Origin of the sequence: Mycobacterium sp. 1274761.0 (assembly GCF_001668615.1) — a bacterium.
In the GTDB taxonomy this organism is placed as follows: Bacteria; Actinomycetota; Actinomycetes; order Mycobacteriales; family Mycobacteriaceae; genus Mycobacterium.
This window is the reverse complement of the sequence record NZ_LZMC01000113.1, coordinates 57672-115342: the sequence shown is the minus strand read 5'-3', so window position 1 is coordinate 115342 and position 57671 is coordinate 57672. Positions and strand designations below refer to the sequence as shown.

The following is a 57671-nucleotide window of genomic DNA, read 5'->3' as shown; positions in this document are numbered from 1 at the left end:
TCGTTTGAGGCGATGCCTCAGTTGCGGGCGAATCTGAATCCTGCGTTGGAGCGGGCGAAGGCGGAGATTCTTCGATTGCGGGGACGCGGGTTGGGGTCACTGCCCCTGGGGTGCGCGGTGGCGGTGGCGCAGGTACCTCTGGGCGCTGCAGCAGTGCCGTCATGGAAGTCCTTGCCCTTGAAGGAAAAGCGAGAAAGGCGGGTTTGACGCCTGCCGCCGACGATGGTGTTTGGTCTCATGCCCGGAAGAATCCCGCTACGCGCTGTTCCATCTCATCCTTGAGTGATGGGACGCCGCGCGGTGTGGCCGCGGTGGTCTGACCGCCCAGTCGTGGGAAGCCCGCGGAGTGCGGCAGGTCAAGAGACGGCGGCATGTAGTGCGCGACGTTGGCGAGGCCGTTGCCCTGATACTTGGCGAGTGCGGACAAGTCATCGAGATCGCTTTCGGTTGTGGGGTTGCGCTCGAGGAAGTCTCGCTTGATTGAGTGCCAGCCGCGAACCAGCGCCTTTTCCAATATTGCTGTCGCCAGGATGGTGTCGCCCGATCGCAGCGCGGACTGGTAGATCTCCTGGGCGTCGTCGCTGTCTTCGAGTTCGCGGGCGCGGGCTTGGGCGTCGCGGAACGACACGATCCGCGCGGGGTCGCTGCTGGCGGAGGGGGCGAGGCCGAAGACCCGGCGTTCCAACCTCTCTTTCGCGGTTTTCACTGCGGCTTTCTCGCGGGCGTGCAGGGCGCTGATCTGTTCGGTGACTTCGCGGTGGAGGGGCTCGAGGTGCTCTCGCTTGCCCGCGGGTGTGAGGTTGGGGTCGTCAGCGACTTCGGCGTGGACGCGGGTGAACTCTTCGGCGAGCTGGCCGGCTTCGGCTCGATAGCCTTCAACTTCGGTCTGCAGGTCGGTGAGGCTCATGTGTGGTTCTCCTTCATGCAACGTCGTGCAGGGCAAGGGCAACGGTGGTGCGGTCGACCATCCAGCGGCTGCCCGCCAGGACTGCGCGGAGACGTCCGGTTCTGCACCATTTGCGAATGCAACGGTCGGTCACGCCGAGGGCCTTGGCTGCCTCGCTGGTGCTCATCCACATATTCAAGTCTGCGTGAACACGCTGCGGCGCAGCATCATTCGTTCCGGTATCGGAACGGAGTGCGGCGACGTGCAAGGCGGTAAGCGCGATGTAGGCTTCGGGATCGCTGTCACGCAGTCTAATTCGCCGGTCTGCGGTCATGCCTGTCTGCTTTTCGAGCCAACGGGCTATGCGCGGAGGCACGATGGCGGAGCCGTCCCCGGTGATGCGCTGGGCGATACGCACCTCCAGCGACGGAAAGTCGGTCATGAACGTCTTCTTTCGTGGTGTGACCATCAGCCGAATTTCGTGCTGGTGGTGGCGGTGCAGTCGTTGCGGTGTTTCTCGTGAAGCGGGTAGTCGGCGCTCATGAGTCCATCTTCGCGAGGCGTTCAGCGATGACCGCGTGTCGCGTGGGTGGCATAGCGTCCGTTTCATGGCATATTTGCTGGTCATTGCCCTGTGCCACGTTGTGCCCGTTGGCAGACCGTGGCATGACGCTCTCATCAGTAGTTATGCCGGGTTCTGCCGTTGTGCCACCTGAGGATTCACGGGGCAGCGTCCACGTCGACACGGGCGGATTACCGATATAGCCGATGACAACTCCGAGTTGCTTGCGTGCCCGCTGCAGGGTCCTCTCCGCAATACCGGCCGCCTTGGCGGCCTTCTTCGCTTCGCTCGATCGAGCGGACGGCCCCTCCATCGACAGGTATTCCTCGAGCCACCTCACTGCTTCAGTGCGGTCTTGCGTGTCCTCACCGTGCTCAGCGTCGTAACTATCAGCGATGTGTTCCCGCGCCGTAAGACTCGAGTCGCCGAGGTACTGCAGCAGTGGCACAGTCCCGTCATGTTCGTCAGTGCGCTCAAAGTACTGGATCGGTGCCACCGAGAACTTCGATGCAGCGACAGGCGCTGTCCCGTTCGCCTTCTCTGGGCCGACGACAAGGTTGCCGTCTTCGTCGTGCTGAGCGAACAGCGTCATACGCGCCTTCTGACGCAATGCCGCTGTCGCCCCGTACTTGTCGCGGGCGTTACCGGAGCTGATTCGGTTGGTATGCCCGAGCAGCAGGACAGAGGCATCCGTCGCGTTGGCGACCTCGCGCCATGGGTGCAGTGCTTGTCGTGCCTGCTGAGGGTCACGCACCGAAAGTGCCGCGGTGACCGTGTCCAGCCAGCAGTCAACAACCACCAGCACTGGCGCCGGATCCGCTTCGCGAATCAGGTAGATGTCGCGAGGGAATACCGGTGCGCCTGATCCGTCCTCTTCGGTACAGATGACGCGGATGTTGTCGATGTTCGCATCCGCAACGAGCAGCCGAGGCAGAACGTCTTCAGACCACGTGTCCTCGGTCAGCACCAGAATCACAGTCGCGGGTTCCCTCGCGGGAATACCCAACTCCGAAACCGGCTTTCCGGTGGTAACGGCGGCGACGATGAGAACCCACCACAGGGACTTCCCGATTCCCTCATCACCGATGAGGAGGCTGACGGACTTGCGCGGTATCCGGTTACGCGCCAGCCAACGCGGCTGTGCTGCCGGCTTCAATTCACTAGCGGACCACAGCCGCGGCAGCTCAATATCGACGGGTTGACTCATGCCACCAACCCCTGCGTGCGGGCGTCGACCTCAACAGCGAGATCCCGAAATCCAGCCCGCCACAGCGCTTGACAGGTGGTGCGGTCGAGCAAGCCGGGGATACCTAGTTCGTTAAGGTGACGAATTGCAGCAGCGGCGGCTTCAGCTTGTTTGTCACTTATCGGGCTGTCGTAGCAGTGGCACGTCCATGGGTCACGGCAGCCGCAGTCGAGCGGGACACAGCGGACCTTCGCAGCGGCGCGGAGACCGGGTTGACGCGATATACGACTAGACTGGCTGTTACTCGCTGAGTTGGAAGGCGCCTCGTTCCCACCGGGGCGCTTTCTTCGTATCTGAGCCATTTACACACCCGCCTCGCTGCGACGGCGACGGGCCTGAGCTGAACGTAGAGCGAGCCGCTTGAAATACGCTTTACGGGCGTGTTGGGCCCGTAGGGCCCGCTCAGCAGGTGTCAGTTCGTTGTTGGGATCGACTTCCCGCTCGAATTTGTCGAGCAGGGCCTTTCGCGCTGGCGCGGTGCGGGCGGCTCGATCGGTTGTGCGAGACCAAGACTCATGAACAGCGATTTGACTGCGTAGCGAACGCTCTTTTGGAGTGAGCGACGGCATCTGTTCTCCCATGCGGAGATTGGCAAGTGCTCCAGAAGGAGGACCGCCGCGGATGCCGACACCCGAGTAGATGTCGGGCCGGGTCTCAATCGTTTCTCGCCCGGCTCCAAGTCAGCCGACGTAGGACTGACGCATCAGATTCTAGTACAGCGCGTAAGGATTTCTCTGTACAACGCTTGTTCGGCGTGTCCGCGCTGGTCTGCGGGGAGGGACTTCAACTGAACTATGCGTCGCCCCAATTGCGATCGAATCCGCTTTACGTCTGAGAGGTCGATCTGGTGGTGGGAATCGCTTACGAGCGCGTCGAGGATTACCGCCAGAATTGTTGCGGGTAAGTCGAAGCCCCGTGCCAGCTGGACGGTAGGGGGCAATGGCTCTGAGTGGCTCATCAGCAACGAGCTGTGGCCATCGTGGTACTTGAATGTTTTGGTCACACGTTCCCAGTGGGGGCCGCCTGGTTCATCCCAGGTGTCCTCAGCGAGGACGAAGGTGCCGCGTTTAATGCGGCCACGGTGAGTTGTTTCTGTTACGGCGATGCGATAGCCGGGGAGGCGTTGGCCGTCAAGTCCTTCACCCCAGCGATTCTTAAACTTGGCGGCAGTCCGTCGACGCCGCTCATTTAGGTAGTCGCTCACAGATCCCCCAGGTTGAGCGAGAGGGCCTCCGCCGCAGCGCGTTCAGCTGCTGTTGCTTTCGTGTAGCGGTCGAGCATGTCGCGGGTTGACCAACCAGCCACGGTCATCAAGCCACCCTCGGAGCCGCCTGCGGCGAGCCAGCGTGAAGCGGCGGTGTGGCGCAGTAAATGCGGATGAAAATCCCTGATGCCGGCCAAATTCGCCCGATGTTGCAACGTCTTGTACAGGCCGCCATAGCTGAAGCTTTTGCCCCGGTCGCCCAGCCACAGCGCGGTTGTGTCGGCGAGTAGGTGGGTGCGGCGTATGCGGATGTAGCGGTCGATGGCGCGGCCGGTCTGCGGTCCGAAGGGAGCGATACGGCCCTTGCCGCCCTTCCCACGGCGCACCGTAGCGAGGCCGCGAGCCAAATCAACTGAATCGACTGTCATCGCGGTCACTTCGCCGGCGCGCATACCAGTTTCGGCCATGAGACGCACAATTGCTTCGTCGCGGCGGTCGCGCATATCCGGCCCGGTGCAGGATTTGATGAGGCGGCGCAACTCTTCGTCGGTCAGTGACTGCGTGACCTTGGTGTCAAGCTTCGGCGCCTTCAACCCCACGAGGGGGTCGGTCTCCAGCTCGCCTTCCTCCGTGAGCCAGGCACTGAAGCGTCGGACTGCGAGTTGGCGGGCGACGGCCGTTGCGGGTTCGGCGCCTTTGTCGAGGAGGTCGGCGACGAATCGCTTGACGAGGTCGCGGTCGAGTGCGGGGGAGTGGCCGTTCCGCTCGCACCACGCGAAAAAGGCGCGGATGCCGTCGCGGTAGTTCTTCAGCGTCGCTGGCGACTTGCGTTCGGCGCGCATCGCCAGCTCCCACGATGGAAGTAGCGCCGCGAGGTCGAGGGGTGGTGGTTTGCGACGCGCCATGATCAATATCTTGACTGTATGCGCTGTACTTGTCTACTATTTCTTCACTGATCAACAATTCTGCTGGTCAGACGCAAATTACGGAGTGTCGTTCAGTACAGATAGATGGCCAGGATCGTCGCCCACAGTACGATCAGCCACGCATCGGTAGCGATCTTCAACCAGCGCGGCGCGGTGCGCACCTCCATGAAGTACCGGACGATCATCCGCCCCTTGATGAACCCGAGCAGCACCACCGCGACGGTGATGGGCACGCTGGCCACCGCGTGCCCGCCGGGATGACCCGGCGCCAGCCACCAGGAGATGACCGTGATCGCCGACAGGATGAGCCACACGTAGGTGGTGGTTCGGGCGGGCCGGCTTACGGCAGTAGTGGTCACTCGTTCACCTCATCACGTAAAGCAGGCCGAAAATCACGATCCAAAGCAGGTCGACCATGTGCCAGTAGGTAGCGCCGGATTCGACCATCGAGGCGCGCCGCTTGCGCGGGTTGCGCAGTTCGCGCACCACGATGCCGAGGATCAGCAGGCCGAGGCCGACGTGGAACAGATGCACCCCGGTGAGCATGTAGTAGAACAGGAAGAACTCGTTGCTCGGCATCGTGTGGCCCTGGGCGATCTTGGACGACCATTCAAAGGCCTTGATGACGATGAACGCCACGCCGCACGCCCCGCCCAGATAGGTGAGCCGCAGCGCGCCCTGTTGATCGCCCGACCGCGCCGTCTGCACGCTGCGCGCGATAAACCACGAACTAGTTAGCAGCACAAGGGTGTTCACCATGCCGATGGTGAGGTTGAGATGCTGCTGCGACTGCAGGTACAGCTCCGGCGCCATCGAGCGATGGACCATGAAGATGACGAAGTAGGCGCCGAAGAACACGAAGTCGCCGAGCACCATCACCCACATCGCGATGTCACCAGGCAGGTGGGCCGCGCGGATCGACGACGGCACCGCGATGTCTGGAGCGCTCTGTTCGGTATTCGTCATGGCAGCGGCGCCTCGTCGGCGGGTTGCAGTTCGTTGGCCTTCTTCAGCACGACGATCAACGCCGAAATCCAGATACCGAAGATGACCGTGCCTTCCCAGAACGCGATCGAACCGTTCCACGCGAACGGGCCCGCCTTGGAGATGAACACCGGTACGGCCATCACCTCCGTGACGATCTGCCAAACCGTTACGTAGGCGAACCATTTCGGGAATATCTGGTTCTTGTCGTAGAGAATCGCTATCGCGAACGCGATCCATGCAGTGGTGAAGCAGCCCAGCGATCCGACATAGGACAACAGCCCCAGGTCGTAGAGCAACGCCATCTGTTGCGGGTCGCGATCGGGGCGATACACCGCGACCAGGAAGCAGAACGCCACCAGCAGGCAACCCGGAAGTGCGCCGATGGCAAGGGAACCGATGTATGCGTAGCCCAGCACCGAGCCCACCGTCATGCGCTTGATGTGGTACAGCACGATGCCGTTGGCCACCCCTGCGCCGCCGACAATGAGGACGAGTAGCCCGAACCCGATTTTGATTGTCGTCGAGTGCTGGTGAAAAAAATTCACCATTTGGTCGGTGGTGACGTCGGGGCGCGGCGGCGGCATCACACGCGCCAAGGCGAAGAAGATGACTCCGAACGCTGTGTAGAACGCCGGCACGATCCAGAACATCAGCCAGACGTCGCGTTTTCCCGCCCGCTGCGAGGGTGCATCGACTGCAGCGTCGGCCGAAATCGTGCTGCTCACTGCGTGATGCCTTCCGCAACCGCCTGACGGTGCAGCACATTTCGCAGCACGAAGAACATCACCAGCACATAGAGGGCGAACGAGCCGTTACGAAGCCAGAACGACACCGCGCCGTTCCAGGCCAGCGGCCCCGAGGTGACGACCGCGGCGCACACGGCCGGCGCCATCGCCAGCGCAGTCGCGGCCGCGTAATAGCCGACCCATCGCGGAAAGACCGGGCTGGGGCCGTTGTCGAAGTGAATTGCCGCCGCCAGCAACAGGTTCATCGCGACCAGCGCGCCGACCGGTGCGATGAAGATGATCCATGCCATGTCGTTGAGCAGCATCACGAGTTCGGGATTGCGGTCGGGCCGGAACGCGGCGACGAGGAAGAAGATGTCGGCGAGCGCGAACAACGTGGCGCCGCTGACGGCGGCGGTCAGATAGCAGTAGGCGAAGACATGGCTTTGAGTCGCCATGCGCTTCATCTGCACGACGATCACCATGAATAGCGGCAGCAGCATGATGCCGCAGATGTTGAACGTGATCATCGAAAACCAGATCATGCCCCTGTTGTTCGCGTAGAACGACGCGACCTGATCGGCGGTCATGTCAGGCGACATCGGGGGTAAGAACCCGGGGAAGGCCAGAAATGCGATCAGGAGAACGAGACCGAAGGTCGGGACGGTCCACAGGCTGATCAGCTGAGTCTTGATGTCGGCCGTCTTCGGCAGGTCTTCGGCTTCGGCAAGAATCTGCATCGACTCTCCTTTTCGGACAAACTAGCCGATCGGCTATGGGCGAGACTAGCCGATCGGCAATCGCCGATCAACGATCAGCCGGGAGGCGACCAGAACGCGCGCATGGACGTGATCCGGGCGTGCTCGTCGAACGCCATCACGTCGATTCCGTCGATCGAGATGCGGGCGCCGTCGGTGATGACGGTCAGCCGCGCCAAGAACGCCGCCTCGGCGCCGTTGACATGCAGAGAGAGCAGTTCGACTGCGCGGTCCTGCTTTTCGATCCGGCGGTACAGCTCGCGTATTGCGTCATGCCCGCGCCGCACCCCGCTGCCCACAGGATCCTCGACGGTGGCGTCATGTGTGAAGAGCGCGGTCAGTTCATCGGCGCTGCCCGAACCGAGCAGCTGCACATAGCGGCGGACGGTGTCGGCGACGCTGGACATGGCGTACGCGAGAAAAGGGCTGGCTGTTAAACCGACAGGATCGTCGCCGACGCGGTGCCCGGTGCGCCATAGACCTGCGCGAGGCCCACCTTCGGTTCGCCGGGTATCTGGCGCTCACCGGCCTCGCCGCGCAGTTGCCGCACCAGTTCGTGCACCTGCCGCAGCCCGGAGGCGCCGATGGGCTCGCCGTTGGCGATCAGGCCGCCGTCGGTGTTGATCGGCAACGTCCCGTGGATCTCAGTGGCGCCGTCGGCCAGCAGCTTCTCCTGCTCCCCGTCGGCGCACAGACCCGTCTCGGCCATGTGGATGACCTCGGCGCCCGCGTCGGTGTCCTGCAGTTGGGCGACGTCGACATCTTCGGGCCCGATGCCTGCCGCCTCGTATGCGGCTCTGGCGGCATACACCGTCGGCGACGGGTCCTCGTCGAGCGGCGCGCACGTCGCGTGCACCTCGTAGGCGCCGAAGGTGCGCGTCCGGATCTCGGTGGCCTTCACGTACACCGGCTTGTCGGTGAAGCGGTGGGCGATGTCGCCGCGACACATGATGACCGCCGCCGCGCCTTCGTCGGGAGCACAGAACATGTACTGCGTCAGCGGGTAGTTCAGCACGGTCGAGTTGAGGATCTCCGCGACGGGAATCTCCTTGCGCCGAAACGCATTCGGGTTCTTGGCGCCGTTACGGAAGTTCTTGTTGGCGACACGCGCCAGCGTCTCCTGCGAGATGCCGTGCTTGTGGAGGTAGTGATTGGCCTTCATCCCGAAGAACTTGGTGGTGACGAACTGGCCGTTCTCGGCGTACCACTGCGGCAACGCCAACTTAGCCGGATCGTCGGTAAACGCTCCACGCGGATGCTTGTCCAGGCCGATCGCGATCCCGATGTCGTACTTGCCGAGCCGGATCGTGTCGGCGGTCTGCTGGATGGCCGACGCCGCGGTCGCGCAGGCGTTGAAGACGTTCGTGAACGTGATGCCGGTGAGCCCGACCAGCCTGGTGACGGCGTCAGGGTTGGACACCTCGTAGCTGCCGCCGAAGCCGAACTGGATGTCGCGCCAGTCGACGCCCGCGTCGGTGAGCGCGGCCTGGATCGCTTCGGCACCCATCTCCATCGCGGTCTTATCGAACCGGCCAAACGGGTGAAGGCCTACGCCGATGATCGCCACGTCGTTCGTCATTGCTGTGCTCCTGGCTCTAGACCGGCTGGAAGGCGAACGTGACTAGTTCGTTGCCCTCGTCGTCGGTGGTGAACGGGACCATGGTGAGCTCGACGTCCATGCCGAACTGAAGCTTCTCGGGGTCGTTCTCGGTGAGCCGACCCTCGACCCGGATCACATCATCGAGCTGCACGAGCCCGACACCGAACGGGACGAAATCCTTGCCGGCCGGACCCTTGTACGGTGCACCCGGCGGAAAGCCCTGCGTCGTCCACGCGATCAGGGTCCCGCGACGCGGCAGCTTGACCTCGGTCATGTCGCCGGAGCTGCATCTCGGGCAGCGCTGCTGGATGGGGAACGTGGTGGCCCCGCATGCAGCGCAGCGGCTACCGATCAGCTGCGGGTTCTCGTCGGGCCAGGTAGAGATCTCGGGCGCCAGCGCCTTCTGCTGTGTCGACACCCGATTGACATTAATCGGAAATGACATTCTCGTCTAGAGAGAACAGCCCGTCCAGGGCGCGCTCATCGGCTAGCCTTCCCTGCGTGGACGCCGATAAGGCACAGATCATCGAGGTGTTGATCCGCTACGCCACCGGAATCGACTCCAAGGACTGGAGTTTGTTCCGCAGTTGCTGGACCAACGAGGTCGACCTGGATTACGGCGAGGTCGGTAGCTTCACCGACCCCGACGCGTTCACAGACCTGTTCGCCCAAATGCACAACCCGATGGGCAACACCTACCACCGGCTGTCGAACTTCGACCTCGACATCACCGGTGACACCGCGACCGCGCGGACCTACGTCCACGCCGTGCTGATGGTGACCGCCGGCGACAACCCACCGTGGGTGGACGTCGTCGGCCATTACGACGACGAGCTTGCCCGCACCGCCGACGGCTGGCGCATCCGCCGCAGGGTCACCCACACACCGCGGATGCTGACCGGCGGCGGAGCGTCGGCATGACTCGCGATTTCGCGCAACGCTACGGGCAATGGGCCGTCATCGCCGGAGCGTCCGAGGGCGTCGGCGCCAGCCTGGCCGATCAATTGGGCGCGCGCGGACTGGATCTCGTGCTGATCGCCCGCAACGGTGCACTGCTCGACGCCGTCGCAGGGGGCATCCGCGAACGCCACGGTGTTGACGTCCGGCCCGTCGTCCTGGATCTGACCGTTCCGGATGTCTCCAACCGGGTGGCGGCTGCGACCGACGGCCTCGAGGTCGGGTTGCTCATCTATAACGCGGGTGCGGCGAACCGGACGGTCGAGTTTCTCGACGACTCGTTGAACGATTCGTTGCGCCAGATACAGCTCGCATGCATCGGGCCCGTCGCCCTGGCCCGGCATTTCGCGCCCGCCATGCGCGAGCGCGGGCGCGGCGGCATCGTGCTCGTGGGCTCACTGGCCTGTCTTTCCGGAGCGTCGCTGCTCGCGGTGTACTCCGCGGTGAAGGCGTTCAACGTCAACTTCGCCGAGGGGCTGTGGGCCGAACTGCGGCCGCACGGCGTCGACGTCTGCTGCACGCCCCTTGGCCAGACCTACACCGAGGCGTTTCAGCGGCTGGGCGTGCCCTACGACCCGGACACCATGATGCTTTCCGACGACGTGGCGCGCGAGATCATTGCCAATATCGGTAACGGCCCGACTTATCCTGTGGGAGAGAGCAATCGGGCGATGGCGTCAATGGTGTGGACGGTTGATCGGCGCGCGCTGGTGGAGATGACGAGCGCGGCATCGGTCGACTTCGCCGCCAAGCAAGGGGCCGCGGGCTGATGCGGGCGGTGGTGCTCCGCGGCGGCACGCTCGTTGTGCGGGAGACGGCCGATCCTGTGCCGGGCACCGGTGAACTGCTGATCAAACCGCTCAGCGCCGCGATCTGCGCCTCGGATGTGCACTACATGGACCATCCGAACTCCGCCGACCGGTTTGTGTGGGATTCCGACCGCGACACGATCATGGGACACGAGTTCATCGGCGAGGTCGTGGGCCACGGACCGAATTGCTCGGGTGACTTCCCGCTCGGCAGCCGTGTCACCAGCCTGCCGATCATGATCCGTCACGGCCAGGAGCCGCTGGTGATCGGGCACAATCCTGATGCGCCAGGGGCGTTCGGCGAGCTGATGCTGGTCTCGGAGGTGATGGCGCGCAGGGTGCCCGACGGCGTGCCGAACGACTCGGTGGCGCTGGTGGATGCGTTCGCCGTCGGCGAATTTTATGTTCGATGCTCCGGCATCAAGCCGGGCGAGCTGCCGCTGGTGATCGGTGCAGGGGCCATCGGACTGTCGACGGTGGCGGCGCTCGCCGCGCGTGGCGTCAGCCCCATCGTGGTGTCGGACTACAGCGACGAACGGCTGGCCTACGCTAAGACCTTCGGCGCCGATGTCGTGGTCAACCCGTCCGCCCGCGACCCGTACGAGGTATGGCGAGAAACATTTCGGGCCAACAACTTCCAGACCACGCAGGTCATCTTCGAATGTGTCGGTCGCAGCGGCCTGCTGCAGAGTATCGTCGACGCGTGCGAGTTCATGGCGCGCGTGTATGTCGCCGGGGGGTGGTACGACGCCGGCACGATCGACTGCACCGCCGCCACACACAAGGGCATGACGATTCAGTTCGGTGGGGGACCGCTGCCTGCGGACTGGTACGGCACGCTGGACGCGGTCGTCGACGGGCGGCTGGATCCGTCGCCGAGTATCGGCAAGATCATCGGGCTCGACGACGTGCCCGATGCCATCGATCAAGTGCGCACGGGGCAGGGCCCGCCCCGCATCGTCGTCCATCCCACCGCGTCATGACGGTGCTGCCTGGGCCGGTGCGCCAGATCGGTTATGTGGTCACCGATCTCGATCAGGCGATGGCGGGGTGGATAGAGCTCGGCGTCGGACCGTGGTTCGTGCTGCGCAGCCTGCCGATGGAGGCCCGCTACCGCGGTGAACCGTGTCAAACGACATTGTCGCTGGCGTATTCCAACTCCGGTGAGCTGCAGATCGAGTTGATCCAGCAGGAGGACACGACGCCGTCGATCTTCACCGAGTTCCTCGACGCCCGGGGCCCTGGGCTGCACCAGTTGGCTTACTGGACAAGCGATTTCGAGGACACCATGCGGGCGGTCGAGAACGCGGGCTGGCCGGTCGTGTGGTCGGGCGGCGAGGGGTTCGGTGTGCGGTTCGCCTACCTCGAGCCACCGAATGCGCCCGCTTACATATCTCAAGTCATCGAGGTCTCCGAGCTCACCGACGCGACCGCCGCCAATGCGATGTTCATCCACGATGCGGCGGCGGAGTGGGACGGCGCGGACCCGATCCGGGAGCTCGGGGCATAACGTCCGCGGTAACCGCAGACTCAACGGGTGACGATCACCTGCCGCGCTTCATCACCTTGTCGGCGGCGGTCCAATGCTCCTCGGCAACCCACAACCGGGCGAATGCGGCGACAGCTTCGGTGGTGCTCACGCCGCGCATTACCCGCTTGATCTCGCCGGCGGGCCGGTGTGCCAGCGCCGCGGCGATTCTGCGCCATTCGGTGTCGAACGATTCGCGTGGGATCACGAGGTCGAGCAGCCCGCTGGCGTGGCCCTCCTGGGCAGAGAGGATCATCCCGGTGCCCGCCAGGAGTAGGGCCTTGCCGAAGCCGACCAGCTCGACGAGTCGCTCGGCGCCGCCCCACGCCGGCATGATCTCGAGGGTCACCTGGTTGAATCCGATCTTGATGTCGTCGGCGGCCAGCCGGATGTCGGCGGCGACAGCGACCTCGGCGCCGCCGCCGAGCGCGTGGCCGTTCAGCGCGGCGACGGTCGGCCCGGGAAAGCCGGCGATGCGGTCGCAGATCGACCGCATGCGCCACGCCATGGCGCCGGCTTCGCGCTCGGTCCGCAGCGCGCTGAGCTCTTTGAGGTCGCCGCCCGATACAAAGGCCCGGTCGCCGGCGCCGGTGATGACGAGTGCCGCAGCCCCCTCGGCCCCGTCGAGCGCCTTGTCGAACTGGTCCATGGTCTCGAGTGAAATGGCGTTGCGGGCGTGTGGACGGTCGATGGTGATGACCGCTAAACCGTCCTCCAACTCCAGGTCGACCATCGAGCGTTCTCCGTCTGCGACATTGGCATTCTCTCTAGCGGAGAATAGCATCACGACTGAATGGAGGTGCCAGGGCGCGCGATGCGAAAAATCCCGGTAGAGCTGACGAAACGTTACGAGGACGAGGGATGGTGGCGGCCCGAAACGCTCGGTGATCTCATTGCCGGCGGCTTGGCGGCCAACCCGGACGCCGGCTTCTGGGTGCACTCCGATGTCCGGCCCTACGCCGGCACGTTCGCCGACGTCGAGCTGCGAGCTCGCCGGCTGGCCGCGGGGCTGCGCGCGCGCGGTGTCGAGCCGGGCGACGCCGTGGCGATCCAACTGCCGAACTGGGCCGAAGCCGCCGTGGCGTTCTGGGCGTCGACATTCCTGGGCGCGGTCGTGGTGCCGATCGTGCATTTCTACGGCCGCAAGGAACTGAGCCACATCATCGCCACAGCCAAGCCGAAGGCGTTCCTGACCGCCGAGGAGTTCGGCCGGATGCGCTATCAGCCCGACCTCTGTGCCAACGTGCCGATCGTCGGGCTGGTCGGAACGAACTTCGATCAGCTGCTGGCCGATGAGCCGCTGGACGGAACCGTTGCCACCGATCCGGCCAGCCCGGCGCTGATTGCTTTCACCTCCGGCACGACCAGCGACCCCAAAGGCGTTGTCCACAGCCATCAGACGCTCGGCTTCGAGACCCGTCAACTGCTTGCGAACTATCCGCCCGACCGCGGCAGACAGTTGACGGCCACCCCGGTCGGTCACTTCATCGGAATGCTGGGAGCGTTCCTGATTCCGGTGCTCGAAGGCGCGTCGATCGATCTGTGCGACGTATGGGACCCAGGCAAGGTACTCAAGCTGATCGAAAGCGACGGCTTGTATGTCGGCGGTGGGCCGCCCTATTTCGTCACCAGCCTTCTCGACCATCCCGATTGCACGCCGGCGCATATGGCACACTTCAAAACCGTTGGGCTGGGCGGATCTACGGTGCCCGCGGCCGTCACACGCCGGCTGGCTGATATGGGCATCTTCGTGTTCCGCTCCTACGGCAGCTCCGAGCACCCGTCGATCACCGGGTCGAGTCGCGATGCGCCCGAGGACAAGCGGCTGTTCACCGACGGCAACCCACGGCCGGGAGTGGAGATCCGGCTCGGTCCCGACGGTGAAATCTTCAGTCGCGGACCGGATCTGTGCCTGGGCTACACCGACGACGCGTTGACCGAACGGGCCTTCGACGACGAGGGCTGGTATCGCACCGGCGACGTCGGCGTGCTCGACGAGGACGGGTACCTCACCATCACCGACCGCAAATCCGACGTCATCATCCGCGGCGGCGAGAACATCTCGGCGCTGGAAGTCGAGGAAGTTCTTCTGGGCATGCCCGCGGTGGCCGAGGCGGTCGTCGTTGCCGCGCCGGACGAGCGGCTCGGCGAGCGGGCCGCCGCCGTCCTGCGGATCCGCGACGGCCACGAGACGCCAACGCTCGACGAGGTGCGCGCGCACTTCAAGGCGGCGGGGGTGGCGATCCAGAAATGGCCGGAAGAGGTGCACCGAGTAGACGACTATCCGCGGACGGCGAGCGGGAAGGTGCAGAAGTTCGCGGTTCGCCAGAACCTGAAGGCGTGAGTTCGCCAGAACCTGAGGGCATGAGTAGGGGCACATTGCATCGCGCAGCTAGTGAGAATAGGATTCTCCGAAGAGGATAAGGAGTGTTTCATGGGGCAACTTTCACACCGGGTCGACATCCCGTTTCCGCTGTTCGACGCTGACAACCATCTGTACGAGCCGCCGGAGGCGATGACCAAGTACCTGCCGAAGGAATACAAGGACGTCGTCCAGTACGTCGAGGTGAACGGCCGCACGAAGATCGCGCTGCGCGGTGTGATCAGCAACTACATTCCGAACCCGACGTTCTCGGTGGTCGCCAAGCCGGGCGCCTGGGAGGAGTACTTCAAGTTCGGCAACCCCGAAGGCAAGAGCAAGCGTGAGCTGTTCGGTGAGCCGATGCGGGCCATCCCCGCGTTCTTCGAGCCTGAGCCGCGCATCGAGAAGATGGACGAGCTCGGCGTCGACCGCAGCTTGATGTTCCCGACGCTGGCCAGCCTGATCGAAGAGCGGCTCTCCGACGACCCGGTCGCGATCCACGTCCTGATCCACTCGCTGAACCAGTGGCTGGACGAGGTCTGGGGCTTCAACTACAAGAACCGCATCTTCACCACCCCGGTGATCACCCTGCCCATCGTGGAAAAGGCGATCGAAGAGCTCGAGTGGTGCGTCGCGCGCGGCGCCCGCGCCATCCTGATCCGCCCGGCCCCGGTGCCCGGTTTCCGCGGCCCCCGCTCGTTCGCGCTGCCCGAGTTCGATCCGTTCTGGGAGCGCGTCGTCTACCACGACGTGTTCGTCGGCATGCACTCGTCCGACAGCGGCTACTCCCGCTACACCTCGGAGTGGGACGGTCAGGCCCAGGAGATGCTGCCGTTCCAGACCAACGCGATGTCGATCCTCAACGAGTGGCGTCCCATTCAGGATGCGGTGGCCTCGTGGGTGATTCACGGCGCGCTGTTCCGCCACCCGAAGCTGAAGGTGGGCATCGTCGAGGCCGGCTCGAAGTGGATGTTCCCGCTGCTGGATTCGATGGCCGAGGTGTACAAGAAGGCGCCGGAGGCGTTCCTGGGTAACCCGATCGAGGAGATCAAGAACCGCATTTACGTCAGCCCCTTCTACGAGGAGGGCATCGACGACCTGATCAACCTCATCGGGGTGGACAACGTGCTTTACGGTTCGGATTGGCCGCATCCCGAGGGCCTGGCCGAACCGACGCATTACGTGACCGCGCTCGAGCACCTGTCGGTTGAGGATCAGGCAAAGATCATGGGCGGCAACCTGGGTCGTCTCGTCACGACGTGACAGGCGAGCACCAGGAGCGCAGCCTGCCCTGGCAGACCATCCCCGAGATGGTCTTGAGCGCAGCGGACCGCTTCGGTGACGCCGAAGCGGTCGTCGACGGTCCGTTGCGCTTGACCTTCATCGAGGTGGTCGATCGAATCCGTTGCGCCGCAGGCGCTTTCCGCGACCTGGGAATCGTCAAGGGGGATCGGGTGGCCCTCTGGGCGCCGAACTCCGCCGAATGGATGATCGCGGCATTCGGTCTGCTCACCGCCGGCGGTGTGCTGGTGCCGGTGAACACCCGCTTCAAGACCGAGGAAGCCGCGGACATCATCGGCCGCAGTGGTGCCAAGGCGGTGTTGATCCAGAAGGGCTTCCTCGGCCAGGACTACACCGCGCCCGCCGGGGTGCCGGTCATCGATCTGAAGTCCGACTTCCTTTCCAGCGGTTGGCCGTACACGGGTCAGGTCAGCGGCACGGACATCTCCGACATCATCTACACGTCGGGCACCACCGGCAGGCCCAAGGGCGTCATGATGAACCATCAGCAGAACCTGCGGCTGTACGCCGAATGGTGTGAGCTGGCCGACCTGCGCGAAGGCGACCGGTATCTGATGGTCAACCCTTACTTTCACACATTCGGATTCAAGGCCGGCCTGATCTCATCGTTCATCCGCGGTGCGACGATGGTGCCGGTATCGGTGTTCGATGTCGACCGGGTGGTGGAACTGATCGAGGCAGAACGGATCACGATGCTGCCCGGTCCTCCGACGCTGTATCACTCGCTGCTGGCGGTCGAGGACAAAGACAGGCTCAAGACTCTGCGGGCCGGGGTGACGGGCTCGGCCGACATCCCCGTCGAGTTGATCCGGCGCGTGCACGAGGAACTGCCGTTCCAGACCCTGGCGACCGGTTACGGGTTGACCGAGGCGGGCACGGTGACCTTGTCGCGGCCGGGGGACTCGTTCGAAGACATCGCCACCACAGCGGGTGTGCCCTGCGACGGCGTCGAGGTGCGCATCGCCGACGACACCGAGGTCCTGGTCCGTGGCTACAGCGTCATGCAGGGCTATCTCGACGACCCCGCCGCGACGGCCGAGGCGATCGATGACGACGGCTGGTTGCACACCGGTGATCTCGGCAGGTTCAACGAAAACGGCCGCCTGCTGATCGTCGGCCGCAAGAAGGACATGTTCATCGTCGGGGGGTTCAACGCCTACCCGGCAGAGATCGAGGGTTTCCTGCTCGAACATCCCGCTGTCGCGCAGGCCGCGGTGATCGGAGTGTCCGATGACCGCCTCGGCCAGGTGGGTAAGGCGTTCGTGGTACTCAAGAGTGGCCAGGAGGGTGCGGTGACCGCCGACGACCTCATCGCGTGGAGCCGCGACCGAATGGCTGGTTTCAAGGTGCCGCGATACGTAGAGTTTCTCGACGAACTGCCGCTGAACGCGACGGGCAAAGTGATGAAGGACCAGCTGATCAAGAGATAGTGCTAAGCGGTCGCACAGCGCGTAAATAGCGTTTCCGCAGGACAGGCTGACATTTGGCCGCGTTGCGCGTCATGTATCGTCGCGGCGATACCCAAAATAGAAAATGCCATTCTCATTGAGCACCGCGCTCACCGGACAGGAGGTTGCATGCGCTTACGGAAGCAGACTCCGCCGGCAGTGAACGGCGACCACGTCGACGAGTCAGCCAAGGAGACCGATGCCACCGCCGTCGACGCGCTCGCACTAGCGGAGGAGGCAGAAGCACAGGCCGCCGAAGCCGAAGCGGTTGCCGCCGCCGCTCGCGCCAGGGCCCGCGCTCTTCGGCTGCGCAGAAAGGCCGAGGAAGCGACGGCGGCCGAAACCGTCGCGGCGTCCAAGCCGGACACGTCGGAAGCCGGGCTCGAAGAGGTCGAAGACAAGGACGTCTTGAACGAAGACGTCCTTGCGAAGGAAACGGGTGTCGCCGACGCTGACGCCGAATCCGGCGAGGCCGTCGGCGCCGCGCCCGATGACGCCGAGGAGTTCGCGGCAGAGCGCACTCGCACGTCGCGGAGTCGGCGGTTTCCACGGCCGTCATGGAAGGCGGTTGTCGGCACGCTGACGGTTCTACTGATCGCCGCCCTGCTCGTTGGCTGCGGCTATATGTACTGGTTCCACCGCCAGGCCCAGGGCGAGCAGCAACGACGGGCCGAGTTCGAAGCCGCAGCGCGCCAGGGCGTCGTCACCTTGATGTCGTTGGACTACAACAAAGCCAAGGAAGACGTGCAGCGCATCATCGACAATTCGACCGGACAGTTCAAACAGGACTTTCAGAACACCGCCGACGATTTCGTGAACGTGGCGATCGACTCCAAGGCGATCACAGAAACCAACGTGACTGCGACCGCTGTCGAGTCGATGAATAAGGACGACACCGCGACCGTCCTCGTCGCGGCCAGCTCACGCGTCACCAACGCCGCAGGCGCCAAGCAGGAACCGCGCGCATGGCGGCTCAGCGTGAACCTGGCCCGCGACGGCGGACAGCTGAAGCTGGCGAAAGTGGAGTTCGTACCGTGAACACAGAGCAGGACGCCCCGGACAACGACGTCAGCGACGCCGCCAAACCCTCCGCCGCCGTCGAGGCCGATGCCATCGAGACACCGGCGTCGTCCACGGCCGAACAGAAGCGTACGGGCTTCGGCAAGGTCCGCCAGGGCGTACGGAATCACTGGGCCGCCATTGCGCTGGCGCTGGCGCTCGTCGCGGCCATCGGTCTAACTGCGTGGATGTTCTTCTTCGTATACCGGCCGGACCGTCAAACCGACGACGCCGCAGCACAATCCGCGGTGAAGGCCGCCTCCGACGGAACCGTCGCACTGCTCTCGTATTCGCCGGAAAGCCTGGACAAGGACTTCGCGACGGCCAAGACCAAGCTCACCGGCAGCTTCTTGTCCTACTACACGCAATTCACCGAACAGATCGTGGCGCCGGCGGCCAAACAAAAGGCCGTCAAGACGCAGGCCGCCGTCGTGCGGGCGGCCGTGTCGGAGATCCATCCTGATCGCGCGGTGGTGCTGGTGTTCATCAACCAGACGACCCAGAGCAAGGACCGGCCCGACGCGAGCTTCATCAACAGCGCGGTGCGGGTCTCCTTGCAGAAGACCGATGACGGCTGGCTCATCTCCTCCTTCGACCCGGTGTAGCCGCGTGTGGGGCCGTGCTTGTCATTGATCTCGGTGACCCGCCAGCCGAGTTGCCGACGTCATGCGGGGTCGTGGTGGCGGTCGGAACCGACGCCGACATTGCGTCGCCGGCCGCGCAACCGTGGGTCGAACACGCCACGTTCACCCTGTCCGAGGACGACATGTCCGACCGTCGCATCGTCCCCGTCGAATCCACCGTGGCCGCGGTGGCCGCACTGAGTGCCCGGTTCGAGAGCTGGCCACAGGCGGCCACGGTGTGCGATCAGGTGCTGCGGGCCGTCGATACCAGCGCGCCCGCACGGGCGGGCGTCATCACCGAATCCCTGGCGTACTCGACCTTGCAGGCCGGCGGCGAGTTCGCGGCATGGTTGCGGCAACGGGGACCGGCGACGACGCCCGAGACGCCGCATCCAGTGCTCGCCGAGCGCCAGGGCGACACGCTGACGATCCGGTTCAACCGGCCCACGCGACACAACGCCTTCTCCAATGACGCTCGCGCGGCGCTGCTCGAAGCGCTCGACGTCGCCCGCCTCGATCCGTCCGTCGACACCGTGATCCTGTCGGGCCAGGGCCCGTCCTTCTGCAGCGGCGGTGATCTCGCCGAGTTCGGCTCGTTTTCCGACCCGGCCACGGCGCACATCGCCCGGGTGCAATACAGCCCGGCGCTGGTGCTCGACGAACTCGCCGCACGCCTCGACACCCATGCTCGGATACACGGCCAGGTACTCGGCAGCGGGCTGGAGCTGGCCGCATTCTGCGGCCGGATCACGTCGCATCCCGACGCGGTGCTCGGACTGCCCGAATTGAGCCTCGGGCTGATCCCCGGTGCGGGCGGCACGGTCAGCGTCACCCGCCGCATCGGCCGTTGGCGCACGGCATACCTGGTGCTGTCGGGCCGCACGATCGACGCCCGAACCGCGCTGGACTGGGCCCTGATCGACGCGATCGAAGCGGCATAGAACGATGAACAACGTCCAGGTGAGCCCGTTGGGCATTCCCGATGCCGTCATCGATCGGGCGCAACGGGTGGCCGACGACATCGGTCGGGGCGCCGCCGAGCTCTGCGGTGCGCTCGCCGTCGATGCTGACGAGATCCTTACCGGCAGAGCCGGATTGCTCGGACTGGCGCCCGCAGGTCGAGTTTCGGCGGGCGGGTCGACACGGCTGTTGCGCACCCGCGACGGCTGGGTCGCGCTGACGCTGTCGCGACCCGACGACATCGAGGCCGTGGCCGCGCTGCTCGAATTGGCCGACCAACCCGCAGAGCCGTGGGCGGCGCTGACGGTGGCCGCGGCAGGACGCGCCGCAGAAGAACTCGTCGCACGGGCGCGCCTGCTTGACCTACCCGCCGCCGTGCTCGGCGAAACAGCACCAGCGCCAGCACAATTCATCGCCAGCGGGCCTCAGGCAGCGCGCGCGCTTCCCGAGCTGTTGGTGGTCGACCTGTCGTCGATGTGGGCGGGTCCGCTGTGCGGGCATCTACTCAGCGAGGCCGGGGCTACCGTCGTCAAGGTCGAAAGCCGCGGTAGGCCCGACGGCACGCGGCGGGGTGATGCCCGGTTCTTCGCCTGGATGAACGCGTCGAAATTGTCTTACGCCACCGACTTCCGTGCCGAGGACCTGTGGCCGCTGCTGGCGGCCGCCGACGTGGTGATCGAAGGATCGCGTCCCGCTGCGCTCACCCGCCGCGGCCTCGGCCCGGATCAGGTGCAGGCGCGCGCGGGGCGAGTCTGGTTGCGCGTCACCGGTTACGGCACGGCAGGGGAGTGTGCCCACCGCATCGCCTTTGGCGATGACGCGGCGGTCGCCGGCGGTCTCGTCGGCGAGGGCGTGGTGTTCGTCGGCGACGCGATCGCCGACCCGTTGACCGGCCTGGCTGCCGCGCAGGCGGTCCTGACCAGTTTGGCGCGCGGCGGAGGCGAAATCATCGAAATCGCCCTCGCCGAGGTGGCCGCCGACTACGCGAACTCGTCGCTGGGCGTCGCGTCGAGCAGCGACCGGTCACCCCGCGTTCCCGCTTTACCACCCCGGCCCGCACCAGGACTCGGAGCCGATAACCGGCGCGTGCTCGACCTGATCGAATCCCGCTTGGCGCCATGCTGATTCGTCGCGGTCGGCTGCGAGACGGTCACATCGTCGATATCCGGGTCGGCGAGCGCATCCGCGAGATCGCCGACCGGCTCGACCCACAGGCCTCAGAACAGGTTGTCGACGCCGACGGCGGCGCCGTGCTGCCCGGGCTGCACGACCATCATCTGCACCTGCGGGCAATGGCCGCTGCGCTCGACTCGCTGACCGCCGGGCCGCCGCAGGTGCGCACGAAAGCGCAACTGTCGCAGGCGTTGCGGGCCGCGCAGCCCGGCCCCGATGGCTGGATCAGGGCGGTCGGCTATCACGTGTCGGTCGCCGGCGAGCTCGACCGCGACCAGCTTGATGCCCTCCTCGCCGACACGCCGGTGCGGATCCAGCACCGCAGCGGGGCCATGTGGATCTTGAACTCGGCAGCGCTGTCGCGGGTCGGGCTTGCCGACCATTCGGACGGCAGGTTGTTCAGCGCCGACGATTGGGCGGACGCATTGCCGCAACGCGCCACCGCGATCGCTGACATCACCCATCGCCTAGCCCGATACGGCGTCACCGGAATCACCGACGCAACACCGGATCTCACCGCCGACGATGTGGCGGCGCTGTCGGTCGCACATCGGCTCGGCGAGATCCCGCAGCGGCTGCACTTCCTGGCGCCGGGAAAGCGGATCCTGCACGACGACCGCTTGGACGTCGACGAGCTCACCGGCTGGATCGGCGAACTGCACGACAACGACCGCCCGGTCGCATTGCACTGCGTCACCCGCGACCAGCTGATCGTCGCGCTCGCCGCCCTGCGGGCAGCGGGCAGTCACCCGCGCGACCGGATCGAGCACGCCGCGGTCGTCCCCGACGATATGCTCGCCGAACTCGTCGGCGTCGGGGTCACCGTGGTTACCCAACCCAACTTCGTCGCCGAACGCGGCGAGCACTACCTGCAGGACGTGCCCGTCGACGAACAGCCGCAGCTGTGGCGGGTGGCGTCCCTGTTGCGGGCCGGTATCCCGGTGGCCGCAAGCACCGACGCGCCCTTCGGTGGCATGGACCCGTGGGCCTCGATGCGCGCAGCCGTTCACCGAACCACCGCGGAAGGAGACGTGCTCGGCGCCCAGGAGCGCATCTCACCTAGGGAGGCGCTGCAGCTTTTCCTGGGCCACCCCGGCCGCCCAGCCATTCCCCGCAGCGTTGCCGTCGGTCAGCCCGGCGACCTCATGGTGCTCGCCGCGACCGCCGAGGTGGAAACGCTGGCGTCGGACATGGTCACGACGACGATCGTCGGCGGCCGGGTCAGTCAGCCTCGGCCCGCTGCGGCGGACGGTAGAACAGCACCAGCTGACCGATGCCGCCCGCAAGTCCCAGACCCGCCGCGATGAGCAGTCCCCACCAGCCGTGCAGCAGGTGGTCGACGTCGGTGCCCGAGAACAGGACATGGTCGAGGCTGAACCGGCCCGCGCCGAGACCACCGAGCGCTATCGCGCTCACGGCGAGCACCAGGTTGTACTCCCAGCCCTCCTTGACGATGAAGAAGCCGTTGGCGCGGTGCACAGTCCATGCGGCGACCAGCATCAATGCGACGAACCCTGCCGCAGGGATCGGGGTGAGCAGGCCGACGGCCAAACCAAGGCCCGCCGACATCTCGGTCGTGGCAGCGATCCGGGCATGCAGCACGCCGGGTTTCATCCCGATGCTCTCGAACCAGCCTGCGGTGCCGGGAATCCGGCCGCCGCCGAAGAATTTGTTGTAACCGTGTGCCGCCATGGTGAGGCCGAGGCACACACGCAGAATCAACAGCGCGGTGTCGTAGGCAGAGCCGTCCATATCAGGAGAACCTAGTTCATTCTCGGACGAACGGTGCCAGCCCCGTCAGTCTTCGGCGTGCCGTTCGTAGTCCCACCGCTCGAGCCGCGTCTGCAGTTCGTGCACGCCGACCGCGGCGAGCATCGCCGACAGGCTCAGGCAGCTGACGAACAGGGCGGTCATGATTCTCCAATCGGGACGTATGTCTATTTGACGACCAAAGCCGGCGGATCGTTCACAGCGACACGCGCATGTGCACCATTTGTTTCCTCTGTTTTTCGGGCGCGCACGATTGCCTCGAGCGCCTCGACCCGCAGCACCCGATAGGTGTCGCGGGCATGCGCAGTCCAGTCGTCGATCCAACCGTCGAGCAGGGCGCCGGCCCGCAGTAGCGGAAGCAGTTCGGCAGCCAGGTCTCGGTTGGTGTCCCCGTCGTCGCTGCGGCGCAGCAGCTGGCCGATCAGGTCGACGGCGTCGTACCAGTCGACCGACACGTCGGGTGCGATGGCGACCGATCTCGGGGTCATGGCGAGCAGTCCTTCGGCGCCCATCGGGCGCAGCCGCCACAGCGTGGTGTGCAGCCTGGCGGCCGCCCGGTCGGATCGCGTGTCCGGCCAGAGGGTTCGGCACAACCAGCTGCGGGGCACCGCACGGCGTTTCAGGGCGGCACAGGCGATCAGCCGCCGGCACGAGGGCGGCAGCTCCACCAGCTGACCGTCGCGGTACACCTCGAAACCACCCAGCATCGTCACCGTGAACTGTTCGGACATGCCGCCTGCCTTCCATCACATGGCCCTCTGCAGTTGATCATCGGCAGGCCATGTGGCGACGGCGTGCGTAGTGCACTACCTCTCTTGCGGCGCGCACGGCGCAACCTGGACAGTGTCGTCATGACCGAGGCCGAATCCCATCCGCCGAAACGTGTCCCGGCGCACCGCATCCGCACGATGTCTGGGCGCGACCCTGACGAGGAGAACCGGGCGGCGACTCCGTTGGAGTTGCTGTTCGACCTCACGTTCGTGATCGGTTTCGGACTCGCTGCGTCCGAGTTCGCCCATGCGCTCGCCGAGGATCACGCTGGCGCCGGGCTGGCCGCCTTCCTCTTCGCCACGTTCGCCATCAGCTGGGCCTGGATCAACTTCAGCTGGTTCGCCTCGGCCTATGACACCGATGACTGGGTCTACCGCTTGATGACCATGCTGCAGATGGTCGGCGTCATCATCCTGGCGATGGGTCTTCCGGCGATGTACGCCACGGTCATTGCGGGCGAGCACATCGACAACCGGGTGATCGTGGCCGGTTATGTCGTCATGCGAATCGGGTTGGTGGCGCAGTGGTTACGGGCGGCCAAGCAGGACCCGATGCGACGTGCGGCGTGCCTCACCTACGCCGGTGTCGTCACCGTCGCCCAGATCGGTTGGATCGGATCGATATTCGTCGACACACCCCTAGTGCCGACGTTCGCGATCGTGGCCGTACTGATCGCCTTCGAGATGTTCGGTCCGTGGCTGGCCGAGCGCCGCAGGGGCGGCACGCCGTGGCATGCGCATCACATCGCCGAGCGCTATTCGCTGCTGGCCATCATCGCGCTCGGCGAAGGGGTCGTCGGCACCGTCGCCTCACTGTCAGCGGTCGTCTCGGCGCAGGGCTGGACGGTGGCGGCGGTCCTCGTCGCGGTCGCGGGCACGGGCCTGACATTCGGCATGTGGTGGCTCTACTTCATGGTGCCGCAGGCCCACATCCTGCACGCGCGGCGCGAACTGTCCTTCCGGCTCGGATATCTGCACATCGTGGTGTTCGGGGCCATCGTCGGTACCGGTGCGGGATTGCACGCTGCCGCCTACTACGTCGAGCATCAGTCGAAGCTAAGCGCCGCCGGCACTGTGCTGTCGGTGGCGATCCCGGTCGCGGTCTATGTCGCGGCGGTTTACCTGCTCTACTCGTGGCTCATGCAAGCCCGCGACACCGTCCACCTGCTGCTGGCGGTGCTCACCATGATGGTGCTGGTGGCCGCGGTGGTGTTGGTCGGCCGGGGCATGTCGATGGCCAACGCGTTGCTGCTCGTCATGCTGGCGCCGGCGATGATCGTCGTCGGATACGAACTGCGGGGATACCGCCGAGGTGAGGCAGCCGTCACACCGCGTTTAACCGACGATTCCCCGGGTAAGTCCCGTTCGTAGCCGCCGAAGTCGCGCGTGATGGTTCTGCGGCACCACGGCCTCGCGACGGCGAGCGACTGAGAGGTCTGGTCAAGAAGCGGCCGCCGCTTATATGGGACCAGCGGGCATCGGACGCGACTTCGGCGGCTCTTCACCAAGAAGGCCGAGCCTAGAAGGGCCGACGGAGGAGTTGTCATGCCGAAGACGACGTCACGCGGCACCGCCAAGAAGAGCGAGTTGCCGAGCACGCTGCAGAAGTCATCCGCGAAAGCACAGCGGACATTCGCCAAGGCGCACGATGCGGCCGCGAAAGAGTACGGCGAGGGCGAGCGGGCACACCGTGTCGCCTACAGCGCGCTGAAACACAGTTTCGAGAAGGTCGGCGACCACTGGGAGCCGAAACGGCAGAAGGGTCCGTCCGACGCCCGAGCCCGTAGTGGCGGCCCCAACGCGAAGGGGGCCTCCGCGGAAGGAGTGGACGCCAACGCGTCGAAGACGCATCTGATGGACATTGCGCGGCGACTGGACATTTCGGGACGCTCGACGATGAACAAGAGTCAACTCGTCGACGCGATCAAGAAAGCCAACCGGCGGGTCAGCAGCCGCAACAGGTGACCCGGTCAGCGCGCATGTGCCGGCTCGGCCGGGTGGGTGTCGAAGCTCTCCAACAGATCCGGTTGTTCTCGTAGCTGCCTGCGCGCCTTCGTGCGGGTGATCAGGATGCCGATGGTCGCCAGCGCCCAGATGACGTACTGGACGGTCCACGCCAGCCGGAAAGACTCGAACGAATAACCGCCTGCGGCGCCGATCACCAGACCCATCGCCTGCATGACCAGCAGCGCGGCGAGAAAGCCCCCCATGTTGACCATGCCCTGAGCGGTGCCGAGTGTCGCGCTCGGGTTGAAGGTGCGCGCGAAGTCGAAACCGACCATCGAGCCGGGGCCACCCACCGAGATCACGACAACAAGCAGCGTCAGCAACCACAGCGGCGCCGCGGACGGCAGCGCCAGCACGATCGTCCAGATCGCGGCGTTGCTCGCGATGATGCCCAACACCAGCCGCGACCGTCGGTGCGGGCGACGTCCGGTGAAGATGCCGATCAAGATTCCAGCGGCGATCGCGGCGACCACCGACACCGTCAGCAGAGTCCCCGCGACGTGGACCGACAGGCCCTGACCGACAGTCAAATACGGCAGCCCCCACATCAGGGCGAAGGCGGTCACCGAGAATTGCGTGCCCATATGGGTGAAGAACCCCAGCCGGGTGCCCGGCCGCAGCCAGACCGTTTTGACGCTGGACCATACTTCACCGATCGAACTGGACGGCGGATCGGCAATCGGTCCGTTCGGTGTGTTCTTGACCAATGCCAGCGTCAGCACGATCGACACCACGCCCAGGGCGGCCACAGACAAATACGCCCTTGTCCAACCGCCGCTCGCCAGCAGTGCGATAAACGGGACCGCCGACAGCACTTGGCCCAGTTGACCGCAGATGCCGGTCAGCTGGGTCACCAACGGGATCTGGTGGGGCGTGAACCAGTGCGGCACCAGCCGCAGCACGGAGATGAAGGTGACAGCATCGCCGAGCCCGACCACCGCGCGCGCCGCAATAGCCGCCGGCAGCGACTCGGTGAACGCCAACGTGAGCTGTCCCGCGGCCATCAGGGTCGCACCCGACACGATCAGCGCCTTCGACCCGAATCGGTCGAGCAATAGGCCGGCGGGCACCTGGACTCCGGCGTAGACGACGATCTGGAGCACGACGAACGACGACAGCACGCCCGGGCTGGCCGCGAACCGGTCCGCGGCTTCGAGGCCCGACACCCCGAGCGTGGTGCGGTCCGCGACCGCGACGATGTAGGCCAAGAGTCCGGTGGCCCAGACGATCCAGGGACGCACGCAGAACCTCTCGTAGATGACGTGGGCGGATGGCCAGAACGGCTCGAAAGCTACGAACCGGTGTTCTCATCGTCGCGCAGTACCAGCCGCGATGCCACTTCCGCACCGGTGAGATCACTCACCCGCACTTCGGGAATACGCCGTCTCCCGACTCTGGGAACCACTGAAGTTGGCTAAAAGTGCATGTTCGCGTAGCTAACTAATTCACATCTGTCACATAACGGCTGATATTCGCGGTGTGGCGACCGATCTTGGGTCTCTAACTGAATCGGTCATGGGTTTGCTCATGGATGGACATATGGTATTAAAATGTCAATATGAGAGGTCGCTGTCCCCATCGAGGATTGGTATGTCGGCTTGGCTGAGTACCGGTTAGACGACCTCGCGGGCATCTCCGGGGTCAGCTCGCGGAACATCCGGGCATATCGAGAGCGCGGCCTTCTGGACCCGCCGCGGCGCCAAGGTCGATCGGCGTTCTACGACGACTACCACCTGTCGCAGTTGAAGACCATCAACCAGCTGCTCCGCAAGGGATTCAACTCGGCCCACATCGCCGAATTCTTTGCACGTATGCGGGAAGGCCATGATCTGGCGGCCATCTTGGGTGTCCAGCACGCAATCCTGGGCGCCCGCGCCGACGACACTCGACCGGAGCGCCTCGTCCTGGCCATCGACCCTAAAGGCGACGAGGCGCAACGGCTGATTGCCTGCGGGCTCGCAGAGCGGGTGGAGAACTCGATTGCTCTCGTGCAGCCGACCATCGCGGAGATCGTGACCCGTGCCAGCGATCAGCTGCTCTACGTCCAGGTGATCCTTCGTGTTGTGGACTCCGCGGACGGAACAATCGAAGACCTGGCGGCGACCCTGGCCACCGCCCTAGAGGAGTCCGTTGCGTCGCGCTACGGCAACCACTATGTGCCCACGGCCGGGGAGATGAACGACATGGCCGACTTGATCCGGGACTTTCGCGATCTCGGCATCGCGGTCGTCACCCACCTGCTCGAGGATGCGCTGCAACGGCAAATGGTCTCTGCCGTTTCGGAGTACACCACCGACATCGCATCCCGCGGCGACTGGGAGCCGACGGCGTCGTAGGTTCACACCCGCGTCGACGCCTGATCACCTCCGAACCGCTGAGCCAGCCAAACTGGAAGGACCGCCACCACGGTGAGCGCGATTCGGCGTCGCACCGACATCGACGTCACCGACGTCATCAACCCTTGATCTGCTGCCACTTGGTGACCCACTGGTCGTAGGTCGTGCAGTTGTCGCCGCTGCCATCGACACACTTCTTTTGCGGCGTTGTCCAGTAACGGATTTGAGCGGCGTAGTGAGCGTCGGTCGCGTGGAAGATGTCGCAGAAGTCCGTCTCGGTGGTGTGCTCGCAGGCCTTCGTCTGCGCCGGGGCCTCCCCGAAATACTCGGCCACCTGCGCGTTGACTTCCGGCGAGGTGATCCAGTCCATCCACTTGTACATGCAGTTGGGATGCCCGGCTTTCGGCGAGATCATCCACGTGTCGGACCAACCCGTGGAGCCCTCCTTGGGCAGCACGGTATTGACCTGGACCTTGTTGTCGTTGCCGATCAGGTTCGCGATCACCTGCCAGGTGGTGCCGATCACCGATGTGCCGGATTCGAACGCCTGCACCTCCTTGGTGTAGTCCGACCAGTACTCGCCGATGTTCTCCCTCTGCTTGGAGAGCAATTCGCCTGCGGCGTCGAGTTGTTCGGGGGTCAGCGAATACGGATCCTTGATGCCCACCTCCGGCTTGGTCTTGGACAGGTACAGCGCCGCATCGGCGATGTAGATGGGGGAGTCGTACGCGGTCACCTTGCCCTTGTACTTGTCGGCACCGTCGAACACCGCGCCCCAGGAGTTGGGCGCGTCGCGCACGACGTCGAGGTTGTACATCAACAGGTTGGCGCCCCAACCGTGGGGCAAGCCGTACATCTGGCCGTCGACGGAGTTCCACGGCTGATCCTTGAGGAAGTCGGAGATCGTCGCGTAACTCGGCACCAGATCGGTGTTCACCGGCGCCACGTCGCCGGCGTAGATCAATCGCAACGTCGCGTCACCCGATGCCGAAACGCCGTCGTACTCTCCCGTGCGCATCAGCTGGACCATCTCGTCAGATGTGTTGCCTAGCTTGACGTTCACCTGACAGCCGGTCTTCTTCTCGAAGGGCGTGACCCAGTCGACAGTCTTGTCGTTCGAGCCGTCTTCGGCGTAACCGGCCCAAGCGATCAGATTCAGCTCGCCTTCGCCGTCACCGACCGCACTGCGCGGCTCCAGCTTCGGGGGCGATTCTCCCGTTCCTCCGGTTTGGTCGGCGCCCGAGCACGCGACGAGTACTGCGGCGCATGCCCCGAGGACGAGACCCAACCGGGCTGCTTTCATGGCTGCTCCTCGACTAACAGTTGATGAACGGCTTTTTGTGGCCACGCCAACGTGATTGGGCTGCCGTGCTGCAAGTCGGGAGGCAGCCACGTGCTGGCGGTAAGGATGATGGCGGTCAATGTCATGCCCTGTGCGGTGGCCGCAACGATCTTCGTGGTGGGCCCGGCGTAGATGACCTCCAGCACCGTCGCGTCGGCGGTCTGTACGCCGAAGACCGAATCGGTTCCCGGCGCGAAGACCCCGATGCGCTCTGGCCGCACAACGAATGTGCCCGGCCTGCCGATCAGGGCTCGCGCCGCTGTGCCGTCGAGCACGTTCGAGGTACCGACGAAATCGGCGACGAATCGGTTCGCGGGGTTCTCGTAGACGTCGCGTGCCACGCCCTTGACCTTGAGCCCGTACTCCACGTTCTGCGCAACGGTCATGTGGGGGAAGAGGGCGTATTCCTGGAAGACGGTGTTCGCGTCACGCCGACGCGCAGGCACGCTGGTCACGTCGACCCGCCGAGGCGGACCGTGCCCGCCGTCGGTTGTTCGAAGCCGGCGACCATGCGCAGCACGGTGGTCTTGCCCGACCCGGACGGGCCGAGGATCGCGAACAGTTCTCCGTCGCCGACGGTCAGGTCGGCTCCCTCGACGGCGACAATCGTGGTGCGGCGGCGGAGATCGCCGAATTCCTTCCGAACGCCGATGAGTTCGATTTGCGGACCGTCGACCGTGGTAGCGGGGTCTGCGCGCTGAGCGGCGCCGGCCGTCCCCGAGGGCATTGCCAGATCGTATGGATTCCGCGGTTGTATTGCAGAGCCATCGAGGCTTTCGGCGCGTTCGACGCCGGTGACATCTGTTTCCGCACCCTCCAGCCGGAATGGGATACAGGTGTGACCAGCGGTGCTGAAGTTCAAGCAGAGGTTTTTGAAATATTCTGTGGCACGTGTTCATGTCCCGCCGGGACCTGCTGAAGTGCGCGGCCGCGGCTCCTGCGGTCCTTGCCGCGTCGTCCTTGGGGCCGCCGGCTCCCGCGCATGCCGAACCCCTCGGCGTCCTCCTCGACTATGCGGCCGGTGTCATCCCCGCCGCCGATATCCGGGCTGCGGGCGCCCACGGAGCTATCCGCTATGTGTCCGACCGCAGACCGGGCGGCCAGTGGATGCTGGGCAAGCCGATCCAACTGGCGGAGGCGCGCGACCTCTACCAGAACGGCCTCAAGATCGTGTCGTGCTACCAGTACGGCAAGCAGGACACCGCGGACTGGCTCGGTGGCCAGAACGCCGGCATCGCGCACGCGAAGAGGGGCTGGCAGCTACACCTCGCTGCGGGCGGCTCGTCCGGCGCGCCGATCTACGCCTCGATCGACGACGACCCGTCATACGAGCAGTACAAGCAGCAAGTTGCGCCATATCTGCGCGGCTGGGAATCAGTCCTCGGTCATCAGCGGGTGGGCGTTTATGCCAACTCCAAGACCATCGATTGGGCGCTGCAGGACGGCCTCGGCGCGTTTTTCTGGCAGCACGACTGGGGCTCTCCGAAGGGCTTCGTGCATCGTGCGGCGCACCTGCATCAGGTCGAGATCGACAAGCAGACCGTCGGTGGCATCGGCGTCGACATCAACCACATCCTCAAGCCTCAGTTCGGTCAATGGGACTAAACCTTACCGATCAGTAAGTATCGCCAGCAAACTTTTTGCATCGACTGACGCCGCCGACAAGACAAAAACGGCCGTGTTGTCGCGTCAGAAGCCGCTCGGCCGACACCGTCCGATAAGCGAAATTTTTATATAACGATTTGATAACAGCTATGCCTTGATCTGCGCTGTTGTTCTTACTCAAGCGTAACCACGATCATGCAGGACGTTTGTCTTGGAAGCGTCCGGCCGCTTGTGAAGGCCGCGTTACGCGAACGGTGGTTACCCGACCGTAGAACTCGCCAGTAACCATTTCGGGCGCGAAAATCGTGATGGTTCTTATGACACTCTTAGTACGGCTGGAGTGCTCGAGGGGGACGTTCCGCGGGATGCGTCCGAGCCGGTCGGGTTCGACGACGAATCAGTGTGACTGAAGCAGGGGAGCCGGGTCACACCACCGAGACGACAGCCCGAAGACGACAAGACGACGCGAGACGTGGCAGAAGCGCCGAGCGAGGAGATTACGAGACGTGACGATCAATGAACATGACCGGGTGTCTACCGGCCGCGGCGACGAGTCCGGCGCGCCGCAGTCAACTCACGCCCTCGTCGATCGTCTGACCGCCGGCGAGCCCTACGCCGTGGCCTTTGGGGGCCAGGGCAGTGCGTGGCTGGAGACATTGGAGGAACTGGTGTCCTCGGCCGGCATCGAGGCCGAGTTGGCGACCTTGGTGGGCGAGGCCGAGCTCCGGCTGGAACCGGTGGCGCGCGAGCTGATCGTTGTACGGCCCATCGGCTTCAGGCCGATGGAATGGGTTCGTTCGCTCGCCGCCGAGGAGACCGTGCCCGAAGCCAAGAATCTGACGTCAGCCGCGGTATCGGTGCCCGGTGTGCTGCTCACCCAGATCGCCGCTGTGCGCGCGCTGAGCCGTCAGGGTATGGATCTGGCGGCCGCCCCGCCGGTCGCCGTGGCAGGCCATTCGCAGGGCGTGCTGGCGGTCGAGGCGCTCGCGGCCAACGGCGCCAGGGATGTCGAGCTGCTCGCGATGGCTCAGCTGATCGGCACCGCGGGCACGCTGGTTGCTCGCCGTCGCGGGATCTCCGTACTGGGTGACCGCCCGCCGATGGTGTCGGTGACCAACGCCGACCCCGAGCGCATCGCCGAGCTTCTCGACGAGTTCGCCCAGGATGTGCGGACCGTGCTGCCGCCGGTGCTGTCGATCCGCAACGGCAGGCGTTCGGTTGTCATCACCGGAACGCCCGAGCAACTATCACGCTTCGAGCTGTACTGCCGCCAGATCGCCGAGAAGGAAGAAGCCGAGCGCAAGAACAAGGTTCGCGGCGGCGCGGTGTTCAACCCGACGTTCGAGCCGGTCCAGGTCGAGGTCGGTTTCCACACTCCGCGGCTGTCCGACGCCGTCGACATGGTCGGCAACTGGGCCGCGGCCATCGGCGTCGACGTCGACCTGGCGCGTGAGATGGCCGAGGCCATCCTGGTGCGGCGCGTCGACTGGGTCGCCGAGATCAATCGCCTGCACGAGGCCGGCGCCCGCTGGATTCTGGACCTCGGTCCCGGCGACATCCTCACCCGCCTGACGGCGCCGGTCATCCGTGGCCTCGGCGTCGGCATCGTCCCGGCAGCCACCCGCGGCGGCCAGCGCAACCTGTTCACCGTCGGCGCGGTCCCCGAAGTCGCCAAGCCGTGGTCCAGCTACGCCCCGACCCTGGTCAGTCTGCCCGACGGTTCGGTGAAGCTGTCTACCAAGTTCACCCGGCTCACGGGCCGGTCGCCGATCCTGCTTGCGGGCATGACGCCCACCACCGTCGACGCGAAGATCGTTGCGGCAGCCGCTAACGCGGGCCACTGGTCGGAGCTGGCCGGCGGCGGCCAGGTTACCGAAGAGATCTTCGACAACCGCATCAAGGAGCTGACGCAGCTGCTCGAGCCGGGCCGTGCCGTCCAGTTCAATTCGCTGTTCCTCGACCCCTATCTGTGGAAGCTGCAGGTCGGCGGCAAACGGCTGGTGCAGAAGGCGCGCCAGTCGGGTGCGCCGATCGACGGCGTCGTAGTGAGCGCCGGCATCCCGGAACTGGAAGAGGCCGTTGCGCTGATCGACGAGCTGAACGAGGTCGGCATCAGCCATGTGGTCTTCAAGCCGGGCACCGTCGAGCAGATCCGCTCGGTCATCCGGATCGCCGCCGAGGTGCCCACCAGGCCGGTCATCATGCACATCGAGGGCGGCCGCGCCGGTGGCCACCACTCGTGGGAGGACCTCGACGACCTTCTCCTGGCCACCTACTCCGAGCTGCGTTCGCGGTCGAACATCACGGTGTGTGTCGGCGGCGGCATCGGCACCCCGGAGCGGGCGGCAGAGTATCTCTCGGGCCGATGGGCACAGGCGTACGGCTTCCCCTTGATGCCCGTCGACGGCATCCTCGTCGGCACCGCGGCGATGGCGACCAAAGAGGCCACCACGTCTCCGTCCGTCAAGCGGATGCTGGTGGAGACCAAAGGCACCGATCACTGGATCAGTGCCGGAAAAGCCAAGGGCGGCATGGCTTCCAGCCGCAGTCAGCTAGGCGCTGACATCCACGAGATCGACAACACGGCCTCGCGCTGCGGTCGTCTGCTCGACGAGGTCGCCGGTGACGCAGACGCCGTCGCCGCACGCCGCGACGAGATCATCGCCGCGATGGCCAACACCTGCAAGCCGTACTTCGGCGAGGTCGGCGAGATGACTTACCTGCAATGGCTGCAGCGTTATGTCGAACTGGCGATCGGCGACGGCGACAGCACCGCCGACACCGCGTCACCGGGCAGCCCCTGGCTGGCCGACACGTGGCGCGACCGGTTCGCCGACATGCTCCGGCGCGCCGAGGCCCGCCTGCACCCGAAGGACTTCGGGCCCATCGAGACGCTCTTCGAAGAATCCCCCAATGGCCTTGCGCTACTGGAGAAGCCGGATCAGGCGATCGCCGCGTTGGTGGCCCGTTACCCCGACGCCGAGACCATCAAGTTGCATCCTGCCGACGTCCCGTTCTTCGTCCAGCTGTGCAAGACGCCGGGCAAGCCGGTCAACTTCGTGCCGGTCATCGATAAGGATGTGCGACGGTGGTGGCGTAGCGACTCGCTGTGGCAGGCCCACGACGCCCGCTACGACGCCGACCAGGTGTGCATCATCCCGGGCACCCAGGCCGTCGCGGGTATCACCAGAATGGACGAACCCGTCGGCGAACTGCTCGACCGGTTCGAGCAGGCCTCGATCGCCGAAGTGGTGGCCTCGGGCCTCGAGCCGGTGGCCGTCGTTACCCGCCGTCAGGCGCGCACCGACGTGACCGGCCCGCTGGCCGTCGTGCTTGATGCGCCCGACGTGCTGTGGGCGGGCCGCGCCTCGATCAACCCTGTGCACCGCATCGGCGAACCCGGCACCTGGCAGGTCAACCAAAACCGTTCCGCGACACACCCATCCACCGGCGCGCGGCTGGAGCTCGTCGACGACGACTCCGTGACGCTGAGCGTTCCGCTGTCCGGCACCTGGATCACGATCCGCTTCACGCTGCCCACCTGCACGGTCAACGGCGGCATGCCGATGGTCACCGTGTTCGACGCCTCGGCCGCGATGCGGTCGGTGCTGGCAATCGCCGCCGGCGCCGACGGCCCCGACGCCCTGCCGGCGGTGGTGGACAACACTGCACGGCTCACCGTCGGCTGGGATCCGGAGAAGGTCGCCGACCACACCGGGGTGACCGCGACCTTCGGCGCGCCCCTGGCGGCGGGGCCGAAGATGGTTCCCGACGCGCTGGTGGGCCTGTGCTGGCCCGCGGTCTTCTCGGTCATCGGTTCGGCCGTCACCGAGGAGGGTTTCCCCGTCGTCGAGGGTCTGCTGAGCCTGGTCCACCTGGATCACGCCGCGCATCTGCTCGCGCCGATGCCCGCAACCAAGGCCGAATTGACCGTGGTTGCAACGGCTTCCGGCGCCATCGACACCGAGGTCGGCCGCGTCGTACCCGTCACGGTGAGCGTTGCCGACGCCGAGGGTACCGAGCTCGCCAAGCTCGAGGAGCGGTTCGCGATCCGCGGCCGCACCGGCCCCGTCGAACTTACCGATCCGCCGCGCGCCGGCGGCGCGATGACCGACAACGCCACCGATACACCGCGGCGCCGTCGCCGTGACGTCACCGTCCATGCGCCGAATGACATGAGCGCGTTCGCGGTGGTATCCGGTGACCACAATCCGATCCACACCGATCGGGCTGCCGCGCTGCTGGCCGGCCTGGAATCGCCGATCGTGCACGGCATGTGGTTGTCGGCCGCCGCGCAGCAGGTCGTCACCGCCACCGACGGCAAGGCCATTCCGCCCGCCAGGCTGATCGGCTGGACCGCCCGCTTCCTGGGCATGGTGCTGCCCGGCGACGAGGTGGAGATCCGCGTCGATCGTGTCGGAATCGACCGTGGCGCAGAGATTTTGGAGGTCGCCGCCCGCGTCGGGTCCAACCTGGTGATGTCGGCGACGGCACAGCTGGCCGCCCCAAAGACCGTCTACGCGTTCCCGGGTCAGGGCATTCAGCACAAGGGCATGGGCATGGAGGTGCGTGCCCGGTCCAAGGCGGCCCGCGCGGTGTGGGACTCGGCCGACAAGTTCACCCGCGAGACGCTCGGTTTCTCGGTACTGCATGTCGTGCGTGACAACCCGACCAGCCTGATCGCCAGCGGTGTCCACTATCAGCACCCCGAGGGCGTGCTCTACCTGACGCAGTTCACCCAGGTCGCCATGGCGACGGTGGCCGCGGCCCAGGTCGCCGAGATGCGTGAGCAGGGGGCGTTCGTCGAGGGCGCCATCGCCTGCGGCCATTCCGTCGGCGAGTACACCGCGTTGGCGTGCGTCAGCGGTGTGTACGAGCTCGAGGCTCTGTTGGAGGTGGTGTTCCACCGCGGCTCGAAGATGCACGACATCGTGCCGCGTGACGAGTTCGGCCGCTCCAACTACCGATTGGCGGCGATCCGACCCTCGCAGATCGACCTGGACGACTCCGAGGTGGTCGACTTCGTCAACGAGATCTCCGAGCGCACAGGTGAATTTCTGCAGATCGTGAATTTCAACCTGCGCGGTTCTCAGTACGCCATCGCGGGCACCGTCCGCGGGCTCGAGGTGCTGGAGGAAGAAGTTGAGAGGCGCCGCGAAATGACCGGCGGCAAGCGGTCTTTCATTCTGGTGCCCGGCATCGACGTGCCGTTCCACTCCTCGGTGCTGCGGGTCGGCGTCGCCGACTTCCGGCGTTCGCTGGAGCGCGTAATGCCGCGCGACAAGGATCCGGAGCTGATCATCGGCCGCTACATCCCGAACCTGGTCCCGCGGCCGTTCACGCTGGACCGCGATTTCATCCAGGAGATCCGCGACCTCGTGCCCGCCGAGCCGCTCGACGAGATTCTCGCCGACTACGACACCTGGCGTAACGAGAAGCCGCGCGAGCTGTGCCGCAAGATCGTCATCGAGTTGTTGGCGTGGCAGTTCGCCAGCCCAGTGCGCTGGATCGAGACCCAAGACCTGCTGTTCATCGAGGAGGCGGCCGGCGGTTTGGGTGTCGAGCGGTTCGTCGAGATCGGCGTCAAGTCCTCGCCGACCGTCGCGGGCCTGGCGGCCAACACGCTCAAGCTGCCCGAGTATTCGCACAACACAACCGAAGTGCTCAACTCGGAACGGGACGCCGCTGTGCTGTTTGCCACCGACACCGACCCCGAGCCAGACGACATCGCCGACGAACCGGCGCCCGCGCAGGAGGCGGCCGAGCCCGTCGAGGCCGCGGCACCCGTCGCCGCTCCGACCGCGCCGGCCGGCGCTCCGCAACCCGACGACATCCCGTTCGACGCCGCCGACGCCACCATGGCGCTGATCGCGCTGTCGGCGAAGATGCGCATCGATCAGATCGAGCCGCTGGACTCCATCGAGTCGATCACCGACGGTGCATCGTCACGGCGCAACCAGTTGCTCGTCGACCTCGGTTCGGAGCTGGACCTGGGCGCCATCGACGGCGCCGCCGAGGCGGATCTGGCCGGGCTCAAGGGCCAAGTGACCAAGCTCGCCCGGACCTACAAGCCATACGGCCCAGTGCTTTCCGACGCGATCAACGATCAGCTGCGCACGGTGCTCGGGCCGTCCGGCAAGCGGCCGGCCGCGATCGCCGAGCGCGTCAAGAAGACCTGGCAGCTCGGTGACGGCTGGGTCAAACATGTCACGGCCGAGGTCGCGCTGGGCACCCGCGAGGGCTCCAGTGTGCGCGGCGGCAGCCTCGGTGGTCTGCACGACGGGGCGCTGGCCGACGCGGCGACGTTCGACAAGGTGATCGACGCGGCCGTGCAATCGGTGGCCGCGCGACGCGGTATCTCGGTGGCGCTGCCCTCGACCGGCGGTGGTGCCGGTGGCGGCGTCGTCGACTCCGCGGCGCTCGCCGAGTTCGCCGAGAAGGTCACCGGCCGCGACGGCGTGCTGGCCTCGGCCGCCCGGATGGTGCTGGGCCAGCTGGGTCTCGACAACGCCGTCTCCACCCCGGAGACGGCTACCGACGCCGAGCTGATCGAGCTGGTCACCGCCGAACTGGGTTCGGACTGGCCACGTTTGGTGGCGCCGGTGTTCGACGGCCGCAAGGCGGTGCTGCTCGACGACCGGTGGGCCAGTGCACGTGAGGATCTCGTCAAGCTCTGGCTGATGGACGAGGGCGATATCGACGCCGACTGGCAGCGGCTCTCGGAGCGGTTCGAGGGCGCGGGCCATGTCGTCGCCAAGCAGGCCTCGTGGTGGCAGGGCAAAGCGCTGGCCGCCGGCCGCACCATCCACGCGTCGTTGTACGGCCGCGCCGCAGCCGGTGCCGAGAATCCGGGCAAGGGCCGCTACAGCGACGAAATCGCCGTGGTGACAGGTGCATCGAAGGGTTCGATCGCGGCATCAGTGGTGGCCGGGCTCCTCGACGGCGGCGCCACGGTCATCGCGACCACCTCCAAGCTCGACGACAACCGGCTCGAGTTCTACCGCAACCTGTATCGCGAACACGCCCGCTTCGGCGCGGCGCTGTGGGTGGTGCCCGCCAACATGGCGTCGTACTCCGACATCGACGCGCTGGTGTCCTGGGTGGGCAACGAGCAGACCGAAAGCCTTGGCCCGCAGTCCATTCACATCAAGGATGCGCAGACGCCGACGTTGCTGTTCCCGTTCGCGGCGCCGCGGGTGGCAGGCGACCTGTCGGAAGCCGGATCGCGCTCCGAAATGGAGATGAAGGTACTGCTGTGGGCAGTGCAGCGGTTGATCGGCGGCCTATCGCACATCGGCGCCGAGCGCGACATCGCGTCGAGACTGCACGTCGTGCTGCCCGGTTCGCCCAACCGCGGAATGTTCGGCGGTGACGGGGCCTACGGCGAATCGAAGTCGGCGCTCGACGCCGTGGTGACGCGCTGGAACGCCGAATCGTCGTGGGCCCAGCGCGTCAGCCTGGCACACGCGCTGATCGGGTGGACCCGGGGCACCGGCCTGATGGGTGCCAACGATGCGATCGTCAGCGCGGTCGAGGAGGCGGGCGTCACCACCTACTCGACCGACCAGATGGCCGCCATGCTGCTCGACCTGTGCAGCATCGAGTCCAAGGTGGCAGCCGCACAGGAACCGCTCAAGGTGGATCTGACTGGCGGCCTGGGTGATATCGACATCGACATGTCCGAGTTGGCCGCAAAGGCGCGCGAGGAGATGGTCCAAGAGGAGGCAACGTCGGAGGACAGCGCCGAGTCGGAGAACACCATCTCCGCGCTGCCCTCGCCGCCGCGCGGCTTCACCGCCGCACCGGCGCCCGAATGGGCCGATCTCGACATCGATCCCGCCGACATGGTGGTCATCGTCGGCGGTGCCGAGCTGGGCCCGTACGGCTCGTCGCGGACCCGCTTCGAGATGGAAGTCGACAACGAGCTGTCGGCCGCCGGCGTGCTCGAGCTGGCGTGGACCACCGGCCTGATCAAGTGGGAAGACGATCCCAAGCCGGGCTGGTATGACACCGAAACCGGGGAGCTGGTCGACGAATCGGAGTTGGTGGAGCGCTATCACGACTCGGTCGTGGAGCGGACCGGTATCCGCGAATTCGTCGACGACGGCGCTATCGACCCCGACCACGCGTCACCGCTTCTGGTGTCGGTGTTCCTCGATAAGGACTTCACGTTCGTCGTGTCGTCGGAGGCCGACGCGCGCGCATTCGTCCAGTTTGACCCGGAGCACACGATCGCCACGCCGGTGCCCGACAGCAGCGACTGGCAGGTAACGCGCAAGGCGGGCACCGAGATTCGGGTTCCGCGTAAAACGAAGCTGTCGCGCACTGTCGGCGGCCAGATCCCCACGGGATTCGACCCGACCGTGTACGGCATCAGCCCGGACATGAACACGTCGCTGGACCGGGTGGCGGTGTGGAACATCGTCGCGACCGTCGACGCCTTCCTGTCCGCCGGCTTCACCCCGACCGAGTTGATGCGCTGGGTTCACCCGACGATGGTGGCCAGCACGCAGGGCACCGGCATGGGCGGCATGACATCGATGCAGACCATGTATCACGGCAACCTGCTCGGACGGAACAAGCCGAACGACATCTTGCAAGAGGTGCTGCCGAATGTCGTTGCCGCGCATGTGATCCAGTCCTATGTCGGCAGCTACGGATCGATGATTCATCCGGTTGGCGCGTGTGCTACTGCTGCGGTTTCGGTGGAAGAGGGCGTCGACAAGATTCGGCTCGGCAAGGCCGAGCTGGTGGTCACCGGCGGTTTCGACGACCTGACGTTGGAGGCGATCATCGGGTTCGGTGACATGGCGGCCACCGCCGATACCGAGATGATGCGCGCCAGGGGCATCAGCGATTCGAAGTTCTCCCGCGCCAACGACCGTCGTCGGCTGGGCTTCGTCGAATCGCAGGGCGGCGGCACGATTCTGCTGGCGCGCGGCGATCTCGCCTTGAAGATGGGCCTGCCTGTACTGGCCGTGGTCGGCTACGCACAGTCGTTCGGCGACGGCGTGCACACCTCGATCCCGGCCCCCGGGCTCGGCGCACTGGGTGCGGGGCGGGGCGGCAAGGACTCGCTGCTGGCACGCTCGTTGGCAAAGCTCGGCGTCGGCGCCGACGACATCGCGGTGATCTCCAAGCACGACACCTCGACGCTGGCCAACGACCCGAACGAGACGGAGCTGCACGAGCGGCTCGCCGCCTCGCTGGGCCGCTCCGACGGCGCCCCACTGTTCATCGTGTCGCAGAAGAGCCTGACGGGTCACGCCAAGGGTGGTGCGGCGGTGTTCCAGATGATGGGCATGTGCCAGATGCTGCGCGACGGCGTGATCCCGCCGAACCGGAGCCTGGATTGTGTCGACGAGGAGCTCGCCGGCGCCGAACACTTCGTGTGGGTGCGCGAGACGCTGCGGTTGGGCGAGAAGTTCCCGCTCAAAGCGGGCCTGATCACCAGCCTCGGCTTCGGTCACGTGTCGGGGGTCATCGCGCTGGTTCATCCGCAGGCATTCGTCGCCGCACTCGATCCCGAGCAGCGGGCGGCCTACCAGGAGAAGGCCAAGGAGCGGGTGTTCGAGGGCCAGCGCCGGCTGGCGGCGGCCATCGCGGGCGGAAAGCCGTTGTACGAGCGGCCGGCCAGCAACCGCAGGCTGCACGACGAGGCTCCGGAGAATTTCGTGGAGGCCGAAATGCTGCTGGATCCCGCGTCGAGGCTGGGCGAAGACGGCATCTACGCGCGATGAGCGCTTGCGCAAAGAGCGCAGAGGCAGGGCTAGGGTTCTAGAGCGTGAGCATCGTCGGCGTGGGCATTGACCTGGTCTCGATTCCCGAGTTCGCAGAACAGGTCGACCGGCCGGGCACGCTGTTCGCCGAGACGTTCACCCCCGGTGAGCGACGCGATGCCGCCGACAAGAGTTCGTCGGCGGCGCGGCACTTGGCGGCTCGCTGGGCGGCCAAGGAAGCGGTGATCAAGGCGTGGTCGGGGTCGCGGTTCTCCAAGCGTCCCGTGCTGCCCGAGGGCATCCACCGCGACATCGAGGTGGTCACCGATATGTGGGGTCGGCCGCGGGTGCGGCTCACCGGCGCGATCGCCGAGCATCTGAGGGATGTGACGATTCACCTGTCGCTCACCCACGAGGCCGACACCGCCGCCGCCGTCGCCGTCCTCGAGGAGCGCTGACCTCTGGGGCTAACCTCTTTCGGCATGAGCGATCTCGTGGAGCGGGTACGTGACGTGCTGCCGTCGGTGCGGCAAGACCTCGAAGACCTGGTGCGCATCCAATCCGTCGGCGCGGATCCCGCCCGCCGCGCAGAAGTGCACCGCAGCGCAGAAGCGGTCGCAGAGCTGTTGTCGCAGGCTGGCTTCGGGGATGTGCGGATCGTCAGCGAGGGCGGCGCACCGGCCGTCATCGCCAAGCATCCCGCACCACCCGGCGCGCCGACGGTGCTGCTGTACGCCCACCACGATGTGCAGCCCGAAGGCGACCCATCGGCTTGGGTCTCACCGCCCTTCGAGCCGACCGAGCGCGGCGGCCGCCTGTACGGCCGCGGCAGCGCCGACGACAAGGCTGGTATCGCAACACATCTCGCGGCGTTTCGCGCGCACGGCGGACAACCGCCGGTCGGCGTGACTGTGTTCGTCGAGGGCGAGGAGGAGATCGGTTCGCCATCTCTGGGCCGACTCCTGGCCGCGCACAAAGACGCACTGGCGGCCGACGTCATCATCATCGCCGACTCCGACAACTGGAGCGTGGAGCGTCCCGCCCTGACAGTGTCGTTGCGCGGGCTGGCCGACTGCATCGTCGAGGTGGCCACGCTGGATCACGGCCTGCATTCCGGCCTGTGGGGCGGCGTCGTGCCCGACGCGTTGAGCGTGCTGGTACGGCTGCTGGCATCGCTGCATGACGACGACGGAAATGTCGCCGTCGAAGGACTGCACGAGTCGAACGCCGCCGACGTCGACTATCCGAAGGATCGTGTGCGCCACGAGTCGGGCCTGCTCGACGGTGTTGCCGAAATCGGTTCCGGCTCGGTGCCGCAACGGCTCTGGGCCAAGCCGGCGATCACGGTCATCGGGATCGACACCACGCCCATCGCGTCGTCGTCGAACACCCTGATTCCGCGCGCACGCGCGAAGATCAGTATGCGGGTGGCGCCCGGCGGCGACGCACGCGCTCACCTCGAGGCGTTGACCCGACACCTGGACAAGCACGTGCCGTGGGGAGCTCAGCTCACCGTGACGCCCGGCGACATCGGCCAGCCCTACGCCATCGAAGCGAGCGGACCCGTCTACGACGCTGCCCGCGCCGCGTTCCGGCAGGCTTGGGGCACCGAGCCGGTGGACATGGGCATGGGCGGTTCGATTCCGTTCATCGCCGAGTTCGCCGAGGCGTTTCCGTCGGCCAAGATCCTGGTCACCGGAGTGGAAGATCCTCAGACGCAAGCACATAGCATCAACGAGAGCCTGCACCTCGGCGTGCTGGAGCGCGCGGCGACCGCCGAGGCGCTGCTGCTGGAGAACCTGGCGTCAGACCGATAGATCGCGGCGCAGCTTGGCCACGTGCCCGGTGGCCTTGATGTTGTATTGCGCGACCTCGATCTTGCCCTTCTCGTCGACGACGAACGTGGACCTGATGACGCCCTGCACCGTCTTGCCGTACATCTTCTTCTCGCCGTAGGCGCCCCATGCCGTCAAGACTTTGCGGTCGGGATCGGACAATAGGGGAAAGTTGAGCTTTTCGTTGTCGCGGAACTTGGCCAGCTTTTCCGGTTTGTCCGGCGAAATGCCCACGACGTCGAGTCCGGCGTCGTTCAGTTCGGCCAGGTTGTCGCGAAAATCGCACGCTTCTTTCGTGCAGCCGGGGGTGGAGGCGGCCGGATAGAAGTAGACGATGACCTTGCGACCGCGGTAGTCGGCGAGCGACACCTTGTTGCCGTCGGCGTCGGGCAGGCTGAACGTGGGCGCTTTGTCGCCCACCTCCAAACGTGGGGTCTGTGCCACCGATAATCCCTTTCTTCTCCACCGGTGCGCCGGGGTCGGCGCCGGCTGATCTAGGGTAGTTCGGCAAGTGCACGCGAACGGCAGACGGCATGCGCGCGGACGCGACGGACGATGGAGGACGACAGTGCCAGATCGAGATCCCGACGCCATCAAGGAAGACATCGATCGGGCTCGTGACCAGTTGGCCATCACCGTGGATACGCTCGCCGAGCGCGCTAATCCGCGACGAATCGCCGACGACGTGAAGTCCAGTGTGATCGTCTTCGTCAAGAAGCCCGCGGTGGCCGTGTCGCTGGCGGGGCTGGGCGCCGTCGTCGTAGTGCTTCTCGTCCGCAAGCTCAGGAACTGATCAGGCCAACCGTCAGTGGCGGCGCCAGTGCCGTAGCCAATCTGAGAACGAGAAGCCGGGTGGATTCGCGCTGCGCCCGAGTCGGCTGCAACTGCGGATGGCCGCTGGTCCTGTGCCGTCGGCCGCCGGCGCAGCAACAAAGGTTCCGGCGGCGGGGGAAGGCCCCTCTGACATGTCCATGGCATTGAACGCGAACATCAGCTAAGCCTCCCTTCCGCTCCTCGAGACGTGCGCCAGGCAGCTGCTCCAGCCTCCAGCTAACAGGAGGCTAACACATGATTCTGCTTATTCGCAGCTTGAACCTATGTGCTGGGGATACTCGATATCCCCCCGTTACCTAGCCCGGTTTCGTCTTGTGGATAGTTGCGTCACCAGGTCGGGGTGTGTAGCACATATTGTCGTTGATTCTTCAAATTCCGAGGAGCTGAGCTGCGCCGGCCCGGCTGGCAACCGCTGGCCGATGGCAAGATCGCGGCGGGCGTCCCCGTGGGCCGCAAAATGAGCCTATTGGCGTATCCGCGGACAGCCGATCCGATTCCCGCGTTTGCCAGTCTGTTCTCAGGTAGGTTCATGAGCGCTCGCGCTAGCAACGCTCCGAAAGGCCACGATGCGAAAGGCTTTCCGTCCGTATGCGACGGTCGCCGTTGCGCTGATGGCAGTGAGCGTCATCGCTGTCGCTCCGGTGATCGCCACGCCGCCGGATGTGAAGGTCGCCAATCCAGACTTGGCGCTGTCGGTCAGCCCGCTCGACGAATTCGTCCACGCCCTTCAGGAAGCCCTCGACAACGTGCAGACGGCGATCGGGCGGGCGCTCGTGGGCCAGACGTCTCCGTTGAGCGCCGCGCAGGTGGTCGACACCGTGCCCGGCGATACCGGTGGCAGCCTCAAGCTCGTCCACGACGTCGACGATCTCCAGGCACTGCGAGGGTTCCGTGGCGCGAACATGCCGGCGATCCTCGACAAGGCGACCGACACCATTCGGACCGCGACCAACAGTGTTCATCAGCCCAAAGACGGTCGAGGCGAACCTGGCACGCATATACAACAAGCTCGGCATCCGATGCGGGCCGAACTCGGCGGGCGCATCGGACAGATTGAGGCTGAGTCATAGGGAAACACCCGATTCCTCAGCGTTCGTAACCGATTAGCGTTCATTCGATGGCTGATCCGGTGCCCTGCTACCTCGTCGAGTGGTACCACTCCGCAGCGACGGAGGAGTCGCTCGATGACACCGCAGCGCGCCTGAGCGACTCGGCGGTCTTGATGTCCACACAGGGTTCACCGGTCCAGTTGCTCAACCTGCTCGTCGTACCCACCGATGAGGTGCTCTTTGCGGTCTTCACCGCCGACTCGGCCACGACCGTCGCGCAGACGTGTGACCGCGCCGGCATTCCCGCACAGCGGGTCACCACCGCCACTGAAGTCGACCTGCTTCATCGATGAACGAGATGTCGACGGTGGCGCTGTACAGGTTCGCTGAGTCGCGAGCCGGACCGGGAAGAGAAGGTGGTGCGCCGTCAGGGTTTCGAACCCCGGACCCGCTGATTAAGAGAACGCGGCCCAGTTAACCGCTGACCTGCGGCGTTCCCTGGCAGACGATGCGGCGACCCTTTGAGCGCCTGGCTGCGGGTGGATTAGGGGCCGTGCCCAGCCGTTGAACCGTTATGTCTGCCTGGCCTCGTCTGCATTTCGGTCGACGACGCCGGCCGTGAGCACGACCACTTCGGCATCTACTACGACGATCTAGCGCGGATCGACTGTGAGTGGAAATTCACCGCCGGTTTTTCGTGTCCTTCTACATCCGAGCCGGATCGGTGTCAGGCGACGTGCTGACGCCACGCGCAACGCTACTGAAACCACCCGATTGAGAAGGTCTGCAGTATCGCCGTCGCAGCGGCCAGCAGGATGCCAAGCACGGCCGGTGCGGTTTTAACGACGCCGTCGCGAGCGCGCAAGTGATACGCCACCGCGCCGACCGACAACAAGGCCAGCCCGATCGCGGCCGCGATGCCGATCGGCGCCCACGCCAGTCCCACCGAAACACCCACCACGCCCGCCGCCTCGAGCAGGCCGATCACCCGCCACAGCGTCGGTGACACTCCGAGATGGTCGCGAATCGCGAGCGATTGCGGCGCCCCCAGCAGTTTGATCGAGCTGGAGAACGCGAACAGGATCGCCAGCACGACCGTTACGATCACGGTGGCAATCACCGTCCCAGCGTACGGGTGCAGCCGCGGGCGGGATGGTTTTACTCGTTCTTGACCGGGTATTGAATACGGCCCCCGACGATGGTTGACGTGACTACGCTTCCTACGGTGGAGCTGGGGGTTTTGGGACCTCTCCAGGTCCGGAAGAACGGCACGCCCGTCGTGATCCCGGGCGCTAAGCCGCGCGCGATCCTGACCATGCTCGGCCTGCACGACGGGTCAGTCGTCTCCGCCGACACCCTGGTCGAACTGCTCTGGGGCGACGATCCGCCCCGAACCGCGGACAAGGCGCTGCAAACCCACATCTCGTCGCTGCGCCGCACGCTCGGTGACGGCGTCGTCCTGACGGAGGGCTCGGGGTGGAGCCTGGCCGCCGCGGATATCGACGCGGCGCGGTACACGCTGACCGCGCGGATGGGACGTGATGCGGCCGCCGCCGGCGACACCGGTCAAGCGGTTGCGCGCTTCGAGCAGGCGCTGGCGCTGTGGCGCGGTGTTCCAGAACTGCCCGACACTCAGCGGGGTGCGTCCGAGAAGACGCGCTGGGTCGAAGGTCACGCGGCGCTGGTGGAGGACCGGGCCGACGCGCTGCTGGCCACCGGACGCGCGGCAGAGATCATCGGCGAGCTCGAAGGAGCAGTCGCCGAGGCGCCGCTACGCGAAAGGCGTTGGGGGCAGCTGATGCTCGCGCTGTACCGCGCGGGAAGGCAAGGGGAGGCCCTCGGCGCGTTCCAACGGGCGCGGTCGCTGCTCGTCGATCAGCTCGGCGTCGACCCGAGTCCCGAACTGCGCCGGCTCGAAACCGCGATCGTTGCCCAAGATTCCTCGCTGGATACCCCTGTGGCACAACACCTTCCGGCAATCACACGCGCGGTGACGTTCTTCCTCACCGACATCGAGGGCTCGACCGCCGCATGGGAGGCAGACGCCAACGCAATGGCCGTCGCGCTCGCGCGTCATGACGAGCTCGTCGAACAGGTTGTCACGTCCCGCGGCGGACGGCTCATCAAGACTCGCGGCGAGGGCGATGCCACGTTCTCTGTCTTCGACCGTCCGTCGGCGGCCGCGGCGGCTGCCATCGAGCTGCAAGACGCGATCGCCCATGAGCCGTGGGCATCACGCGATCCGATGCGGATTCGCGTGGCACTGCATACCGGGGAGGCGGAGGTTCGCGACGGCGACTATTTCGGTCGCGCGGTCAACCGCGCTGCGCGGCTGCGGTCGCTGGCCGCCGGTGGGCAGATCCTGTGCTCGGGCGCCACCGCCGAACTCGTCATCGACTCGCTGCCCGAAGACGTGATGCTCCTCGATTTGGGGATGCGACAGCTGAAAAACCTTGCGCGCCCGGAACATGTGTTCGAACTCCGGCTCGACACCGCTGAGGCAACTGCTGACGAACCGACGAGCGGGCCGTCCTTGGAACGACCGCCCCTGCCGACGGTGCTGGCGGGCCCTGGGCCGTTCGTCGGGCGGCGTGCCGAGCTCGAGCGGCTGTTGTCGGCGTGGCACAGCTCGCTCGCCGGCGCCACGCAAGCCGTGCTGATTGCCGGCGAGCCGGGGGTGGGCAAGACACGTCTGGCGGGGGAATGGGCCCAACATGCCTATGAGCAAGGCGCCGTGGTGCTTTACGGCCGCTGCGACGAGGACCTCGGCGCGCCATATCAGCCATTCGCCGAAGCATTGCGGTCCCTTGTGCCGTGCCTCGGCGCCAACCGACTGCGCGGGCTGCGGGGTGTCGAATCACTGCTTGCCCTGGTTCCCGGGCTGACCGATGTGCTGCCGGACCTGGCCACGACAACGCGCGCCGACCCTGACACCGAGCGCTACGCACTGTTCGACGCCGTCGTCGCGCTGCTCGAAATATCTTCTGCCAGTGCGCCGATCGTGCTAATCCTGGATGACTTGCACTGGGCGGCCAAACCGACACTGCTGCTGTTGCGCCATCTCCTGCGCTTCGGCGAGCACGCTCGGGTGCAAATCGTGGGCACATACCGCAGCACCGACCTCGACCGCTCGCATCCATTGGCGGCGATGCTGGCCGACCTTCACCGCGACGGCAGCATCAACCGCATCACCCTCGGCGGGCTCGATGAAGAAGACGTGACCGCGTATGTGGCCGAGGCAGGCTACGACGACGAAGAACTGGCCCGGGCACTGGCATCGGTGACGGGCGGTAACCCGTTCTTCCTCATCGAGGCTTTGCGTCACGTCGATGAAAGCGGCGGCCGATGGGACCCCAGCACCTTGCCGCAAGGTGTGCGGGAAGCGGTGAGCCGCAGGCTTTCTCGGCTACCCGCGGAGACGAACAAGGCGCTCGCCGCGGCCGCGGTCGTCGGCAGCCGGTTCGCGCTCGAGCTTGTCGAGCAGGTGGTCGAACAGGACCTCATCGATGCGTTCGACGAGGCGCGCAAGGCAGGCATCGTCATCGAAGAGCCCGGCGGCTACTACCGGTTCAATCACGCACTGGTCCGCCAGTCACTACTCGCCGAGCTCGCTTCCGTGCGACGCATGCGGCTGCACCAGCGCATCGCCACCACGCTTGAGAACTCGTCCGGCACCGACGATGAACTGCTTGCCGAGCTCGCGTACCACTACTTCGAATGTGCATGGGCTGGCAACGCGGCCAAGGCTGTCGAGTATTGCCGCCGCGCGGCGGACCAGGCGATGGCCAGACTGGGATACGAGGGCGCCGCGGAGCTTTACGACCGGGCACTGCATGCGTTGGAGGAGATCGACGAAGAGCTGCCGGACCGCGACGATCAGACCGCAGAGCTACTGATCGCGCGTTGTGAAGCGCTATTGGCTGCGGGCGACGTGGCCTCGGCGGTTGGTGCGGTGTCTCAGCTGCAACAAGCCGCACCCGATTCGCCGCGACTTGCGGCGTGGGCGACGTGCTTCGACGGTCAGCTGTCGATGCTGATTCATCCCGAGCGACTGGACGAGGTCGAGGTTGCGGTGGGTGCGGCCGCTGACAAACTGGCCGGGCTCGACGATGCGGCCGGGGAAGCCTTGGCGCACACCGTCCGGGCGGGGTGTCTCGCGCGGCTCGGGCGAGTCGGTGACTGCGAAATCGCGTTGGACAACGCGCTGACCGCCGCACGGCGCGCACGCGAGCACCGCAGGGTGAACGCGGTGCTGGCCGGCGCTCCACTTGCCGCGCTGTGGGGCCCCAATCCGGTGCCGCGGGCCGGCGGGCGCTGCCTGGACGTGGTGCGGCTGCTGCGCATCACGACGGATTCGCCTGCGGTCGAGGCGACGTCGACACGATGCCAGGCCGTGCTCGAAGCGTTTCGCGGGCGGGCGGCGGCGGCTCAACGGATGATCGGCTCGGCCCGGCGCACGGTCACTGAACTCGGCCTGCGGCACGCTCTGCTCGAGGTCGAGCAGTTCGCCGGCATCGTCGAGTTGGTCGGCGACAATCCTGCAGCGGCAGAGCCACATTTGCGCCAGGCGTACAAGGGTTTTCGTCGGATGGGACTGGACGCGGACACCGCGGAGACCGCCGCCCTGTTGGCACGGGCTTGCCTGATGCTGGAGCGCGTTGCCGAGGCCGACGAATTGTGTTCGGAGAGCGAGCGTCTCGCTGGCCACGCATTGAAGCCGTTGATCGCATGGCGCACGGTTCGTGCGCAGCTGCTGGCCCGTCAAGGCGAGCACGACGAAGCTCGGCGGATCGCGGAGGCGGCGGTGGGATTGGCCGAGCGCACCGACCTCCTGGTGGATCACGGCGACGCATGCCTGGCGCTGGCCACCGTCTTGGGTGCGGCGGGAGACCTCCGAGGCGCCCGCGTCGCCGCCGAGCGCGCGGTGACGCTCTACGAGACGAAAGGCGCTGCAGCCCTTGCCGATAAGGCGCGTCAGCTTCTTGGGGCAGCCCCGCCCGCAGCGCCTGCCGTACCGGAAACGACGGGGCCTGAACCAGAGAGCAAGTGCGTGCATGCGATCCGTCGGTTGGATGCGGCCGTCGCGCGGGGTGCTTGGGATGACGCCGAGCGGCAGCTTGCACCTGAGGTCTCCGTCGAGGTCCGCAGAAAGGTTGTCGGAGTTCCTCGCGTCGTCATGTCGGCACACGACTGGGTCGGGGAGGTACGACACCTAGCCGAGGCCGGCGTGGTACGGCACAAGAACCGAGTGCTCGCGGTGCGAGGCGAGCGACTGGCGTTGACCCGTTCTGAGATGGGCACCGAAGACCAGAGTCCTGGGGCAGCGCAGGTCGAGGTGCTCCGACTTTTTGGACTCGATACGGAGGGACGGGTCGCGTCACATGTGACGTTCGACGTCGAGGACATGCAGTCTGCTCTCGCCGAATTAGAAGCGACGCAAGCCCGCTTCGAGGCTCAGCGTTCACAAACGCTACTCGGGAACGCGTGCGTGCGAGCAGTCAACCAGATGGTCGATGCTTGCGATCGGGAATCGTGGGGCGAGGTTGAAAACCTGTTCGCAAGCGACGTCGTCGTTGAGAGTCACCGAAAGCTCGCTCGCTGGACACCGGTGGACCTCTCGCCACAAAACTGGCCGCAGCAGGTAAGGCGTGTGCGCGAGATGGGCGCACTCCGGCATCGTCAGAGGATCGTCGCCGTACGCGGCGAGCGACTGGCTCTCGTTGAGTTGGAGGTCGGCACAGAGGATCTGGACTCAGGCGCGCCGCGCGACAAATTGCTTGAGCTCTACGGTCTCAACGAAGCAGGCCAAATCGCGCTGCATGTCTTCTTCGATGTCGAAGACAAGGACGCCGCGATTGCCGAACTCGAGGCCATCCATACTCGTTTCGCAGCAGAACATGAACGCGAACCGCACGAAAATGCTTGCGTCAGGGCGCTTCGTCGCTTCGATGCCGCCGTCCTCAGCGGTAACTGGACCGAGGTCGTCAGCTTGTTCGCGCCGGACTTCGCCGTCGAAAACCGTCGCAAGATCGTTGGCTTCCCGCTTCAACGGTTCGAGCCAGACCGAGTAGCAGCCTTGGCCGAACGATATCGCGCCGAGGGCGCGATCCTGGATAGTCGCGTTGTTTTGGCCACACGAGGTGAGCGGCTCGCTCTCACCCGAGCGGTGGTGGGATCTGTAAGCGGTCGCCCGGATGCACCACGAGATGAACTGCTACATCTAGTCCAACTCGACGAAAGCGGACTGATCGCATTCCAAATCTGGTTCGGCGTCGACGATCTCGATGCCGCGATGGCCGAACTTGACCGTCTGCATGCCCGAATTGATGCCCGGTCGACTCGCGCGCCTCTGGAGAACGGCGCGTCCCGGGTCGACGAGCAGTCGACTGCTCTGGCGCGCGACCAGCGGTGGGACGAGTTCGGCGCGTTGCTCGCCGACGACATTCGCGTTCAGGACCGGCGTCGAGGATTCCGCAGTGAGGGTAGTGGTCGAGCCGCGGTGCTCAGGGAGGCCCGAGCGATCGCCGAACTCGGAGCTAGGAAGGTCAAGGCACAGGTTGTTGCAATCCGTGGCGAGCGTCTCGCCCTTGTCCGTCTCGTCTTCTCCGGCGCAGACGAGACGTATCAAACCGAACTGCTGCGTCTCGTGGAAGTCGACGTCGAAAACCGAATCGCGGCGCACGTCGTATTCGACAGCGACGACATGGATTCGGCCGTAACGGAACTCGATGCGCGGTATGTCGCCGGAGAAGCGGCCGCATACGCCGCCACTTGGACGGTGATCCTGGACGGCCATGCGGCGCTCAACCGCCGCGAAGTGCCGCCGGTCGCTTCGGATTGCGTAACCGTCGACCATCGGGCCGGTGCCGCATTTGCGCCCGGTGAGCTTGTCGACTATGTACGCGCGGGAATTGAGCTAGGCCAAGATGTTCGCACATATATCGAAGCGGTGCACCGGCTGACTGAACTCGGAGCGGTCTATACCCACGTCGGCCACGGCACCTCAGAACAGGGATTCGACGCGGAGTGGAGAGGTGTCGACCTTGTGACGGTCGACGGTGACTTGGTCAGTCGCTGCGAGATTTTCGACGAGGCAGACCTCGATGCCGCTCTCGCGAAGTTCGACGGGCTCAACCGACCGACACTGCGGCTGGAAAACACCGCGAGTCAGGTGGATCAATGCTTCTGGAGCTGTTTCCCCGCCCATGACTGGGACGCTATGGCAACGATGTTGAGCGCGGATTTCTCGCTGGACGATCGTCGCCAAGCCGTGAACGCCGGCGTTCGACAGGGCCGGGACGCCGAAATCGAGAACCTGAAGGTTATCGCCGATCTGCTGGATGACGGGACGCTGACGTCGACCACTATCGCGACCCGCGGCAAGCGCCTCGCTCTTCGTCGTCTTCGCTTCCAAGGCCCCGAGGCAACGGTCACGGAGCTCATCGGTGTCGTCGAGATTGATGCCGACAACCAACTTTCAGTTCATATCACATTCGACCCCGACGACATCGACGCAGCGTTCGCCGAACTCGAAGCGCGCTACCTAGCGGGCGAGGCGGCACCGTACACGCACATCTGGCAGATCGGGATGGCCACGCTCGACGAACTCAACCGTCACGAGCCAGGCCCAATGATTGCCCGGCTTGCCTATAGCGATCATCGGCGAGTTCCGTTCGCATCAGGGGACTTCGAGAGAGGCGTCACAGAGCTCTGGGCGCTCGTACCGGATGCTCGTTATCGGACCACCGCGGTACATGCGCTTGATGAACACGGCGCCGTCGTCGACTTCGTCATCGAAGGCACTGACGTGCACGGGAACGAATTGCAATGGACGCGGGTGCTTCTCCTTTCGGTCCGGGGCGGCGAACCGCGCCTGGACGTGTATGAAGACGACGACCTCGACTCCGCGCTAGCGCATTTCGCGGAACTGCACCGACCGGTGCCGCAGCTGGAAAATGCGACGAGCCGGGTTGTCGAGCGCTACATGGCGCATTTCGGTACGCGCGAGTGGGACGCTATGGCGGAGCTTCTGGCGGAAGACGTCTGGACCCACGACCGTCGTCGCGTGGTGAACAGTGGCGTCAGAAGCGGCCGTGATGCCGAACTAGCGAATGTGCGGGCGATCGCCGAGATCGGCTGCACCAATATCACTTCCACACCGATTGCGACGCGCGGTGACCGACTCATGCTCGCACGTCATACGTTTACCCTTCGCGACTGGAACGAGCCGTTCGACAGCGAATTGATCGACGTCGTCGAGACCAATGCCCTCGGCCAGCTTGTTAGGCAGGTCGCGTTTGACGCACATGACCTCGAGGCCGCGTTGGCCGAACTCGAAGCTCGGTACCTCGCCGGTGAGGGCGCACCTCACTCTCGGACGTGGTCAGTGGTTTCGAAGGGGTATAAAGCGTTCAGCCGGCGCGAGCTGCCGCCGATGACGCCCGACTGCGTGAGCATCGACCATCGCCGAGGGATAGCGTTTGCACCGGGAGAGTGGGTCCAGTACACCCGCGCCGGGTGGGAAGTCGGCCACGATATCCGAATCTATCCCGAGGCCATACACCGACTGAACGACGACGGCGCTGTAGTTACCCATGTGGGCCATGGAAATTCGCCACAGGGATTCGACGCCGAGTGGCGAGGAGTTTTCCTGGTGACGGTCAGTGGCGACCTCATCAACCGCTTCGAGCTCTTTGAGGAAGCGGACCTGGCAACTGCGACCGCGAAGTTCGATCAACTCAGCCAACCTGCCCAGCGGCTGGAAAACTCAGCCAGCCGGGTGCTGAAACGGTGGACAAATCATTTTCTTGCCCGTGACTGGGACGCCATGTCGAAGATGCTGGCCGACGACTATCGGGCTGACGATCATCGCCGAGTGATTAACAGCGGCGTCCGAAGCGGTCGTGCTGCTGAAATCGCTAACATGCAAGCAATCGCCGAAGTGGGGTGCGCGAGGATTACGTCGACCCCCATTGCGGTTCGTGGCGAACGACTCGTTCTTTCTCGCGACAACTTCACCGTTCCCGATGAGGCTGTCGCGAACGAGTTGGTCGATGTTGTCGAGATCGGTTCCGACGACCGGATTGTCGCCATCGTCTCATACGACGTCGACGACATCGACGCTGCCTTTGCCGAGCTGGATCGTCGGTATCTCGCTGGCGAAGCCGCACCGCACGCGCGCTTGTGGTCGGTCATGACTCGCGCTTACGAAGTGCTGAACAATCGTGGATTGCCTGCGACAACGCCGAATTGGGTGAATATCGATCACCGCCGGTCGGCGGCGTTCGCGCCTGGTGAGCTGACCGCGTACATCTCGGCTGCATGGACCGACCTCGAACAGCATGTCGATGTCCGCATCGAAGCCGTACACCGGCTGAGTGACGCCGGCGCGGTGCTGACGCAGGTGTTGAAGGGGACAACGGAAGAGGGCTTCACCGCGGAGTGGCGCACGATCATGCTGTACACGGTCGACGGTGACTTGATTAGCCGCTGCGAACTTTTTGAAGAGACGGACCTCGATACCGCGGTAGCACAGTTCGAACAACTCAGCCACCCGGCGCCGCGGCTAGCTAACAGCGCGAGCAGAGTGTATGAGCAGTTCATGGCTTCATTCGCGGCCCGCGACTGGAACGCCATAGCGCAGTCGGTGGTCGATAACGTTTGCACGGACGACCGTCGCCGAGTCGTGAACTCCGGCGCCGTCCGTGGCAGAGATGCCGCTATCGAGAATTTGCAGGCGCTGGCTGAACTTGGCGTGACGAACATGACGACTGAAGTGATCGCAACGCGCGGCGAGCGGCTTGCTCTGTGCCGTGTCGGCGCTAGCGCGTACGAAACGGAAGTGCTCAACGTCGTCGAGGTCGATGCAGACCAGCGGATCATCGCGGTCGTTGGACTCGACGCGGGTGACATCGACGCCGCGTTCGAAGAACTAGATCGTCGATACCTCGCCGGCGAGGCGGCTCCGCACGCAGAGACATGGTCACTTGTCATGGAAGGCCACGCTGCGTTCAACCGCCGGGAGCTTCCCTCGATCGCGCCAGAAATACTTGACCACCGACCGCTTGTCACCGTTGATTCTGGTGATCCGACTGCGACCATCCGCGACATGTGGGGCTTCACGCCGGACCTCAAGCTCTACATCGAGGCCGTGCACGAATTGACCAGTCGCGGAGCAGTATTCACGCAAGTGTCTCACGGCACGTCGCAGGCGGGGTTCGGCGCTGAGTGGCGAATCGTCGAACTCGTAACGGTCGACGGTGACCACGTCAGCCGCGGCGAACTGTTCGAAGAAGCCGACCTCGTCACCGCGCTCGCAAGGTTCAAGGAACTCAGTCCCGCCACACCACGTTTGGATAATGCAGCTATTCGGGTCACGCAACTCATTCTCGAGCGATTCGCCGCCCGAGAATGGGACGCCATGGCGGCAATGGTGGCTGTCGACGTCATCAATGACGACCGGCGGCGTCTGCTGAATGCCGATGTACAGGTCGGCCGCGACCTCTTCATCGAAAACTACCGCGCAGCAGCTGATCTCGGCGTGACGCAGGTTTCGGTTGCCATAGCGACGCGCGGTGATCGCCTCGTCCTGAACCGCGCCCGATTCGTGCGCAGCGATGGTGACCCAGAGGAATTCGGCCTCGAGCTGCTGCACGTCATTGAGATCGACAACGACAATCGGGTCTCCCCGGCGATCACCTTCGATCCCGACGACATCGACGCCGCCTTCGACGAACTCGAAGCCCGGTATCTCGCGGGCGAGGCTGCGGCTAACGCGCGCACGTGGTCGGTCATCACGCAGACCTACGACTCGTTCAACCGGCATGAGCCATATCCGACCGCCCCGAACTGGGTCAACGTTGATCACCGGCGGCTCGCTAAATCGCAGATCCAAACAGATGATCTGGCGGCGTACCTGCGCGCCGTGTGGGACGTCACACCGAACGTGCGCATCTACATCGAAATGGTGCACCGCCTCACCCACTTGGGAGCAGTCGTGTCCCATGCGGTGGCCGGCACATCGACAGCGGGCTTCGACGCCGAACGGCGACACATTGAGGTGCTGACGGTGACCGGCGATCTGATTGATCGCTGCGAATTGTTTGACGATGACGACCTCGCTACCGCGCTCGCGAGATTCGAAGAATTACACGAACAGACGCGGCGACTGGAGAACACGGCAAGCCGGGTATGTGAGCGGGTTCTGACGTGCGCCGCGGCGCGCGACTGGGACGCCATGGCTGACTATCTGGCCGCAGACTATTCCTCTGACGATCGCCGCCGCGTCGCGAATGCCGGTGTCCGACAAGGGCGCGATGCCGAGCTCGAGAATTTTCGGAATGCCACCGATCTCCTCACACCTGGCGTACCCGTCGTCATTGCCACTCGTGGCGAACGCCTGGCCCTCAGTCGTATCCCGTCGTCGGCATCCGACAGTGAGCCCTTCGGGATGGAAATGCTGTGTGTCGTCGAGACCAACGCCAACGCGCGGATCGTGGGGACTGTCGTTTTCCACCTCGACGACGTCGACGCTGCTTTCGCGGAACTCGACGCACGCTACCTCGCCGGCGAAGCAGCGACACACGCGCGCACGTGGTCGCTCGTCATGGATGGTTACGCGAAGCTCAATCGTCGTGAACTTCCCGCGACGACGCACGATTGGGTCGACGTCGACCATCGACGGCTGGTGTCCGTCGAGGGCGGCTCCCTCGGTCCCTCTATTCGCGCAGTGTGGAACCTAACGCCCGAAGCCACGATCTATGTCGAGGCTGTGCACAACCTAAGTCGTCTCGGCGCCGTCGTGACGCATGCCGTACAGGCAACTTCCGAGACCGGTTTCGACGCCGAATGGCGCGAAGTCAGCCTTCTCACCTTTCAAGACGGCCTCATCAGCCGCTGCGAGATGTTCGATGAGACGGACCTCGACGCCGCGCTCGCGAGATTCGACGAACTGCAACCGCTTACGCGACGAGTGGAAAACGGGGCAAGCGAAACGTGGGAGAAATTCCAAACGCACTTCGCGGCCCGCGATTGGGACACGTTATCGGAGATGCTCGCCGACGACATATTCAACAGTGATCGTCGTCGTGTCGTGAACGCAGGCACCCGAGAAGGTCGAGACGCCACGCTCGCGAGCATGCGGTCGTACCCCGAGGGCACCCGTGTCGAATCCGCGGTCGTCGCGACCCGTGGCACCAATCTCGTCCTCACCCGTGAGCGGTACTACGCGCTGTACCAAGAGGCCGAGGAATTCTTGGCTGAGGTGCTCGGAATCATTGAAATCGACGTCCATCAGCGGATTGCTGGTCGCGTTGCGTTCGACTTCGACGACCTCGACGCCGCCTTCGAGGAACTCGATGCGCGATTCCTCGCCGGCGAGGCAGCGCCATACGCACACATGTGGTCACTCGTGTGCGGGTGCTGTGACGCACTCAATCGCCACGAAATTCCCCCGACGACACCGAACTGGGCCAGCATGGATCATCGGCGGGGGATCACCTTTGCGCCGAATGAGTTGGGACAGTACATCCGTGCGACGTTTGAAATCGCGCCCGACATCAAGGTGCGTGTTGCAGCGGTGCATCGGCTCACCGATCGCGGTTCAGTGATCACGCACATGGCATATGGGAGTTCGCAAGAGGGATTCAGCGGCGAATGGCGCGAGACATTTATCCTCATGTTCGACGGGGAGTTGCTCAGCTGCTGCGAGAGATTCGGCGAAGAAGACGTCGACGCCGCGCTTGCGCGCTTTGAGGAACTTGATCGGCCGACGCCGCGGCTGGAGAACGCCGCGAGCCGAGTAGATTTGCGCTTCCAGGAGTCCTTCACGGCCCGCGATTGGGGGACGATGGGGGAGTTACTTGGCGAAGACATTTGTGCCGACGATCGCCGGCGGGTAGTCAGCGCCGGGGTCCGACGCGGTCGAGAGGCCAAGCTCGCCGACATGCGGGCGACCGCCGACCTCGGAACCAAGAGCGGGACCTCAACTGTGATCGCCATTCGCGGAAAACGCCTCGCCCTGGCCCGGATTTGCCTCTCGGGACGAGACCGACGGCCCGACGCATTCCACACCGAAATGCTCGGTATCACGGAGATTAATGCCGACAACCGGATGGCGGCCCGCATCCTTTTCGACCCTGACGATGTTGACGCTGCGTTCGAAGAACTCGACGCTCGCTACCTCTCCGGCGAAGCAGCCGCGTACGCGAACGCATGGTCGCTGACCGCGCGGGCCATCGCCGCATTCAATAGACACGAACTGCCCGAGTTCAGGCCGAACTGGGTGAACA

Annotated in this window: 45 protein-coding genes (2 of these 45 cut by a window edge); 24 read left to right on the top strand and 21 right to left on the bottom strand. The window is 65.2% G+C overall.

All coding sequences use genetic code 11. The features are described from left to right. Window positions 1-207, top strand: partial view of a hypothetical protein gene (locus tag A5651_RS24710; RefSeq protein ID WP_066987536.1) — the 3' portion only. It extends 90 nt beyond the left edge of the window; only the last 207 of its 297 coding nucleotides appear in the window; its start codon lies beyond the left edge, outside the window; its stop codon occupies window positions 205-207. A 28-nt stretch (window positions 208-235) separates the two neighbouring features. On the opposite strand, the gene A5651_RS24705 is transcribed toward A5651_RS24710, so the two are convergent. The 11 genes from A5651_RS24705 to A5651_RS24655 all read right to left on the bottom strand — a co-directional run bounded on the left by A5651_RS24705 (window position 236) and on the right by A5651_RS24655 (window position 9339). Continuing rightward, window positions 236-907, bottom strand: a complete 672-nt coding sequence (locus A5651_RS24705; RefSeq protein WP_066987534.1) for a hypothetical protein — start codon at window positions 905-907, stop codon at window positions 236-238. A 13-nt stretch (window positions 908-920) separates the two neighbouring features. Continuing rightward, window positions 921-1328 carry a helix-turn-helix domain-containing protein gene (locus A5651_RS25785; protein WP_066987571.1) on the bottom strand — a complete coding sequence of 136 codons (408 nt, stop codon included), beginning with the start codon at window positions 1326-1328 and terminating at the stop codon, window positions 921-923. Window positions 1329-1425: 97 nt separating this feature from the next. After that, window positions 1426-2655: an AAA family ATPase gene (locus tag A5651_RS24695; protein WP_066987530.1), complete on the bottom strand. Its 1230-nt coding sequence runs from the start codon at window positions 2653-2655 to the stop codon at window positions 1426-1428. Between the two features lie 1239 nt (window positions 2656-3894). After that, a complete protein-coding gene (locus tag A5651_RS24690) occupies window positions 3895-4803 on the bottom strand; it encodes a tyrosine-type recombinase/integrase (RefSeq protein ID WP_066987528.1) in 909 nt (302 codons plus the stop codon). Window positions 4804-4895: 92 nt separating this feature from the next. Beyond that, complete coding sequence (locus A5651_RS24685; protein WP_066987526.1) at window positions 4896-5183, bottom strand: cytochrome C oxidase subunit IV family protein; 288 nt, start codon at window positions 5181-5183, stop codon at window positions 4896-4898. Window positions 5184-5187: 4 nt separating this feature from the next. Continuing rightward, window positions 5188-5790, bottom strand: a complete 603-nt coding sequence (locus A5651_RS24680) for a cytochrome c oxidase subunit 3 family protein (RefSeq protein WP_066987524.1) — start codon at window positions 5788-5790, stop codon at window positions 5188-5190. Next, window positions 5787-6536, bottom strand: a complete 750-nt coding sequence (locus A5651_RS24675) for a hypothetical protein (protein WP_066987522.1) — start codon at window positions 6534-6536, stop codon at window positions 5787-5789. The genes A5651_RS24680 and A5651_RS24675 overlap by 4 nt, the downstream gene beginning before the upstream one ends. After that, window positions 6533-7276, bottom strand: coding sequence for a hypothetical protein (locus A5651_RS24670; protein ID WP_066987520.1), 744 nt, complete (start codon window positions 7274-7276; stop codon window positions 6533-6535). Before A5651_RS24670 ends, A5651_RS24675 begins: the two co-directional genes overlap by 4 nt. A 74-nt stretch (window positions 7277-7350) precedes the next feature. Then, entirely contained in the window at window positions 7351-7701 is a 351-nt protein-coding gene (locus A5651_RS24665; RefSeq protein ID WP_066987518.1) for a nuclear transport factor 2 family protein, read from the bottom strand. A gap of 26 nt (window positions 7702-7727) precedes the next feature. Then, on the bottom strand, window positions 7728-8873 hold the full coding sequence (locus tag A5651_RS24660; protein WP_066987516.1) for a thiolase family protein: 1146 nt from the start codon (window positions 8871-8873) through the stop codon (window positions 7728-7730). A gap of 16 nt (window positions 8874-8889) precedes the next feature. Next, window positions 8890-9339: a Zn-ribbon domain-containing OB-fold protein gene (locus tag A5651_RS24655; protein WP_066987513.1), complete on the bottom strand. Its 450-nt coding sequence runs from the start codon at window positions 9337-9339 to the stop codon at window positions 8890-8892. 56 nt (window positions 9340-9395) lie between these two features. On the opposite strand from A5651_RS24655, the gene A5651_RS24650 reads away from it, so the two are divergent. From A5651_RS24650 to A5651_RS24635, 4 genes are read left to right on the top strand one after another with little or no spacing between them, the layout of a single operon-like run. Continuing rightward, window positions 9396-9815 carry a nuclear transport factor 2 family protein gene (locus A5651_RS24650; protein WP_066987510.1) on the top strand — a complete coding sequence of 140 codons (420 nt, stop codon included), beginning with the start codon at window positions 9396-9398 and terminating at the stop codon, window positions 9813-9815. Then, window positions 9812-10621, top strand: coding sequence for an SDR family oxidoreductase (locus A5651_RS24645; RefSeq protein WP_066987507.1), 810 nt, complete (start codon window positions 9812-9814; stop codon window positions 10619-10621). The genes A5651_RS24650 and A5651_RS24645 overlap by 4 nt, the downstream gene beginning before the upstream one ends. Next, a complete protein-coding gene (locus A5651_RS24640; RefSeq protein WP_197496762.1) occupies window positions 10621-11643 on the top strand; it encodes a zinc-binding dehydrogenase in 1023 nt (340 codons plus the stop codon). Before A5651_RS24645 ends, A5651_RS24640 begins: the two co-directional genes overlap by 1 nt. After that, window positions 11640-12170, top strand: a complete 531-nt coding sequence (locus A5651_RS24635; RefSeq protein ID WP_066987504.1) for a VOC family protein — start codon at window positions 11640-11642, stop codon at window positions 12168-12170. Before A5651_RS24640 ends, A5651_RS24635 begins: the two co-directional genes overlap by 4 nt. 34 nt (window positions 12171-12204) lie before the next feature. Here A5651_RS24635 and A5651_RS24630 read toward each other — a convergent pair whose 3' ends face one another. Continuing rightward, a complete protein-coding gene (locus A5651_RS24630; RefSeq protein WP_066987501.1) occupies window positions 12205-12921 on the bottom strand; it encodes an enoyl-CoA hydratase/isomerase family protein in 717 nt (238 codons plus the stop codon). An 81-nt stretch (window positions 12922-13002) separates the two neighbouring features. Here A5651_RS24630 and A5651_RS24625 point away from each other — a divergent pair, with 81 nt between their 5' ends. From A5651_RS24625 to A5651_RS24590, 8 genes are all read left to right on the top strand, one after another. Beyond that, complete coding sequence (locus A5651_RS24625; RefSeq protein ID WP_066987565.1) at window positions 13003-14532, top strand: AMP-binding protein; 1530 nt, start codon at window positions 13003-13005, stop codon at window positions 14530-14532. Window positions 14533-14622: 90 nt separating this feature from the next. Continuing rightward, window positions 14623-15813, top strand: a complete 1191-nt coding sequence (locus tag A5651_RS24620) for an amidohydrolase family protein (RefSeq protein WP_066987498.1) — start codon at window positions 14623-14625, stop codon at window positions 15811-15813. Further along, the gene (locus tag A5651_RS24615; protein WP_082943958.1) at window positions 15810-17282 is read left to right on the top strand and encodes a FadD3 family acyl-CoA ligase; all 1473 of its coding nucleotides are present in this window, start codon (window positions 15810-15812) and stop codon (window positions 17280-17282) included. Before A5651_RS24620 ends, A5651_RS24615 begins: the two co-directional genes overlap by 4 nt. A 147-nt stretch (window positions 17283-17429) precedes the next feature. After that, entirely contained in the window at window positions 17430-18338 is a 909-nt protein-coding gene (locus tag A5651_RS24610; protein ID WP_066987494.1) for a hypothetical protein, read from the top strand. Further along, window positions 18266-18964: a hypothetical protein gene (locus A5651_RS24605; RefSeq protein ID WP_082943957.1), complete on the top strand. Its 699-nt coding sequence runs from the start codon at window positions 18266-18268 to the stop codon at window positions 18962-18964. Before A5651_RS24610 ends, A5651_RS24605 begins: the two co-directional genes overlap by 73 nt. 14 nt (window positions 18965-18978) lie before the next feature. Next, window positions 18979-19923 carry an enoyl-CoA hydratase/isomerase family protein gene (locus A5651_RS24600; RefSeq protein WP_066987487.1) on the top strand — a complete coding sequence of 315 codons (945 nt, stop codon included), beginning with the start codon at window positions 18979-18981 and terminating at the stop codon, window positions 19921-19923. A gap of 4 nt (window positions 19924-19927) precedes the next feature. Continuing rightward, window positions 19928-21067, top strand: a complete 1140-nt coding sequence (locus tag A5651_RS24595; RefSeq protein ID WP_197496760.1) for a CoA transferase — start codon at window positions 19928-19930, stop codon at window positions 21065-21067. After that, the gene (locus A5651_RS24590) at window positions 21061-22422 is read left to right on the top strand and encodes an amidohydrolase family protein (RefSeq protein ID WP_066987485.1); all 1362 of its coding nucleotides are present in this window, start codon (window positions 21061-21063) and stop codon (window positions 22420-22422) included. The genes A5651_RS24595 and A5651_RS24590 overlap by 7 nt, the downstream gene beginning before the upstream one ends. On the opposite strand, the gene A5651_RS24585 is transcribed toward A5651_RS24590, so the two are convergent. Beyond that, window positions 22337-22867, bottom strand: a complete 531-nt coding sequence (locus tag A5651_RS24585) for a DoxX family protein (RefSeq protein ID WP_066987482.1) — start codon at window positions 22865-22867, stop codon at window positions 22337-22339. The two genes, A5651_RS24590 and A5651_RS24585, sit on opposite strands and share 86 nt — an antisense overlap. A 185-nt stretch (window positions 22868-23052) precedes the next feature. Further along, the gene (locus tag A5651_RS24580) at window positions 23053-23616 is read right to left on the bottom strand and encodes a hypothetical protein (RefSeq protein WP_066987478.1); all 564 of its coding nucleotides are present in this window, start codon (window positions 23614-23616) and stop codon (window positions 23053-23055) included. A 120-nt stretch (window positions 23617-23736) separates the two neighbouring features. Between A5651_RS24580 and A5651_RS24575 the strand changes: the two genes are divergently transcribed. Both A5651_RS24575 and A5651_RS24570 read left to right on the top strand, forming a co-directional pair. Beyond that, on the top strand, window positions 23737-25026 hold the full coding sequence (locus A5651_RS24575) for a low temperature requirement protein A (protein ID WP_066987475.1): 1290 nt from the start codon (window positions 23737-23739) through the stop codon (window positions 25024-25026). Between the two features lie 174 nt (window positions 25027-25200). Beyond that, the gene (locus A5651_RS24570; protein WP_066987472.1) at window positions 25201-25620 is read left to right on the top strand and encodes a ChaB family protein; all 420 of its coding nucleotides are present in this window, start codon (window positions 25201-25203) and stop codon (window positions 25618-25620) included. Between the two features lie 5 nt (window positions 25621-25625). Here the strand turns inward: A5651_RS24570 and A5651_RS24565 are convergent, their stop codons facing one another. Next, window positions 25626-26903 carry a nitrate/nitrite transporter gene (locus tag A5651_RS24565; RefSeq protein ID WP_066987469.1) on the bottom strand — a complete coding sequence of 426 codons (1278 nt, stop codon included), beginning with the start codon at window positions 26901-26903 and terminating at the stop codon, window positions 25626-25628. A 357-nt stretch (window positions 26904-27260) separates the two neighbouring features. On the opposite strand from A5651_RS24565, the gene A5651_RS24560 reads away from it, so the two are divergent. After that, window positions 27261-27998 carry a MerR family transcriptional regulator gene (locus A5651_RS24560; RefSeq protein ID WP_066987466.1) on the top strand — a complete coding sequence of 246 codons (738 nt, stop codon included), beginning with the start codon at window positions 27261-27263 and terminating at the stop codon, window positions 27996-27998. Between the two features lie 2 nt (window positions 27999-28000). Here the strand turns inward: A5651_RS24560 and A5651_RS25600 are convergent, their stop codons facing one another. Genes A5651_RS25600 through A5651_RS26160 form a run of 4 tightly spaced genes read right to left on the bottom strand, consistent with a single transcriptional unit; the run spans window position 28001 to window position 30067 of the window. Then, on the bottom strand, window positions 28001-28138 hold the full coding sequence (locus tag A5651_RS25600) for a hypothetical protein (RefSeq protein WP_156663154.1): 138 nt from the start codon (window positions 28136-28138) through the stop codon (window positions 28001-28003). After that, complete coding sequence (locus tag A5651_RS24555) at window positions 28117-29301, bottom strand: ABC transporter substrate-binding protein (RefSeq protein WP_066987463.1); 1185 nt, start codon at window positions 29299-29301, stop codon at window positions 28117-28119. Before A5651_RS24555 ends, A5651_RS25600 begins: the two co-directional genes overlap by 22 nt. Further along, window positions 29298-29795: a TOBE domain-containing protein gene (locus A5651_RS26165; RefSeq protein WP_231988817.1), complete on the bottom strand. Its 498-nt coding sequence runs from the start codon at window positions 29793-29795 to the stop codon at window positions 29298-29300. The genes A5651_RS24555 and A5651_RS26165 overlap by 4 nt, the downstream gene beginning before the upstream one ends. After that, window positions 29792-30067, bottom strand: a complete 276-nt coding sequence (locus tag A5651_RS26160) for an ATP-binding cassette domain-containing protein (protein WP_231988816.1) — start codon at window positions 30065-30067, stop codon at window positions 29792-29794. Before A5651_RS26160 ends, A5651_RS26165 begins: the two co-directional genes overlap by 4 nt. Before the next feature lie 164 nt (window positions 30068-30231). On the opposite strand from A5651_RS26160, the gene A5651_RS24545 reads away from it, so the two are divergent. The 4 genes from A5651_RS24545 to A5651_RS24530 all read left to right on the top strand — a co-directional run bounded on the left by A5651_RS24545 (window position 30232) and on the right by A5651_RS24530 (window position 42481). Further along, window positions 30232-30945 (top strand): DUF1906 domain-containing protein, encoded by a 714-nt coding sequence (locus tag A5651_RS24545; RefSeq protein ID WP_197496758.1) that lies wholly within the window; start codon window positions 30232-30234, stop codon window positions 30943-30945. 506 nt (window positions 30946-31451) lie between these two features. Next, entirely contained in the window at window positions 31452-40685 is a 9234-nt protein-coding gene (locus A5651_RS24540; protein ID WP_066987461.1) for a type I polyketide synthase, read from the top strand. 44 nt (window positions 40686-40729) lie between these two features. Then, the gene (locus tag A5651_RS24535) at window positions 40730-41122 is read left to right on the top strand and encodes a holo-ACP synthase (RefSeq protein ID WP_066987458.1); all 393 of its coding nucleotides are present in this window, start codon (window positions 40730-40732) and stop codon (window positions 41120-41122) included. A 24-nt stretch (window positions 41123-41146) separates the two neighbouring features. Then, window positions 41147-42481 (top strand): dipeptidase, encoded by a 1335-nt coding sequence (locus tag A5651_RS24530; RefSeq protein WP_066987455.1) that lies wholly within the window; start codon window positions 41147-41149, stop codon window positions 42479-42481. Here the strand turns inward: A5651_RS24530 and bcp are convergent. Continuing rightward, a complete protein-coding gene (gene bcp, locus A5651_RS24525) occupies window positions 42470-42943 on the bottom strand; it encodes a thioredoxin-dependent thiol peroxidase (RefSeq protein WP_066987453.1) in 474 nt (157 codons plus the stop codon). The genes A5651_RS24530 and bcp overlap by 12 nt on opposite strands. 124 nt (window positions 42944-43067) lie before the next feature. Between bcp and A5651_RS24520 the strand changes: the two genes are divergently transcribed. The 3 genes from A5651_RS24520 (at window position 43068) to A5651_RS24510 (ending at window position 44735) form a co-directional block, all read left to right on the top strand. Further along, a complete protein-coding gene (locus A5651_RS24520) occupies window positions 43068-43292 on the top strand; it encodes a DUF3618 domain-containing protein (protein ID WP_066987449.1) in 225 nt (74 codons plus the stop codon). Between the two features lie 607 nt (window positions 43293-43899). Then, on the top strand, window positions 43900-44403 hold the full coding sequence (locus A5651_RS24515) for a hypothetical protein (RefSeq protein ID WP_066987446.1): 504 nt from the start codon (window positions 43900-43902) through the stop codon (window positions 44401-44403). Window positions 44404-44450: 47 nt separating this feature from the next. Beyond that, window positions 44451-44735: a hypothetical protein gene (locus tag A5651_RS24510; protein WP_066987442.1), complete on the top strand. Its 285-nt coding sequence runs from the start codon at window positions 44451-44453 to the stop codon at window positions 44733-44735. A 404-nt stretch (window positions 44736-45139) separates the two neighbouring features. Here A5651_RS24510 and A5651_RS24505 read toward each other — a convergent pair whose 3' ends face one another. Further along, on the bottom strand, window positions 45140-45502 hold the full coding sequence (locus A5651_RS24505) for a DoxX family protein (RefSeq protein WP_066987439.1): 363 nt from the start codon (window positions 45500-45502) through the stop codon (window positions 45140-45142). A 105-nt stretch (window positions 45503-45607) separates the two neighbouring features. Here A5651_RS24505 and A5651_RS24500 point away from each other — a divergent pair, with 105 nt between their 5' ends. After that, window positions 45608-57671: the 5' portion of a BTAD domain-containing putative transcriptional regulator gene (locus A5651_RS24500; protein WP_066987436.1), read on the top strand. 2744 nt of this gene lie beyond the right edge of the window; only the first 12064 of its 14808 coding nucleotides appear in the window; it begins with the start codon at window positions 45608-45610; the stop codon falls past the right edge of the window.

Excerpts from the sequence above, each read along its gene's own strand:
- A5651_RS24705 (WP_066987534.1), bottom strand. The coding sequence starts at position 907 with ATGAGCCTCACCGACCTGCAGACCGAAGTTGAAGGCTATCGAGCCGAA.
- A5651_RS25785 (WP_066987571.1), bottom strand. The coding sequence starts at position 1,328 with ATGACCGACTTTCCGTCGCTGGAGGTGCGTATCGCCCAGCGCATCACC.
- A5651_RS24695 (WP_066987530.1), bottom strand. The coding sequence starts at position 2,655 with ATGAGTCAACCCGTCGATATTGAGCTGCCGCGGCTGTGGTCCGCTAGT.
- A5651_RS24690 (WP_066987528.1), bottom strand. The coding sequence starts at position 4,803 with ATGGCGCGTCGCAAACCACCACCCCTCGACCTCGCGGCGCTACTTCCA.
- A5651_RS24680 (WP_066987524.1), bottom strand. The coding sequence starts at position 5,790 with ATGACGAATACCGAACAGAGCGCTCCAGACATCGCGGTGCCGTCGTCG.
- A5651_RS24670 (WP_066987520.1), bottom strand. The coding sequence starts at position 7,276 with ATGCAGATTCTTGCCGAAGCCGAAGACCTGCCGAAGACGGCCGACATC.
- A5651_RS24665 (WP_066987518.1), bottom strand. The coding sequence starts at position 7,701 with ATGTCCAGCGTCGCCGACACCGTCCGCCGCTATGTGCAGCTGCTCGGT.
- A5651_RS24660 (WP_066987516.1), bottom strand. The coding sequence starts at position 8,873 with ATGACGAACGACGTGGCGATCATCGGCGTAGGCCTTCACCCGTTTGGC.
- A5651_RS24655 (WP_066987513.1), bottom strand. The coding sequence starts at position 9,339 with ATGTCATTTCCGATTAATGTCAATCGGGTGTCGACACAGCAGAAGGCG.
- A5651_RS24645 (WP_066987507.1), top strand. The coding sequence starts at position 9,812 with ATGACTCGCGATTTCGCGCAACGCTACGGGCAATGGGCCGTCATCGCC.
- A5651_RS24640 (WP_197496762.1), top strand. The coding sequence starts at position 10,621 with ATGCGGGCGGTGGTGCTCCGCGGCGGCACGCTCGTTGTGCGGGAGACG.
- A5651_RS24635 (WP_066987504.1), top strand. The coding sequence starts at position 11,640 with ATGACGGTGCTGCCTGGGCCGGTGCGCCAGATCGGTTATGTGGTCACC.
- A5651_RS24630 (WP_066987501.1), bottom strand. The coding sequence starts at position 12,921 with ATGGTCGACCTGGAGTTGGAGGACGGTTTAGCGGTCATCACCATCGAC.
- A5651_RS24625 (WP_066987565.1), top strand. The coding sequence starts at position 13,003 with ATGCGAAAAATCCCGGTAGAGCTGACGAAACGTTACGAGGACGAGGGA.
- A5651_RS24620 (WP_066987498.1), top strand. The coding sequence starts at position 14,623 with ATGGGGCAACTTTCACACCGGGTCGACATCCCGTTTCCGCTGTTCGAC.
- A5651_RS24610 (WP_066987494.1), top strand. The coding sequence starts at position 17,430 with ATGCGCTTACGGAAGCAGACTCCGCCGGCAGTGAACGGCGACCACGTC.
- A5651_RS24605 (WP_082943957.1), top strand. The coding sequence starts at position 18,266 with ATGGCGGCTCAGCGTGAACCTGGCCCGCGACGGCGGACAGCTGAAGCT.
- A5651_RS24595 (WP_197496760.1), top strand. The coding sequence starts at position 19,928 with ATGAACAACGTCCAGGTGAGCCCGTTGGGCATTCCCGATGCCGTCATC.
- A5651_RS24590 (WP_066987485.1), top strand. The coding sequence starts at position 21,061 with ATGCTGATTCGTCGCGGTCGGCTGCGAGACGGTCACATCGTCGATATC.
- A5651_RS24585 (WP_066987482.1), bottom strand. The coding sequence starts at position 22,867 with ATGGACGGCTCTGCCTACGACACCGCGCTGTTGATTCTGCGTGTGTGC.
- A5651_RS24580 (WP_066987478.1), bottom strand. The coding sequence starts at position 23,616 with ATGTCCGAACAGTTCACGGTGACGATGCTGGGTGGTTTCGAGGTGTAC.
- A5651_RS24575 (WP_066987475.1), top strand. The coding sequence starts at position 23,737 with ATGACCGAGGCCGAATCCCATCCGCCGAAACGTGTCCCGGCGCACCGC.
- A5651_RS24570 (WP_066987472.1), top strand. The coding sequence starts at position 25,201 with ATGCCGAAGACGACGTCACGCGGCACCGCCAAGAAGAGCGAGTTGCCG.
- A5651_RS24555 (WP_066987463.1), bottom strand. The coding sequence starts at position 29,301 with ATGAAAGCAGCCCGGTTGGGTCTCGTCCTCGGGGCATGCGCCGCAGTA.
- A5651_RS26160 (WP_231988816.1), bottom strand. The coding sequence starts at position 30,067 with ATGCCCTCGGGGACGGCCGGCGCCGCTCAGCGCGCAGACCCCGCTACC.
- A5651_RS24530 (WP_066987455.1), top strand. The coding sequence starts at position 41,147 with ATGAGCGATCTCGTGGAGCGGGTACGTGACGTGCTGCCGTCGGTGCGG.
- A5651_RS24515 (WP_066987446.1), top strand. The coding sequence starts at position 43,900 with ATGCGAAAGGCTTTCCGTCCGTATGCGACGGTCGCCGTTGCGCTGATG.
- A5651_RS24510 (WP_066987442.1), top strand. The coding sequence starts at position 44,451 with ATGGCTGATCCGGTGCCCTGCTACCTCGTCGAGTGGTACCACTCCGCA.